We start from the raw sequence: 51,843 nt of genomic DNA, 5'->3' as shown, positions 1-51,843 counted from the left end.
CCTGCGCGCTCATTACAATGAGGCGGTTATGAAATGCTCTCTAGCAGACTATTGAAGTAACGGGGACTGGCTCCGACCAGATTGAAAAAACGCCATGACATCGTGAATTCCGAGGTGCCTGTCCCCCTTACTTCAACAGGCTGCTAGGCTCGAAGCGTTGCGGAAAGCTGGCTGGCACAAGCGGCGATGACCGCCTTTTGAGCTTCCTCGACTTCTTCACTCGTCAGCGTTCGATCCGCGCGGTAGGCCAATGTCAGCAAGTACGACTTCTTACCTTCCGGAATTTGTTTTCCGCGGTACTGTCCGCCGAATGACACAGACTCCAGCAGCGGTCCGCCAGCCTTTCGTACGATCTCTTCAATCGCAGCCCAGGTCACCTGCTCGTCCAGGACAAAATTTAAGTCCCGCGCGGACGCCTGCTGAGTTGGTAGTTCGCGGAATTTTGGAACGAGATCGGCATGTTGTTCCAGCACACGTAGATCCAGTTCCGCCACAGTCACCGCGTCGCGCAGATCCAGTTGTCCGGTGACGGCTCGATCCAATTCGCCGAGCCAACCCCATGGCTGATCGTTCAGAATCACTTCCGCGCCCCGACCCGCCACGAATTGAGGGCACTCGCTTGGCCGCACCTGGACCCGCGCATTTGGGTTCATGCGCAATGCAACCTGCTCCACAACGCCCTTCAATTCTTGAAACGACCGTCCGCTGACGAAACTGACCATTCGTGGTTCGGCCTGTGCTTCCGCGATCGATTTGTCGGCAGACACGTACACACGTGCCAGTTCGAACAATTGCGCGTCAAACTGTCCGTGACGTTCGTTCTCGCGTCGCGATACCAGCAAGCTTGGAATCAAACTTTGCCGCAGTCGGCTGAACTCTGGAAAATCGGAATGTTCGATCGTCAATGGCGGCAATGATCCGCGTGGAGTGAAGAGAGTCCGCTCGAACTCGCTGACCAGTGACACCGTCAACGCTTCAAAGAATCCCGCTGCGGTCAATGTTTCGCGCACTCGATCACCGACACGATCTTCAAGTCGCTTCATGCTCGCGCAAAGTGGGACATTGGCATCAGACGGAATCTTGTCATACCCATGAATTCGGATGACTTCCTCAATCAAATCCACTTCTCGGCTGAGATCACGTCGATTGGTGGGAGCTTCGAACGTCACGGATCTGTCACCGTCACGTTGCCGAACTTTCAGACCTAACGCTTCGAGAATGCGTACCGCATCCGCAGGCAGCACATCGATTCCGAGAATGCGCTTCAACTGCGGGAATCGCAGCGTCACGACTTCGCCGGTCGACGGGGCTTTGACGCCTGCGAACACCGGTTCGTCGAGCAATTCACCCCCAGCAATTTCTAGGATCAGTTCGCAGCATCGGCGGCTGGCCCAATCAGGTCCCTGTGGGTCGAGAGCACGCTCGAAGCGATACGAGGAATCGCTTCTCAACTTTAGCTTTCGCGACGCGTTGCGAATGGCAAGGGGCGAAAACAAAGCGGCTTCGATCAGCACAGCTTTCGTCGTGAACGTCAGCTCGGTCTCCGCGCCTCCCATCACGCCTGCGATCGCAACCGGACGATCGGCGTCGGCAATGATGCACATCTCAGGCGTCAACGCGTATTCTTTGTGATCAATGGCCTGCAATTTTTCGCCGGCGCGGGCGCGGCGTACCACGATCTTGTGTCCGTGCAATGTCTGCAAGTCGAACGCATGCAGAGGCTGCCCGCATTCCATCAGGACATAATTTGTAATGTCAACGATGTTGTTGATCGTTCCAATGCCCACGGTCTTCAGGCGGTCGACCAGCCAGGCGGGACTTGGTCCCACTTTGACGCCGCGAATGACTCGGGCGTAATACTGTGAGCAGAGATCGGGACACTCGATGGATACAGAGGTGACCGACGCCGTTTTCGTTGCCGCCCCTTTGGGAGACGCCGCTGGTACTTTCAATGGTTTCTGATACAGAACCGCCGCTTCACGTGCGATGCCCAGATGGCCCAGACAATCCGGACGATTGCTGGTCACTTCGAAATCGATGCATGTATCCGAACCGACCGCGTGAAACTCTTCCAGATTCAGCCCTGCCATGGTCAGTCGATCGGCGAACTCGGCGACCGGGACGTCGAGCGACACATATTCTTTCAACCAATTCCAACTGACGAGCATGTCGATCCACCACTTGCAAAGACTGACTTCAACTCAAAGGTGAGTTTTCCTTCGTCTCGCCAGTTTAGACGCCAATCGCTTGTCGCGAAAGGCGCGACACGGCAGAGTCTCGTCCGTCGGAAACCACCTGGATGCCTCAACTACTGTGGTGACACGAAGTCCGTGTCGTCATTTGAGGGATCTTCCTGGAACGGTACGGCCAATTTCATCGAAGCGCGTGAGGACGGAATTGCTGCGTCGTAGGAATCAAGTGACGCCGTTTCTTGCAGTAACGACAATCGCAGGTCGTTCTGCTCGAGAGAAATGACCCGATAAACGGGATGTCGTCGTCCCGCAAGTGTGATGTTTGAGACATCGAGCACTTTGTGATTTTCCGATTTGGACTTCAGAATCATGCGCAGCGGCGCTGCGTCTTGGTACTTGATCGACAACGAGATTTCGTTCGGATCGTGATTTGGTGACAACGGGTTTCCAAACTCAGCAATCCCGTCGAAACTGAGCAGGACCGTATCGCGTCCGCCCGTGACGCGCGGATTGGAGAACGTGCGATCGCCCCAGTTTAATGTCACCGCGGCATTCTGAATCTGCCATGTTGGGCCGACGGCCACGACGAAATCGTCACGTCCGACGTTCATTCTCGGCGTGGCCTGAAGTGAAGTCGACAATTGATCGATAACGGTTGGCGGTACAGCGCGCTGGCCAATCTTGGCTGCACAGAGAACAAGTTGCCGTGCTGGAATATCCTTGACCCAATCTGGGTCCTGCAATTGCGCGGCCAGCTTGTCTTTGTTGTCTGATGTGTAATAGAGTCCCAAAAGTGCAATTCGACTTTGCGTCTTTTCCAGATTCACGTCGAGATTGCGCAGAATCGCGTCTTCCGCATCGACATAACGACCATGCTTCTGCAGCACATTGGCGCAAATCAAATTCGCCTCCCAGGCCTCGGATGAATAGTCCATCGCTTTTCGAGCAATATCTGGGGCCGATGGCTGGCTCAGGAACGATTGAATGATCGCCCGATTCGCCAGTCCGGCTGCCAGCATTTCATCTTTCCGGAAGTGACCGTCTCCGAGTGATTCCAGCTTTTGATATGTGTCATTGGCGGCGATCAACTGTCCTACCGACTGCTGCGTTCGAGCCACGTAATACAAGTAGGGTGGATAGCATTCCATGAAGCCTTCCATCCGTTTCAAGACTCGCAGACGTACTCCGGGATCGGCCTCGTGTTGTGCTTGTTCGAGTTTATCGAGGTCGTCATTGCGGACGAGCCAACGATCAGGGATCTTCTTGGCGCGGGCCATCTTCCACGACACGTCCAGGAACTGGCTCGATTTCTCGACAACGCTGTTCATTCGCTTTTTGTCGACTTGCCAGATATCCAGTTCGTGACTGGCTGCTTGATTGCGATGATCCCACCAACTGTTCGCGCCGGTGCGCACCGCGGAGACGTAATTCGCCGTTGCCACCTGAGCGGCAATCTCGAACGCATTGATTCCCAGATCTCGCTGGAACGCCCGATTGTATCGTTCCCTCAGGACCACGCGTTCGCGGTCCGCAATCTGAACTTGAGAAATCTCGTCGAGCACGGACGAATACAGCTTCATCACTTCTTCATCGGCGATTCCGTTCAGGTCGAGATGGTTGAGGATCTTCTCTTGCTCCTCAAGCATCACCCGTACCGATGGATTGCGGCGAATTCGATGCAATGACGCACGGCTATAGTTCAGGGCGACCGCGGCCGAACGCCGTTCCTTCTCGGTCACCGGTTCATCATTGCAGAATACTGGGAGGCTTCCCCAAAGCGCGACGACGAAGACGACGGCTCGGCAGATGACGCCCCGCCGGTGTCGGCCACGAATCCGAGAAAAAAGCCGTGATGAATTGGGTGCGAACAAAGGCATTGGCTTTAGAAAAACGGGACTGCTGCGTAGGATCGGCATGGCCACCTCGTCTCCACGGGTCGGGTCACGAAACCGGTTGGCCGCGCCGTCGTGGCACGTTTTCTGAGAGACATCCTGTCCCCGTAGAAGCAACACGGCGCGCATTTCAAGTCGCAACTTGAGGTGATTGCCGTGTGTCCTTCGCTGCAATTCTACTGTGCGGTCAATCGTGCGGCATGAGCAGCAAGTCCTGCCGATCTGAACTCCACGAAGATACCAACCGCAAAATACATGATCGGCAGGTCGCGTAAACTTGGCGGTTCGTAACGACCGGTCAGATTACGTTAAGATGTCAGTCCGGGCGATTCACGGTCATACCGATTGGGAAGTTTGAGTAAGTTGCTCAAGCGGTCGTTGCCGTGAATCGAGTCACACAACAGAGATCTTGATACCAGGATTGGTCCGAACGAGAATCTGCGTCGAACAATCCAACTCAATTCCGGCAGAATCTGCCGGAACCTTCCATACGGCATTGATTTGCATTCATTCACGAGTCACTTGGTTGTCGAGCAAAATCTGTCAATCAGGTGCTCCGCCAGTCAATTTTTCGAATCCTGCTAAGTTGTTAGAAGGTCATGCCCAGCGACAAATCGCAATCGCCGATGACAGATCCCGCAGCGCTGTCAGATGCTCTGAAGGTGGAAGCTGGCCGCTTGGGGTTTGATTTGGTCGGAATGGCTCCTGCCGTATCGCCGCTCGGATTCGTCCACTTCTCTGATTGGATCGCGGAAGGATTTGCGGGTGAGATGCAGTATCTGCCTCGCCGCGCGGCAGCGTACGAACATCCCAGTCATGTCATGCCCAATGTGCGAAGCGTCGTGATGCTGGGGATGAACTACAACACGACGCCGCCTCGCTCGGTCCCCGAACGAAAATCCCTTTCGGAAAACCCGGCACAGGTTGCCCGCTATGCGCAAGGGTCCGTCGACTATCATGACCTGCTGCGGGGAAAGCTGAAGCAATTGGCCGACCTGCTGCACGAATTGAACCCCGGCTGTCGGACGCGCGGTGTTGTGGATACTGCGCCGTTGCTTGAACGAGATTTCGCGAGACTTGCGGGACTCGGCTGGTTTGGCAAGAACACAATGCTGATCAACAAGCGTGCGGGAAGCTGGTTCCTCTTGGCGGCGTTGTTGACAGATCTTGAGCTCGAACCGGATCGTCCCCACGAAACGTCCCATTGTGGAACGTGTACGCGATGTCTCGACGTCTGTCCCACGGACGCATTTCAGGCTCCGTACGTCCTCGATGCACGCCGCTGTATTTCCTATCTGACGATTGAACTGCGTAGTTCAATTCCGATCGAACTACGTGATGGAATTGGTGACTGGCTGTTTGGTTGTGATCTGTGCCAGGACGTCTGCCCGTGGAATCACCGGGCTCCAGTCTCGCCGGAACCAGGTTTTCAGCCACTGCCAGAACTGACGCCCGTGAACGCCGCTTCGTTGCTGGCGATCAGCGAAGTCGAATTCAAGCGTCGATTCAAAGCGTCACCTTTGGGACGCCCCGGCTGGGATGGACTCCGCCGGAATGCCGCGATTGTCTTAGGAAACTCAAGAGACCCGCGTGTATTGCCTGTACTTGTTGCACAGGCCGAAGACCCATCGCCCCTCGTCAGCGAAGCGGTACGTTGGGCGATCGATAAGCTGAAGCAGGTTGAGCAAATTTAGGCATGCTGGATCTTGGCCGTTCATTGGCATTGACGCTTCCTTCACATGAGTGCGCTGGAGGGGACAAGCGAGCACGGAAGACCCTTCATCATGTCATCGAGGACATGTTGAAGATCGGAAGCATCAGCGCCATCAGTAGGAACAGAATGACGCCCGCCATTGCGACAAGCATCAAGGGCTCGAGCAAGCGTACGACGAGATCCAATTGTCGATTGGTCTGCCGCTCCATCTTGTCCGCAACACCGACGAGAACCTGTTCGAGATTGTTGGCTTCTTCGCCGACCGCGATCATTTCCAGAACATCCACCGGAAACTGCCCGCACTCGGCCAAAGGCTCCGCAAGGGACCTGCCCGAGGACACGCGATCTGCCGCCTGTGCGATCGCTTCACTAATGACCCGATTGCCCGTCGCATCTTTTGCGATATTCAGCGCGCTCAGGATGGGAACGCCGTTGTGAAGCAACGTGCCGAGAACTCGGCAGAAACGGGCCACTGCCAAGCTGCGCACGACCGCGCCGATGCCAACAATCTTCAGCCGCAGTTCATCATAGCGCCGCCGCCCGGCTTCATTCGCAAAGTAAGATTTGCCGAAAAATATGGCGGCGATCAATCCCAACAGAAAGAGTAACCCGTATTTCTTTAGAAAGTCACTCGTCGTCAGCAAGATCACGGTTGCCGTAGGCAATGTTCCTTGTTTCCGCATGGTGTCGAAAATGGAATCAAACATCGGCACAAAGAAGACGAGCATCCCAATCACCACAATCGTCCCTGCGACGACCAGGAACGCGGGATAAATCATCGCACCGACGACACGGCCCTTAAGCTCCTCTTGATGCTCGGTAAACGTCGCAATCCGTTGAAGTGATTCCTCCAGGAAGCTGCCTTCCTCGCCCGCACGAACCATACTGATGGTCAGCTCGTTGAACACCGTGGGGTGCTGGCGCATCGCCTCGGCCAGACGTGTTCCGTCGGCGACTTGATCGCGGACTTCCTGAACAACAAGTTTTAGTGTGACGTGCCGAGTCTGCTTGACCAGCAAATCCAGCGACCTTAGCAAAGGCACGCCTGAACGCAGCAGGTCGGCAATTTGAGAGTAAAATACCGCCAAGATTCTGGCTGGTACTTGTCGTCGCTTGTTGGCCTGGTGCGCCTTCGCCGCGTCGGCCAGATTGATCGAGACGGGAAATAAGTTCTTCGCCGCCAGAGAACCGAGCGCTTCCCGTTCGGATGCCGCCGAAACCGTCCCCGCGACTTGTTGTCCGGAGAGTTCGCGTGCGATGTATCGATATTCGGCCATATCAGCGACCAAAGCGGATGAGGATTTGATGCCCCCCGCGACTCGAGATGAAGAATCGAATCAACCTGCGGCGTAGCACACACAAGTCTACCGCATCGACGTCGGCCGCGGCGAGTCTCATTGAAACACGCCGCCACGGCAATCCATGTGAGGTCAGCTCGATTTCAGGTGCCGCGCCCGCCGTGATGACCGATCGATCATTCGCGTCCAGATCAAACGAAATGAAACGACCCTACCACGAGCGTCTTGCTGGAATCGGGCTTTCGCACAACGAACGATCTCAGTCCGTTTTCGTCACGCGAGAGCCCGAACATCAAGACTTCCCCGGGTAGGGTCGTCGCTCACTCTTACTGAATTCTTGGTCAAAGTCTGCCAACGGGGTCCACCACCACGTCGTCGACTTCGTGTGGACAATTCGCCCGCGACCTGAATCAATCAGGTCGGAAACTGCCGTTTGATTCGAACGACGTTCGATTAATACAGCGGCAAGCTGGCGGCTGGGACGGTGGCCGTGTTCAAATAGATTGGTGGGCCTTGAATCGCACCGGGAATTGCGGATGCGGTTGTCGTCATGCCAGCTGACTGCATCGTAGGTACATACGCTGATTGCGTGAATGCACTGCTGGAGAAGGCCTGCTGCGAGATGTCCGCACCTTGATACATCGCGCCCTGTTGGTAGTAGCTACCACCTGCTGGAGGACAGCCATTGTTGCATGGCTGACAGCCTCGAGCGCCATAACCTGCACCGTAGCCGTAGCCGCCAAGGCAACAGCAACCAACCGACGAAACGGTCAGCATCAAGCCCGCAATGACCAATGCAATTCTGTTGAACATACAGTGTTCCTTTGAACCAATACCAGTAGACGTGATGGGGAGAGGGGAGATGTGACCGCTGGACTGGCAGACCCGGTGGGAGAACCGGTGTGGCCCGTAGGTGAAGTCCGTTGGCGCGGGCGGAGATATATGTGAAGACCTGATTTTTCGGAAAGGCCAATTTTCGAAAAAATGGCGTTTTTTTGAAAATCGACTCAAGATTCAAGCCGCGGCCTCAATGGAGGCGCGCGGCTCGAATCCATCTCACATCGTCTGAAGACACTGAATGGCCGTCAAAAGAAGGGAAAACGTCAGCTCAAATCGCGCGGCAGAATCTCCACCGGAAAGACCGGTCTGGTACGAAGTTGGTGACGCAGCAACGGAAACTCGTGTGTGTGAATCGCCTTGGCATCCACATTCAGAATGATGCCCGCGATCGGCTCGAAGCTCGCCCGAAAATGGGCTGATGACTTCACGGAAATATATTTCATGGAACGACAGTCGATCCCCAGTGTTTTCGCGAATGCCGGGCCAAGCGGCTGTTCGTTCGCGGTGACGACGACGACTGACACCCCGTCTTGCTTCAGCCACGCAGAACACCCCATGTTCCCCGTTAGACCTGCATACATCGGGCCATCGTAAGTAAAGTCACCATGAGACACGGCCATCACCGTCGCATGCATTTGGACAGGCGGGCCCTGAATGTCTGCCGACTTGCCTCCGACGAGAACGTCGATTTGCTTGCCAACTCCTGCCGCATGTGCTTGCTTCGCCACATCGGGATCGACGATGTACAGAATGAGTGCATCGGACAGGCCCATGTCGAGAAACGTTTCCAGGATCTCGGTTGAGTCGCCAGGTGAACCTCCACCGGTATTGTCGGCATGGTCGGCGAGAACGATGGGGTACCGTCCGTGAATCTCACCTTCTCGAATGGCATCTCGGACCGACTTGGGAGGGCAGTACCACCGTTCGCGTTGCTCCCAGATCCAATTCGAAAACTCGTCGGCAGCGTGACTCGCGAGCGTCGCATCACGGTCGGCCACGATGATGACACTCGCGCCCACGTCGGGGACATCGGCCCATGGAAATCCCGTGGCGATGGTCACGGCCAGGATTCCCTGGCGACGTTCCAATTCGTGAGCGAACTGAATCACCTCAACCATCGGAGGATTGGCGGTCACCTGAGTTGGTGTGTGCCAGAAGAGAGGAATTGAACGAAACGCCATCACGGGCTCAATCTCGTGGCGGATCGTCTTGACGATCAAGTCAGCGGCCTCGCGACCACGTTCCGCCATATCGATATGCGGGTACGTATCAAAACCAACGATCGCCGTTGCTGCATTGACGCGTCGCAGGGTGTGATTCCCATGAAGATCAAACGTTACGACAATGGGGCGATCGTCGCCAAGATAGTTTCTGATGGCTTCAATGAAATCGCCATCACCGTCAGGAATCTCCTCAATGACCATCGCACCATGGAGATCAAGCAGTACTCCGTCAATTCGTCCGTGTGTCGCTTCATCCTGACGTAACCGCTGAAGGAATTCTTCCTTCAGCAACTCGTAGTCCTTTCGGACGATAGTGCCACTCGGATAGGCAAATCCCCACAATAATGGAACCAGCTCAAATCCATGCGTCCGACTTCCCTCGATGAACCCCCCGGTGCAAATATTGGCTCCGCGAAATCGCTGAATCACCTCGTCGCCGCGAAACAGACCAAACCCGTTTGCGAAGTCGTCCAAAGTCGTTTTCTTCACGGCGAACGAACTGGTTTCATGTGAGATTCCTCCTGTGGCAATTCGCATTTCGACTCACAATTCCTGAACAAAGTGACTGACTGTTGACGCGGCACATGCCCTCGCGGCGGAAAGCATTGAATCATTGGAAAACGCAACTCATACTTTACCGATCAGACTTCACTACGGCGACGATGGTGAGCGCTTTGTGCCCATCGGGAACGCGATGGGCACCTTTGTGAATGTGGGGGCACTGCAACGCATCGAATCCTGCGCCTTGCGTTCCTTTCATCGATCTTGTTTTGCCTAAAAATGTCTTGAAATCGGTTTCATCGGCGATAACATCACGAACCTGCGCAATCGAGTGAACGATCGCGGCAGGCCTTTTACTTCGAGGAAACTCGCCAGATGGCGGTTCTGGCTGAGTGTGACATATGCGGGAACCAGCATCGTCTCAAAGAGGCGGCCGTTGGACGTTCGATTCGCTGTAAGGCGTGTGGCGTTCAAATCGACGTTTCGGCGGAAAACACAATTTCGCCTGCTTCATTCATCGAAGAGTCAGGTCGCCTGCGCCGTCTTCCGTCCGAACAGCCAATCTCTCCGTGGACGTGGTTTCTGATCGGATTGGTTACCATAACACTGGTCGGTTTGATGATTGGCGTAGTGGCCCTTTGCGCGGCATTCTTCCGATTCACACCCAAACAGATTGTTCGATCGAGTTTCAGTCGATGGACGACATCCGCCGTTGACGGTCAGGGAGCGATCAAGCCGTCATGAACGAGCCTGCGAGCCAGCAGCGTCAAATTCTGAACGCGATCTCCGGAGCAGTGCCGCTCCCGGCAGTGTCGTGGAAATACACGGTTGGTCTGCTATTCACGACGGCAGCGATTTTGCTCGTACCACTGTGCTATCTGCTCTCAGTGACTTTGGTTATCGGCTGCCTTGTCGCATTCTTCCTCCATCTGAAATGGTTCCTTGCGGGCTGGACGCTTGTCCCCCGCATTCTTGTTATTGGTTCTGTGATCACGGTAGGTGCGTCTTGCCTTTTAGGGCTGATCAAGCCGTTGTTTGCCCGAATGATCATTGTTCAACGACCGCGGACGCTCCGAAGAAATACCGAGCCCTTTTTGTACGAATACATCGATCAATTGTGTGATGCTGTGGGGACCAGTCGCCCCACTCACATTTACGTGACGTGCGACTTGAACGCCGCCGCCGAGTTTCGACGTGGTTGGATGGGCGTTTTTGGACGCCAGGATCTGTCACTCTACCTCGGCCTGCCGCTGGTTGCGGGGTTGACTTTGCGTCAGTTTACTGGCGTGCTGGCCCACGAGCTCGGGCATTTTACACAGCGAGCAGCCATGTCGCTCGAATACATTGTACGACGAACGAATCACTGGTTTGCTCATGCCGCGCATGAACGCGATGCCGTCGATGTCTGGCTCATGGTTCAATGTCAGAACCGTGGGATGCTCGCGCCGCCGTGCTGGTTCGCACGTGGCGTCGTTTGGATCACTCGTCGGGTCCTCTTATGTCTGTCTTACGCTGGAAATGTCATCGGCTGTCTGATGTCACGAGAAATGGAATTCAGCGCGGATCGCTGCGAGGTGCGCACAGTCGGTGCAACAACCCTTGCGTCGACGTTGCGACGCTTGCGCGAATTGAGGCTGGCTCATCAAACATCTCTTCGCGATATCGCCGCATTTCTGGAAGAAGGTCGGCTTCCCGATAATCTGATCGCACTGGTCATCGCCAACACGGCATTCGTCTCGCCCAAATTGAAAAAGAAGCTTCGCCGCTTAATGGATCAAGAGAAAACGGGCATCTTCGATACCCACCCGTCCGATATCGATCGGATTCAAGCTGGCGCCTGCGATGCCTCGCCGGGAATGTTTCAACCTGGAAAATTGCCGCCGAATCTACTCGCGACCGCACTGTTCAATCGCTTCGAGGAAATCTCGAAAACATTGACCATCGAATTCTATGAAGGGATCTTGAACCAACCGATCAAAGCGAGAGATTTGCACCCGGTCGAAAAGCTAATGGAACGGCAAAGCGAGCAGATTCGCGCCGCAAAAGCACTCCGTCGATACTTCCAAGCGGATATTCCGCGACTGCGACCACTTCCCCTCGCCTCGCAGGCTGCAGACAAGCCGGCGCATCCACGCGAAGTCGCGAACGAGCTGAAAGCAACTCGTGAACGAATGCTGTCCGAACTAACGGCGTACAAAGATGTGACTCCTCGTTACCAAATGGCCGAAGAGACCTATTTCGAAACGATCTCAGCTCAAACCCTGCTTCAGGCCGGGCTGCCATTGAATCCGCACGACTATCGCCTGGCCAAAGCGACGCTGGAATGCGCCGCAGCGAAGCAAACGCGATCACGCGAAGGCATTGCGAACCTTGCTGCGAAGCTTCTGCCATTCGAAACAGAGGCTGGCAATCGCCTGTCGTTCGCCCTCCAATTGCTGCATCTACCCAATGTTGCGCGAAATATCGATGACGGTGACGATTTGCAGTACGAGGTACAGACTTTGTTACCAGAAGCAGCTTTGATCAGTCATCTCATGGGTGAGCTCCCTTCGCTCAGAATCGTCTTCATGCGGCTTTCAACGCTCTGCGATGCGATGAAAAACGCTCCTGCAAACTCAGGCGTCAACGAGTCGATTGCGCAGCACGTTTCGACCCTGCGGTCTCGGCTCGTGTCAATTCGAAAAGAGATGGGCGGACATCTCTATCCCTTTGACCACGCTCAGGCAGAAACCACACTGCAAGAGTATGCCCTGCCACGGATACCTGCCGAGAATGAACTGACCGAGCTGATCTCGGTTGCCGACGCCTTGCAGTCCAGGCTTGTTACGATTCAGCTTCGACTGTTCGCCCGACTCGCCCAGGCTGCAGAAAAAGTCGAAGCCGTGCTCGGGATGCCACAGCTTCCTGAACCCGACGACGACGCAGCCGGAGAAGACTTCGCGTGAAGGCGTCTCTCTGCGGTTGCCGGCGCATCGGATCGAGTTACGGTTTCGAGTGATCGTTCGTCGCGCGTATGGCTTCATCGAGTCGTCGCCATTGGTTGCAGCGACTCGATGAAGGGCCTTCAAAGGCTTTCTGTGTTAACTGAGTCCGCTTAACAGCCAGTTTACGGCAGCAGCAGCTTCACCGGCGGGGGGACCGTCATACGAAACCACCGTCGGCGCATTTGCGACTTGATAGGTCGTGGCGACGACCGGTGGAACCTGGCTCCCTTCGCCCGATAGCCACATCGGATGCGGTGCCGCGAGCGAAAGCAGGCCAGGGACATCGCCGTACTTCACAGCACCTGGTAGCAACATGGGATCGTAGGCGTCTGTCAAAGTTGCGAAACGGAATCCCGCAGTCCCAATCGCAAGTCGATTCACCGCAGGACCCGCCTGGACGGCGGCGGCGGCGGCAATCGGACCTGCCGTTCGCCCCAATCCGATCAGGTGCACGCCCGAAGGTTCATACTTGCTGAACCGACAAAAGGCGATCATCGTCAAGACATCATGAACCCGTTGCGAGAACAATGGGTGGTTGTAACCCAGTGTGTATCCCACGAATTCTCGTGGGTTTTTGACTTTCCGAGCATGTGTTGGTTGTTGGCCATCGGCCAGGAATTCACCTTGATAGAACAGATCTGGAATCGCCACCGAAACACCCGAGTCAAGCAGTTTCTGGATCTCCGCCTTCGGTGACCCATCAGGCTTCAGTGCCGACGCTTTTCCTTCATCCGTCACCCAGACCGCGACGTGCTTGTTCCAGTTTCGAGGGAGGAAGAACAGTGTGGGAATTTCTTCACCGTACTTCTTCAACCGAACCAAGGTGTTGAACTTGAGCAGATCTTCGCCCTCGGATTTCGCTTTGTTGTCCTGCGAGAATTCCTCCTTCTCGGGCAGCTTGCGTCCAATGAGCACTTCCCATGCTCCACCGACCAAGTCGCGATAGGCTTTCAGCGAATCAAGGTCCTTTGGTGCTGCGGCTGCGAACTGACGAACTTGATCGCTGGCAAAGCCATTCACGAGCTTCAATTCGTTCTCGACCGAACGCTCGGGCATGGGATGTTCAGCGTTCCAGACTGTCGCTTCAACTTTCGTCAATGGAACGAAGTCACGCTCCACGATCGGTGTTGTTTGGCCGAGCTTCAAATGCTGATTGAAAAACTCGTACATCATCAATCGGCTGGGTTGATTGTAGTTATGCGGGAAGGAACGGTATTTCCCTTCCACGGCATCAGGCACGCCGAACATGGCGTAGTGCTGCTTGAGTTCCGGCAGGCCTTTCGTTTCCAGCTCACGAGTCCAGTCGTTTGCCGCCGTCATTCCGAGTGGCCGAGGCGCAAGCATCGCGGCGATTTCGATGTTCCCCGTATTCACACGTAGGTAGCTGGCGTTTTCGCACGTACAGCCCCCTTGCATCGCCGTCGAGACCATGACAGCAGGGAAGAACGCGGCCGGTCGCGGATCGATGGCCCCCAACAGGAATGTCTGCGTTCCGCCACCGCTGGCGCCCGTGACACCGATTCGATCCGAATCGACATCATCCATCGAGATGATCCAATCCAGAGCGCGAATCGAGTTCCAAGTTTGCAGCCCGACAATACTAAGGCAGCGAAGTTCCGACTGAGCGCTGAACAGTCCCCATTTTTCGGGACTGCTCAATTCTGGCCGTTGTTGCTTGAAGCCGTGCGCCAACTGGAATGGCAGAGGCGCGCTGTCGGCGTATCCCAGCATGTCGTAAATGAACACAAGACATCCCATCCGCGCGAGCTGCACGCATCGGGCTTGCAAGGGAAATCGGCCACTGGGCAGGGATTCTGCATGGCTGGCGAGTTCCGTTTCAAACAACTTGTCGGTGTGTTCATAAAATCGACCATTCTCCCAATGACCGTGTGGGCACAAAACGGCGGGATACTTGCCACGTGGCGGTGCTTTGGGCCGGTAAAAACTACCCGTGCAGTAAAGCCCGTGGCCGGTCTGTAGGATCACACGTTCAACGGTATAGTCGTCTCGTTCAACCTTTCCATGAACAATCGCCTGCAAAGGGTGCTTGGTCGGCATCGGCCACAGCCCGTTGGCGACCATCAGTTGCCGCTTGACCTGCTCGGCCCGTTTCTTCCACTCGACGATGCTGGGACTTGGGTGCCAGCTAAAATCCCCGTTCAGGTCTTTCAAGTCACCGAGCCGGGTGTCGGCCGGCAGTGAACCCGCAGGCAAGACGCGTGGAACTTCGGCCGTTGCTCGCTTTGGCGCCTGCACTACAGCCGCAGATGCTGCCGCCAGTGCAGCCAACTTCAGTGCGTCGCGGCGGTCCATCGAATGTCGTTCAGTCACAGCGCGTCTCCGTGCAAGATCTCGGATGCATGAAATGAAGATCCGCCATCATAGAAATCAACTGTTTCCGATGCGACTGAATCGCCTAAAGATTGCGAAGTCATGTCGTCTCGGGGCATGCAGCGGAGCAATCGGCTTGCGTATTCTCTGCACCACCGTGTCTCTGTGCCTCTCAATCGACCAATGTGGCCCCAATCTGCGCTCGATTGGATCCAGCGGAGGTCAAAGAGACGCAGAGGCACGGAGGGACAGAGAAATGCTTTTTGGAAGCCGCATAGTGGTGTCTGAGTGCGCGGCAGCCTACTTGGCTGTCAAGCTGTAGCACATCAGGGTGTTCTGTTCGCGAAGGTAAAGCTTCCCATTGCAGACCACAGGATGCGCCCACGACTCCCGAATCTGTACTTCAGGTTTGAAGCTGCCTTTGAGCTTGTATTTGTCGGGGCTGGCTTCGACGAGTGCCACTTCGCCGCTTTGATAGCGAAAAATCACGTGGCCATCGACGCCGGTGACGGCAGCAGACCCGTTGCCCGCGCCACGAATCTTACCGCCCCATTTCACGTTGCCCGAAAGGAGATCAACGCAGATGGGGAACCCGTTGTTATGGCCATGACCGAAGTACAGATGATCTCCAATCAGGATCATCCCACCATGGTGGTTCTGAAGCTCATTGGCCGCTCGATAGTACTTTTCGCGCGCCTCAAATTTGTCACCTTTTTTCACCAGTTGAATCAGTCCCGATCCACCATCGGCATAGCCGCTTGAGCCGAAGACATAGTCGCCATGCACGATCGGAGTCGGAATATCCGCGACGCCGTTCGCAATCTTGTTGTAGCTCCAGAGCAACTTCCCGTCGCTTGCGCGGACGCCGATCAAGCCGCGTCCGATCAATTGGACATACTGCTTGACACCACCAGCGTCGCTGATCGCCATCGAAGAGTATCCAGCACCCGATTTTCCTTTTTCACCCTGATCCGGCACTGCTGACCGCCAGATTTCTTTGCCCGTGGTCTTATCAAGTGCAACGATCATTGCATCAGGACTTCCGGGAGTGCAGAGCACGCGATCACCATCAATCGTTGGCGATTCCGAGAATCCCCAACCTGACATCATCACGCCATTCCATTCCTTCTTGAAATCCTTGGTCCAGACGATTACTCCGTTGTTGGCTTTCAAGCAGGACAACTGGCCGTTCGACGTCACGACATACAAGCGGTCGCCGTCGATGGTGGGCGTGCACCGGGCTCCCTCATAGTCGTGCTTGGGATTCGATTCCGTTAGTGGTGTCGACCAGACGACTTGATGGGTGGTCAGATCAACTGCGACGACCCGCTGTGCGTTTTCGATATTGCCAGTGGTGTAAAGTCGATCTCCGGCGATGGAAACGCTGGCGTAGCCGCTGCCCATTCCTTCCAGCTTCCAGGCCAAGGCCGGCGGATTTGCATCCCAATCGGTCGAGATTCCCGTGAAGTGACTGTAGTTATCGCGGTTGGGGCCGCGCCACTGCGGCCAGTCCTGCATTCTTTTTGGCTCAAGTCCCCACAGCATGGAGCCCAGCAGAGAGAGGGAAATAAGCGCAAGGATGCTTGGCACGATGGACGGCCGCGGCATGAGAAGACTCCTGAAAAGGACCGATTTCGAATTCCATCACTATCGGCGAAACCGCAGCTTTTCCCCTCGGTGCTGAGCCGCAACGGACCAGGGAAAAAACTGCGCCAACTTTCGAAGCGGCGGCGACTCAATCAGAGCCAAAGCGACGACCGCAACGCAGTGAGCCCGCTGGGACTCGAACCCAGGACCTACGGATTAAAAGTCCGTTGCTCTACCAACTGAGCTACGAGCTCAAGCTTCACTGCCAAACCAGTTGTATCGAGCAGGGACGACTCTTGCCTCCTCAACAGGACCAAAGTGCGGCCTGTTAAAAAAACTCGTCACGAAAAATGCCCTAAATACAAATCACGCCAGCGGACTAACAGATCCAGAAGAGTCACCGTTACCGTGGACTCACCTAACTTTCTGCGCTGTGCCGCATGAATCGGGGCGGATTCTCGCCTGTCAATGGCCGTCCGTCAAGTGACCAGCGCAACCTCAGTAGACCAGAACCGAGCGACCCACATTACGCAGTCAAACCATGTGGCAGACTGCCCTTCCGACCTCGCCGGTTTCTGCTTGCAACCCGAAGGGATTTGCTGGTGAGGAATGATCGCCTTTTGTGCAGATCAGGTCGAGCGATTTGCTTGAGGAGCAACGAATTTCAGGGCCATCGCGGACGTCGCACAATAAGGGATTCAATGAAGTAATGTTTTTTGCTGAAAAGACTTGCGTGACAAGTAATTCGTCGGTTGCCACACCATTCATGATTTGGCGCGGGTATCCGCTGCGTCTGGTCTGTGCTTGCGTCGCGACACGGCGCTGACCTCATCCACGGTCAGAAAACCCCAACGCAACGCTTCGTCCTGCAGGTATTGTTTGCCTAGTGTGAGTGCCGTGCGGGCCTTGTTCAGTTCCACACCCAGGTAAAAGGCGTGCTCAGCGGTGAGTGTCCCAACGTCTGCACGCATTTGGTCGAAGACTTCATACGGGTCGGGCCCATGCCAGTAGCCGTCGCGGTTCATGAGATGAATCTCACCGCGTTCAGCGAAGACTCGAAAATTGGGATCGGTCAATCGGCCCGCCAGTTGGCGCAAGCCCTCGTCCCCGATCGCGTGCAAACGCGGATCGCGCAATATGACGAGCTGGCCACCCAGGTGCTTGGGCAGTACGCGATTCTCGATGCTATGACGCACCAGCCGCCGCGCTAGATCAAATTCTCTGACCGCCGTACGTCCCCAGTTGATCACCTCAGTGGTCAGCACACTCCCAATTTGCAATTCTTCACAAAGGGCCGCGAGCAGAAAGTTGACGCCAGAACTATCGACCTCGGTCAGTTCCGTCAGATTGCCGATTCCCATCATCATCGGCGTATCGGGCTGCCGTCGTCGCACCTCGAAGTAACGCCATAGTGACGCCGCGAATCCAAATCCAATCGGTTCGAGAATTGGATCAACGCGGAATGGTCGACCGTTCGCCTGCAGCTGTTCGATCGTCGCGGTCCAGGAACCAACTTCACGGACATCATCCGGAATCACAACGAGTTCGGCTGGCAACTTGCAGGCCCAGTCGAGATTCGAATGATTGCAACTGAGCACCAGTTCGGCACCCGCTTCGACTGCCGATTCCACTTCGTGTCGCTCAAAACTATCGACGGAGACGCGAAAGCCTTCGGATCGCAACCGTTTGACCGAATTCGCGATCGTCGACCATGACTCGCCTGGAATACATCCCAGGTCGATGAGATCCGCTCCCGACTGGCGATACGAATCGGCCTGTCGAATCAGATCGTCTTCCAGCATTCGTGGTGCATGATTGATTTCGGCCAAGATCTGGATGTTGTGCGCTTCAAGTGCGGGCAACTCACGTCCTTTGCGACCGAAGTACTCAGGGAGATCGAACAGATCTTTTGGCCCCAGTTCAAACACCGTTTGAAACTGATGGACCAGCGTCGTCAGGTCTCCGCCACACCATCCTGGCAGAATGACCCGACTGATATTTTCTGGCACAGACAACTTTCGGCGCACCCAGTCGACATGCATCAGCGCCGCAACCGAGATCCCCAGCACGGCAATCTCATAGTCAAAGCCGACTCGTTCGGCGAGCGGTTGCAAAACAGCCTTGAGCGACGGTTCTGCCAATCGGCCCGTGACAAAGAGCAGACGTTCGCGCGACATACTGGCGTCGATTGATCCTGAATTCAGGAGGTTTCGGTTGAAGATTGCGACAATGCGACCTGTTCACGCACTGGCAAGCTGGATTGTGATCCCCATCAACTCAAAAGTCGACGGTCATCCCAAAATGCCATCAAATTCGCAAATGTTTGTCCCGAACCCGCTATCATGCAAATCGTGATTTGCGTCAGAATCTCTGGTCGCGATGAATTGCTCAGAGGCCCCCGGTATTTGTCAAATCGAGCCCGATTCCAAGGCGTGATCGGCCTGAGATCCCAAAATCAGCACCAATTTGTCCAGATGAGCGAACCGCGAATCGGTTGTATGGCCACGTGCAAACCGAGCGTAGATTTGCTGTACAATCACCGCCAGCTTGAACAGGCCAAAACACAGATAGAACAGGGCGTGATCCACCGATCGGCCCGTTTTCTCTTGATAGCGATCGACCAACTGTCGACGGGTGAGGCTGCCAGGCAAGGCCGTAGGGCCAAATGCGACGTGCTGTAGTGCAACCGGATCACCTGCTTCAACCCAGTACCCCAGTGAAGTTCCCAAATCCATCAGGGGATCGCCGATCGTGGCCATCTCCCAGTCGAGCACGGCCACAACCTTCGTCAAATCGGCCGCGTCGAGCATCACGTTATCATACTTGTAGTCGTTATGGATGACTGTCGCCCCCATTTCGGGAGGCAGGTTTTCGGCCAACCATCGCGCCAGCCGGTCCATCGCGGGAACTTCAGCCGTTTGTGCTTGACCGTATCGTTTGGTCCAACCAGCCACTTGTCGATGGACATACCCTTCGGGTTTGCCAAGTTCCCCAAGCCCCGCTTGCTGGTAGTCGATCGCATGAAGTGCCGCAAGATTGTCAATCAATGCACACGACATTCGATGTGCGAGTTCGGGATGGATTGTCAGATTCGGCGGCAACGTCTTGCGAAGAATCAATCCATGACGGCGTTCCATAATATAGAACGGACAACCCATGACGGTGGCATCGTCGCAGAAGAGCTCAGGTCGCGGAGCAGGCGCGTATACCGAATTCAATTTCGACAGAATGCGATACTCGCGCCCCATATCATGGGCCGTTGCAACCTGATTGCCAAAGGGAGGGCGACGCAGGACGAACTCTCGCGATCCCAGACGCAACAAGTAGGTGAGATTTGAATGTCCGTGTGGAAATTGCTCGACAATCAGTGGTCCCAGAGAATCAGGCCATTGACGACGCAGCATGCCCTCAAGCGATTCGAGCGGAAGTTCTTCTCCGGCCCGAGTTGGTGTCGGGTTGTTCAAGTCGGCAGTCATGAACGCTCTCCCTTCAGTGGGGACAAGTGGACGAAATCGACTATCGGTACGTCCACAAATCGGGATGTTCAAGGTGCGGAACAGAATTGAAACTGTCGAGAGACAAGCGATCTTGATTGAAAACGAACTCCGTGAACGACGCATTTCGAACGCGCCAGTTCAGCTCTAAGGCCGTTGCGTCTGGAGCAGCAAGCGCCAAGTGCGCCGCGCAACCGATGAAACCTCCCGATGTAAAGAAGACGACACGGCGACTTCGTGCCGTTTGAGTCTGAACCCGCCGAATCACACCGTTGACCCGTTGTCGAAACTTCGCCCAGGTTTCAACGTCTGTCCGTTCCGATTGATCGGCCTGCCAATGTCGCAAGAGCATCTCGAACATGCGCTGGAATGATCGTAGCTTGTCGAGTTCGCCCGCGCTTTGCAGGTAAGACATTGCCATTTGAGCAAATTCAGAATTCACGGCGGCCAGTTGAGGGGCCACATTCTTTGTGAGCCCGTCCAGGTCATATTCATCCAATTCGTCCAGCACAATCGGTTCTGGCCAGGTCAGTCCCGCCTTTTGATACTCCTCACCCGCGAGTCGTGCCGAGTCGCGTTGACGCATCCGCGGACCTGTGAAGACCTCATCGATCACAAGTCGCTGTGCGGCCCAGTGAGTTCCCACGTGTCGCAATTGCTGCTCGCCAATCGCCGAGAGTTTGTCATAGTCGCTCGCAAAGAACGATGCCTGGCCGTGTCTGACCAGAACCAGCGCACTCATGGATTGGCTCCGAATTTTGTCTGCAAGCGTCGCATGCCGCGCAGCCAACGCTCGTAGTCGTCAGCTTTGTGGCGAAAAAATTCCGCGACCTGCGGGTGAGGAAGAATCAGAAAAGTTTCGGATGCAAGTCCCGCAATCACGGCGTCCGCCACTTCCGCGGGATCAAGGGCCGTTTCCCGTAAATGATCCGCGATGCCGCCTTCTGCCAGATCCAGCATGTCGGTGCGAACCCCTTGCGGACAAACACAAGAGACTTTGATTCCCGCCGACGCGTACGTGATCGACAGCCATTCCGCGAAGCCCACTGCGGCATGTTTCGTAACCGAATAAGGGGCCGACCCGATTTGCGTGAGCAAGCCAGCAGCCGAGGCCGTTTGCAGTAGATATCCCTGCCCGCGCGCCTGCATCCCCGGTAAGACTGCACGCGCTGCATAGACGTGGGACATCACATTCACATTCCAAATGCGCTGCCAATCCGCATCCAGCGTTTCAGGTCCACCGTTCAGAATGATCCCTGCGTTCGAACAGAACAGATCAATCGGCCCCAACGACGATGTGACGTGTTCCACCAGTTGCTGCAGGTCCGCTTCTTGCCCGACGTCCGTTTTAATCGCGATGCCGTCAATTTCGGCGGCCACTTCACGGGCGAGCGATTCATTCAAGTCCGCGACGACGACTTTTCGTGCCCCTTCTCGCGTAAAACGTAGACAGAGGGCGCGGCCGATTCCGTTGGCTCCGCCGGTCACGACCACGATTTTTTCACGAACGTCCATGATGGGTCCTTATGCAGCCTGTGGAACGAGCTGTGCCTCGAGTGCTTTGTCATGACGAAAGATACGGGTCGGGTGTCCGGGGCTTGACGAACGAAGTAATGAAAGCCCCGGGGTTTCGGCGAAGCTCTCCAACCCCCCCCCCGTCAACTCGAAGATTGAGATCTCACAAAATACTAGTGTTTCACATGGCGACGGAGTTCCAATTTTGCAATGGTTTCGCGATGGACCTCATCCGGCCCGTCGGCCAGCCGCAAGGTTCGCGACGACGCCCACGCGTCGGCCAGAAAGAAGTCACCGCTCACCCCGGCTCCTCCGTGTGCCTGGATCGCCCGATCGATCACCTGCAGAGCGACATTTGGCGCGACAACTTTGATCATGGCGATTTCGGTGCGAGCCTCTTTGTTGCCGACGGTATCCATCAAGTGCGCCGCCTTCAGCGTCAGCAAGCGAGCCTGCTCGATCTCGATTCGCGAGTTGGCAATGTCGGCACGAACCGTTCCTTGCTCGGCCAACGACTTTCCAAATGCCACCCTGGACTGAACGCGTCGACACATCGCTTCAAGAGCACGTTCGGCAAGTCCAATCAACCGCATGCAATGGTGAATTCGCCCTGGCCCCAGTCGCCCCTGGGCGATTTCAAAGCCGCGACCTTCCCCCAGCAAAAGATTGGCAGCCGGAACACGCACATTCTCGAACGAGATTTCAGCGTGTCCGTGCGGGGCATCGTCATATCCGAACACCGTCAACATCCGCTCAATCTTGATTCCTGGCGTGTTCATCGGCACAAGAATCATCGACTGCCGCTGGTGGACCGGTGCTTCGGGATTCGTCAGCCCCATAAAGATCCCAACTCGACAACGCGGATCACCTGCGCCGGACGTCCACCACTTGCGACCGTTCAAGACATATTCGTCACCCTGCCGCTCGATTCGAGCCGTAATGTTTGTCGCGTCGGACGAAGCAACGTCTGGCTCCGTCATCGCGAAACAAGACCGGATCGTCCCCGCCAGCAAGGGCTTCAACCACTGTTCTTGTTGTGCGGCGGTTCCATATCGAACCAGAACTTCCATATTCCCGGTGTCGGGGGCAGAACAGTTAAAGACCTCGGGCGCCCATGGAACCCGCCCCATGATCTCGCACAGACCCGCATACTCAAGATTCGTAAGACCCGCACCCTGATCGCTGTCGGGGAGAAACAAATTCCACAATCCGGCTGCCCTGGCATTGATTTTCAGCTCTTCGATGATTGGCCGCGGCTGCCAGCGGTCGGCCACCTGTCCTTGCTGATGGTAGGTGCACTCGTGCGGGTAAATTTGCTCCTGCATAAACGCAGTCAATCGCGAGCGCGCGTCTTTGGCTCGAGGTGAATGACCGAAAATGTCCGATGGGGCGTTCATACATTATCTCCTGCCTCACTTCAGCGTCGACCGAGACTCGTTTCTTGCTGAATGAACTACCCACTCAGGGTTTGTTGCGTTTCGAACTTTCGGTGTCGCGAGAATTCGCGTCGAACAGTCTGTTTCCCAAGGTGCTCGCTAACGTCACCTCGCGTTGATCTGTGCGACGCGTGAATCAGGCAGTCATTCCACCATCAATGACTAAGACCTGGCCCGTCACGTACGACGATTCATCCGAAGCCAGGTACAGTGCGGCGAAACTGATTTCGTCCGGCTGGCCGATGCGTGGGATCGGTTGATTGGTTTCGAGTTCACTACGGTACTGCTCATTCTTCCAAAAGTGCGCACTGAAATCGGTTTGAATCAGCCCCGGGGCGATGGTGTTGCATCGCACCCCATGCGGGCTAAATTCACGAGCCCACCCGCGTGTCATCATGATCAAGCCCGCTTTGGTGAAGCTGTAAAGCAACCCCTGTGGTTGCGGCTCAATTCCGGCGACCGAACTAATATTGATGATCGAACCTTTGCCGCGTTCGATCATCTTCGGAACAGTCAGTCGCACCAGTCGAATCGCGGCCTTGATGTTGATCTCGACGATCTTGTCCAGCATCTCATCGGTCACAGCGAGCGAAGGGCCCTGTCCCAGGTTCGTCGCACTGTTATTGACCAGGATGTCCACCGGGCCAAAGTGTGACTCCGTCTCACGAACAAGATTCTCAATCTCTTCCAGCCGACCGACGTGGCACGCAATCGGAAGGACTTTTCCAGGCAGGCCCGCCAATTCCGTTGCAGTTGCCTCCAGGTTCTCCAGCTTGCGACTGGCAATCACCACGTTCGCCCCGGCTTCTGCCAGACGCTTGGCAATCGCCTTGCCAATTCCGCGACCACCACCGGTTACTAAAGCCGTTTTCCCCACCAAAGAAATGCTGGTCGTCATCGAAGTGTTCCGTGATCGGCGAGTGAAGTGTTGGAGACGGTCGACAGTCTACCGTTGGATTTCCTGATTGAGTAGCAACGCACTCGGTAACGATTGCGGCAACTGATTGATATACTTCGCCCGCACGTGAGCGCTGCGGGGTCTCTCTCCCGGTTCAATTGGCCGCAGCGCGAAGCGGTCCAGCATCCATGGAAATGACGAAGTCTGGTTCGACTGATCCTCGGAATTCGCCCACTTGAAAAAGGCGAATTGGGACCAGTTCTTTGCGTTTCTATGAATTACCAATGTCGTTGACTGACAATTTGACGCAGGAATCCCTCATGTCGCGCGACCATGATCAGGATGAGTTTCCGTCACCAGGCTATGCCTGGTACGTCGTAGGTGTGTTGACCGTTGCCTACATCATTTCGTTTATCGATCGCCAGATCATCAACTTGATGGTCGGCCCCATCAAACGCGATCTGGATATCAGCGACACTCAAATTAGTCTGCTACAGGGACTGACGTTCGCTGTTTTCTATACTCTGTTCGGTATTCCCCTCGGTCGACTGGCCGACACGCGCAGTCGCCGTGGCATTATCTTTTTCGGTATCGCCTTCTGGAGTCTGATGACGGCGGGATGCGGACTGACGAAGCGATTCTGGGACCTGGCCCTGATGCGAATGGGTGTCGGAATCGGCGAAGCAACTCTCTCGCCAGCGGCGTACTCATTGATCGCCGACTACTTTCCACCCCATCGCCGTGCGACCGCCATGAGCGTCTATTCCATGGGGATTTATCTTGGCTCTGGCGTCGCGTTCATCCTCGGCGGGCTGGTGGTGAAGTTCGCCTCGACCCAAGAGACCTTCGCTGTTCCTGTGATCGGCGTCGTGCGATCGTGGCAACTGGTCTTCTTCATTGTGGGTTTGCCCGGGTTGCTGGTCGCACTCCTGCTGCTCAGCGTGAAAGAACCGACACGCAAGGGGCTCGTCGGGAAACAGAAATCACACGGCGCGACAATCAGCCTGACAGAAACGTGGCAATACGTCCGTGCGAATATGGCGACGTTCGTTTGTTTGAATTTGGGAATCGCCATGGTGACGATGAATTCCTATGCCAGCATCTCATGGATTCCTTCCATGTTTCTGCGTCGATTTGGATGGAGCCAGGGTGGGGTTGGTCTGGTTTACGGCACAATCATTGCCACCAGTGGCACCCTGGGTGTCGTGGCGGGCGGCTGGCTGTCGGACTTGTGGACGCAACGGGGATGCGCCGATTCACCCCTGCGTGTGGCGTGGCTTAGCACGTTGTGCGGACTTCCGTTTGTCGTCCTCTATCCGCTGGCTCCAACAGGTAACTTGGTGGCCGCGTTGCTTGTCCCGATGGTCTTCTTCGGCAGCGTCCCCTTTGGTGTCGCACCTGCGGCGATTCAACGCATGATGCCCAATATGATGCGAGCACAGGGAACGTCGATCTACTTGTTCGTCATCAACCTCGTTGGAATGGGGTTGGGACCGACCTTTGCTGCCCTGCTGACGGACAATGTCTTTGAAGATCCGAACCAGGTGCACAAGTCCTTGCTGATTGTCGGAACGGCTTCGTACGTCTTGGCCTGTATCCTGCTCGGTATCAGCTTGAGCAACTATCGCCGTAGCCTGGACTACTTGCAGCAATGGACCCACGACAAAGCACAGACGGCAGAGGTCGCGGCGACATAGCGGAGACGACGAACGCGTGCGATTGCTCCAACAAGGGCGCTGATCGGCTCGGTTCACCAGGCGCATTTCGCGATCGAACGTGTGCAAGTCACCAACTCGTCACGAGAGAATTCCGTGCACGATTTCTCCGTGAACGTCCGTCAGACGGAAGTCCCGCCCCGCGTACTTGTACGTCAGATTGAGATGGTTCAGGCCCAGCAGATGCAGCATCGTCGCATGCAGGTCATGCAGGTGGACCTTGTCCTCCACTGCGTAGTATCCGTACTCGTCCGTCTTGCCGTAGCGAATCCCAGGTTTCACTCCCGCACCGGCCATCCACATGGTGTAGCCCTGAGGGTTGTGATCGCGGCCATCTCCACCTTGGGCGACGGGCGTGCGGCCAAACTCACCGCCCCACAGAATCAATGTGTCCTGTAACAACCCGCGCGCCTTGAGGTCGGTCAGCAGTGCGGCAATCGGCTGATCGACTTCGAGTGCGTTCTTGGTGTGGTCCGCTTTCAGATTTCCATGTTGGTCCCATTTGTAGCTGTGAGTGCACTGCACGAACCGAACACCTCGCTCGATAAATCGGCGCGCCATCAAGCATTGCCTGCCGAAATTTCGTGTCTCGGCATTGTCTAATCCGTACATTTTCTGCGTCGCTTCAGACTCGTCGTGAATCTCCTGAAGCTCGGGCGCGGCGGTTTGCATGCGATACGCCAGTTCGAACGACTCGATCCGGCTCTCGAGGGTGTTATCCGGACCGGTCAGTCCAAGTTGATCGACGTTCATCTCGCGGACCAGATCCAGTTCCATTCGCTGCAGACGCGATGGTTGCTTTTCCGCGTTTTCGATGAAGGGAATCTTTGCTTGATCCGATGGAATGCTGGCATTGCCGAGAGGTGTTCCCGAATAGACGGCGGGCAAAAACGCCGAGCTGTAAGCATTCACCCCGCCATGAGTCAGCGTGGGGCACATTGTGATGAAGCCCGGCAAATCCTGATTCTCGGTACCCAGTCCGTAAGTGATCCAAGACCCCATGCTGGGACGGACGAAGGTGTCGCTTCCTGTGTGCAATTCGAGAAGTGCACCACCATGGCGTGAGTTTGACCCATGCATCCCGTTGATGATGCACAAGTCATCAACTTTCTGCGCCACATGTGGGAACAGATCACTGACCCACGCTCCGCTTTCACCGTACTGTTTGAAGTTGAATGGAGATTTCAGCAAATTCCCCGTCGGTGCTGAAAACACGCGAGGTTTGGCAAACGGCAGCGGTTTGCCGTTGTCGCGTTCCAACAACGGCTTATAGTCGAAGGTGTCGACCTGTGACGGTCCGCCATGCATGAACAGAAAAATGACCCGCTTCGCCTTCGGCTCAAAATGCGGCCGTTTCAATGCGAGCGGGTTGGCGCGTGCCGCGTCGGCACGGACTTCTTCACCTGCCAGACCGGCTAGTGCCAAACTTCCAAACCCGGCGGCACTCACCTTCAGCATGTCTCGACGATTGTAGACGGTGGTGAAGCGGTGACATGACTGACGTGACATGGACGGTGTCCTTTTTCCACAAAGCGTGAATCACATCGACAGAACGCTGATCAATTCAGACGATCGCATCGGCTAGTCAACATAGACAAATTCATTGGCGGAAAGCACCGCTCGGCAAAGGCTTGTCCAGACCCGAGATTCGATCTCGGCGGAATCAATCCCAGATTCGGTCATCGCCGCCCGCAAGCGATCAACATACCCAAGCCCTCGAGTGACTTCGGCATCCGTTGCGCGACGACTGAATACCAATTCGTAGAGTTGCTGAATGCGCCCCGTCTTGTCGAGATCGCTGCGTGCCAACAACGTTTGTGCGAGAGTCTGCGATTGCTCAAGCACGAACGCACTATTCATCATGAACAAGGCTTGTGGTGCCACCGTTGTTTGGTCACGCTGGCCCGCCAAAGTGCTTGGATCGGCGAAGTCGAACGCGGTGAAGACCTGAAACAACGCCGATCGAACGACGGGTAGATAAATGGATCGGCGCGGGCTGCCGTAAATGGCGGGGTTCACATTCGCCGTGCTGGTGACGTACTCGCGATTTCGTGTCGGCAGCAGAGTTCCACCCGGAGTCTCGTCAAGTCGGCCACTCAGTGCCAGCAGCGAATCTCGTAAGACCTCGACATCCATCCGCTGGCGATGGAATCGCCATAGCAGCCGATTTTCAGGATCGACGAGTGCCGCATGATCATTGAATTCCGTACTCTGCCTGTAGGCCGAAGATCCGATGAGCATTCGATGAGTCGACTTCAGGCTCCAGGCATTCGGGTTCGCATCGAGCTCATCGTCCTGCCGCGAGAATCGCGATGCTAGCCAATCCAGCAGCTCCGGATGAGACGGACGCTCACCTAAACGACCAAAGTTGTCGGGTGTTCGCACGAGCCCAAATCCAAAATGCCATTGCCACAAGCGATTCACCATGACGCGCGCCGTTAGCGGATGCTCAGGACTTGCGAGCCAACGTGCCAGTTGCAGCCGCCCGCTGCCTTCCGTGAACTCACGCGGCCCCGACCCAGCCAGGATCTTGGGGATCTGTCGCGACACTTCGCGACCAAGCGTCAAGTGGCTGCCGCGCAGATGAATCTTCAGCTTCTCAGGAGCGGTCTCTGCAACGGCCATCACTTCCGTGAATTTCGGGACCGCTGCTTCGTGACGAGCAAGCTCTTCGCGTCGCAATCGCAATTGCTCGGCCGCGACCGGTGAAAACGCCACTTCGATGTCGGCTGGAACCGCGAATGGTCCCTTCGGGTCGATCAGCAGTTGGCGTGCGGATTCGAGTACCGGGTCGGGCAACGCCGCGACATCCTTTCCGGCATCCGTTGCTTTCAAAGCCGTCCATGCCTGCGTTGATTCGGCGAACAGTCGCTGATACCGCGACTTGAGTTCGATCAGCGATGTCGGTTGCGAGTCGCCGAGCAATCGAGCAACGCCATTTTCGGGCAGGGACGCATCAACCGTCAGGGACTTTTGTTTGAGATACTGCTGCCATGCAGTCAGAATCGATTTGGGATCGGATTTGGCCGCGTCGACGGCCTTGCGCCACTGCAATGTCAATGACGACATCAAGGGTGAGCCATTGGAGCTCTCTGCCGAGGCGGCTATTTCGCTGAGTTCACTTGAGAGTGATGCCGCCCCTTCAAACGGCGTCATCAAGATTTTGTCAATATGTGGAAACATCCTTGGATGCTCCAGACGAATCACGTTCTGCCCTGCATTGAGCGTGACGAAGGCCTCGACGAACCAGGCCTGTCCATCGGGTGTCCACGAACCAGTCGCCTGGCTTGCTGCGTCTGTTTTCACGAGATTTCGATTGACGAACAGCTTGGTCGGTCGAGCCGTCACTGCGGCGTATCGCAATTCCAATTGATACATCCCGGCGCGAGCCACTTCGATGTCGTATTCGACGAAATTGGGGGCGTCGCCGCGATTGACGATCACTCCGATCTCTTTGCCGTAATTGTCGCGGTCCCTTAAGACGTTTCCACGCACGAATTCTTCCGCTTCAATCAGAATCGCACCCGGAATTTCTCGTGCCGCGGGGCTGGGGCCGCGCGGCTTGCTGACGCTTAGCACGCGAGCGAGTTCGACTTCGCGCGTGGCCGCAATGATGTACGCGCCCACGTTACTGCGAGCATCCGCCAGGATCGCTTCGGTCTGTTCGGTTCTGAGCTTCTCGACCGATTGTTTCGCAGCGCTGGCAATCTGTTGAAGTTCGTCCCGTGCCTTGATCTGTTCCGCCGATGCCAGTGGCCGTTCGTGCCAGCGGGCCACGACAGTGAACGTGTCCATCGTCTGGGTGCTCTTGAAAACCCCTGCCAGACCGTAGTAGTCCTCGGCGGTCAATGGATCAAACTTGTGGTCGTGACAGCGAGCACAGCCCATCGTCAGCCCCATGACAGCCCGCGCGATTGTGTCGACCTGTTCGTCGATGATGTCCATTTGCATCTTGACCGGATCGTCCTCGGCGAGCATTTTCGCTCCGAGGCTCAAGAATCCCGTCGCAATTAGCGGATCAAATGCTCCAGGTGCCGATGACGCTGCCAGACTCGAGCCGTGACCTGCAGGGGGAAGCAGATCCCCCGCAATCTGCTCGACCAGAAATCGGTGATAGGGTTTGTCGTCACGCATCGCGCGAACGACATAGTCGCGATATTGGAATGCGTTGGCATACGCCAGATTTTCGTCCAGGCCGTTGGAATCGGCGTACCGCGCAATGTCCAGCCAGTGACGCGCCCAGCGTTCACCATAGTGGGGCGACGCCAGTAGCCGGTCGACCACCCGTTCGAGTGCGTCGGGCGATTGATCGGCCACAAAGTCGGCGACCTCGTCCGGTGTGGGTGGCAGGCCGATCAGGTCCAATGTCACTCGCCGTAAAAGCGTCCGGCGATCGGTTTCGCGTGCGGGCGACAAACCCTTAGCACTCAGCTCCGCCAACACAAATCGATCGATGGGGGAACGAATCCAAGATTCATTTTGGACGACGGGTGGGGCAACGCGCTTTACCGGCTGAAACGCCCAGAATGCTTTTTGTTCGTCCGTAAATTCCGTCGGCGTGGAACTGGGGGCGGCCGAAGGTGTCGAAGGCTTTGAATTTGGCCAGGGCAATCCGCGGCGAACCCATTCCGTGAGAACCGCGATTTCTGCGTCCGGTAACTTGGACTTCGGTGGCATTTGAATCGAGTTGCGATAGCCAATCACATCCATCAAGAGCGATTCGTCGGGCTTGCCGCTGATGGCGGCAGGCCCGCTCTCGCCCCCAGCGAGAATCGCCTCGCGCGAGTCGAGCTGTAACCCGGCTTTCGGTTTGTCGCTTCCGTGGCACTCTTGACACTTCGCCACCAATAGCGGACGGATCTTCGATTCGAAGAACGCGTCGTCGCCCCCTTCGTCCCCGTAAGACACATTCGCCAAAGCGATCCAGCCGACTGCCAGCAGGCCACATACCCTAACTCGCATAGTGAATCTCGTCACAGGTTTCGTTCGCATCGAAAATCGCTGATATTGTAGACAGCAACCCTCACCTATCGGAAGTTTGATCCGCCCTTTCATGACGTCTCTACGGGAAGTCGCCTCGGAACGGAGGAAACCATCTGTCGCATCGTCATGACAGTTCTGCGGTGAAAATCCTTGAGAATCGTTTACCAATGCATAACCCGTTTTGAATTTCTTGCCAGGTTGAGCATGATGATCGCTCGTGTCGTCGCCGGCGTTGAATCGCATCGCTGAACGACTCTCGTTACGGAATTCCGCAGTCAGGAGAACCGATTTTGCAATCCAGCACGCATCCATGGCAGTTTGTGTTCCTGGCGTTACTTCTGGCGACAGTCAGAACGCTTGCGGCAGAACCGGAACAGGAATCAAAATCCGTCGCCACGAATGCATTGTCGACATCTCGACTGATCCTTCCCGAAACCATTCCGGCCGTCGTGGGGATCGAATGCAATCTCTATTTTGACAATGTGGTCCTGACAGCTCTACCGGGACGCCTTCTCTTTGATGTCGTCTGTGCCAAAGGGCGTCAACAATCAGAACGTTGGACATGGGTGCCCACTGAGGCTGATGTCGGGGCGCATCCGCTGGAGCTGATCGTTCGAGACGAAGCCAATCGCAAACTCATTTCTGCCCGCTGCATCGTTCAAGTTGCTGCGGCCAATCGCGGTACTGGAAAAAGTTTAACCGTCTTAATGATTGGTGATAGTCTGACACATGCGTCAACGTACCCGCAACGCGTCGTCGAACGCAGCGAGTCGTCTGCGGGGCCCAAAGTCGTCCTCGTGGGATCGCATACGCCGAAGCCCGAAAACCCGATGCTTCGCCATGAAGGTTACGGTGGTTGGACTGCGAAGCGATTTGTGACTCATTACACCGAAACCGCGAGGACGGGCGAGTACGCCAAACGGGGAAGCCCGTTTCTGTACAAACCTGAGAACGAGGCGCCGCGGCTCGATTTCACGGCGTACTGCCGTGATGTCAACGAGGGGCGTTTTCCTGACGTGGCCACGATCTTTCTGGGGCCGAATGACACATTTTCATTTGATGACGACACGATCGAGGCCGGCGTCGACGAGATGTTGAAGTACCTCGATCAGCTCGTCGAAATGCTGCAGACGGCGAGCCCCTCGACGAAGATCAGTCTGATGCTACCGGTGCCACCTGCCGCCAGCCAGGATGCCTTCGGCTCGAACTACGGCAGCGGTCAAACGCGATGGCAGTATCGCCGCAACCAGCATCGTGTCGTGGAACGTATGTTCGAGCGATATGGTCGCGCGCAACCGGGTACTGCCAAAGTGAATCCATTGCGCCTCATCCCGACGTATCTCGGACTCGACTGCGTCAATAACTATCCGACAGAGCAAGTGGCTGCGAATGGAACGACCGATATCAAGATCACGCGTCAGTCGAATGGCGTGCATCCCGCGGGGGCGGGCTACCAGCAAATTGGCGATATCGTGTTCGCCTGGCTGAAAAACGAAATGCCAGACTGAAATCCGGGTTCGTATCGACCGCAGACCGTATCGACCAGCGCCGAATACACGGGCGTCTATCCGACGTTTTTAGGTGCCGATTCGGATTTATTGGGGAGGCGTCCGTTTCACAGGATGCCATCGCCCCAATCATCCTCGGTCGTAACGTCCCGTTTGGGTTCAATTGTCACTTCTGAAATCGACTCCACGATCGTTGTCTGTGTTTTCGATTCGATGACGGTGACTTCCAATGCCTGGATCGTTTCTCGATCGACAGCCGACTTGATGATGGTGGCTTCGGGCTTAACCGGTGCTGGTGGCGGCGCCTCGATCCCGAAATCGATAGGACGTCGTTCGACATCGCTGGGACGCTGCAACGGCCGCGGAGCCATCACACGCTCGGCGACAATCTGCATCCAACTCTCCTCCTGACAACCGCAGTACAGCGTCGTGACATCTCCGGATAACTTGCGTTCCCGGCCACACTTCGCACAGCGCCAGGTCCGACGTACGTCGCCAGTCACTTTATAGCCAGGGCCCTTCATCGGACTGCCTTTACAGGAATGGATTTCAATTCGCGTGTTTCAATTGAGTACAAAGGCGTCATTCAAACCATGCCGCCGCTAAGTACCTACTTCGCCTTCGTCTCATCAATCCAGCGTTTCAGTTCGGCCAGCATCGTCTTCATTCGTTCTGGCTCGGTCATACTCAGATTGTTGGATTCTTCAGGGTCGTTCACAAGATTGTAGAGTTCCGAAGTCTGACTCTCTAGGTAGTGAATCAACTTCCAGGATTCGCGTTGGATTGCCGCAGACGCTTTGTGGCCCGAACCGTGGTCGTGAGGATAGTACCAACCGATCGAACGCTTTTTCAGATTTTCATCCGCTTGTCCGCGGAAGGCACCGGTCAGTGACCGTCCATCCAAATGCTGTGTCGGCTGCAATGGAAGCCCACAAAGCTCAAGCAAGGTGGGGTAGAGGTCTGCAGAGTAACTCGGTACATCGCAGGTCGAAGGCTTAAGACCGCTCGGCCACGAAATGTATGTCGGAATGCGAATTCCTCCTTCGTACGTCCATCCCTTTCCTGCGCGCCACGGCAAATTGCAGGTGGGGCCCACCTTCCGATTCGTCCCCATTGTACACAATCCACCATTGTCGGACGTGAACACGACGATCGTATTCTGCCGCTGACCCAGCTCTTCGAGCGTCGTCAGGATACGACCGATATTCTGATCCAAGTTCTCAATCATGGCCGCATAGTTGGGGTCATCCTGCCGACCGCGCGACGTCGAGCCAAATGGCGCGGGCCGTGTCGGTGTGTCCGAAACAGAAAAGAAGTCCTCTGCCTTGTCTCGATACTTTTGCGGCAGATCTTTTGGCGGTTGAATCGGGGTGTGAATTGAATAATGCCCCAGGCACGCGAAGAAGGGCCGCCGTGTGTCGCGCTGGTGCAGAAACTCGATGGCGGCCGTCGTCAACACGTCGGTCAAATACGACGACTCATCGACCGAGCCGAAATCTGGAACATCCAGAATCGAAGGCTTGTTGACGTGTTGATGAAACGGAAAATAGTACGAACCAGGTGATCCCCCTCGGTTCACGCCCTTGATCCACTCAAAGCCATGCTTGGTCGGCAGGCTGGCGTCATCCTCGCCCAGATGCCATTTACCCAGATACGCCGTCTGATAGCCCTGTTGCTGAAAGGCCTCTCCCAAGGTCGTTTCACTTGGAGGAAGCACAATTCCCGAGCCAGGATGAATCCAGTCCGTGATTCCCAGACGCTGTGGCACTTTTCCGGTCATGAGCGCAGCCCGCGTCGGCGAGCAGACGGGGTGAGCAGAGTAGAAGTTCGTCATCCGTACTCCGGATTTTGCTAATCCATCCAGATGAGGTGTTTCATAGAACGTCGAGCCATCGACGACGATGTCCGTTTTCCCCAAATCATCAACAATCATGAGCAATACGTTCGGGCGATCGGACTTCGCATTCTCTGCCGCCTGCAGCAAGTCTGACGAGAACAATCCACTGGCGACAAATAGCGCACAGATGCAAACGGAATTGAGACGCATGCATTCACTTTCCGCAAACGCGACAAACCACAGTGAATTGCCAGTAGCAACGGACGGCCAATGGCAATCGAAACGGTTGGAGCCAACAGTCGACTGGACCGGGCCAAATCGTAGCGTACCAGCATAAGGTTGGGAAAACATAACGGGTCTCGTTGGCGGTTTCTGAACGAGAACGGGAGATCGCAAAATCCTTGACCCGCCCAATTGAAACGCAGCGCAATCCGCCTGGCGTTCGACAAAGGGCTGACTCCGCCGGTAGATTGATGGGATGTCAGTTGATTGATTCCGGCACCTTGCGCCGAACTCTGTCTGGCCAGTGAAACGATACGTGGGGACGATGTATGACGCGGATTGGTCACATACGACAGGGGCTGCTCGTCCTGAGCTGCCTCAGCATGCTTATTTCGTGCAATGGGTTCGCCGCAGCAGCAGATGGATTGGTCTCATTCAACCGTGACGTCCGTCCCATACTGGCGGACAAATGCATTCATTGTCACGGACCCGATGCCACGACCCGCAAGGCCGAACTCCGTCTGGACACCGCCGAAGGTGTTTTGCACGGCAAGGCTCCCGCTGTGATCCCTGGAAAACCAGGCGACAGCCCACTGGTTCAGCGTATCACCTCGACCGATGAATCAGAAATCATGCCCCCGCCAGAATCGAAGAAGACGCTCACCGACACCCAAAAAGAGATTCTGAAGCGGTGGGTGGAACAAGGGGGCAACTACCAGAAGCACTGGGCTTTCGAGACGATCCGCCAGCCGCAACCGCCGGAACATCCGAACGCAACCAATACCATTGATCGATTTTTGAACCGCCAATTGCAGGCGGCCGGACTGTTGACACAGCCAGACGCCGCTCGCGAGACGCTCATTCGACGAGTGTCCTTCACACTGACCGGATTGCCGCCCACCCTCAATGAACAGGAAGAATTTCGCGCCGATGCCGCACCAGGTGCCTATGAACGAATGATCGACCGCTACCTGGCGTCGCCACGCTACGGTGAAGAGATGGCCAAACATTGGCTCGACGTCGCGCGCTACGCCGATACGCATGGCCTGCATCTCGACAACGAGCGGCAAATGTGGGCCTATCGTGATTGGGTGATCAAAGCATTCAACGACAACCTGCCATTCGATCAGTTCACGATCTGGCAAGTTGCCGGTGATCTGCTCCCCAATCCTACGACCGAACAACTGGTGGCGACGGGGTTCAATCGCTGCAATGTCACATCCAGCGAAGGTGGTTCGATTAACGACGAACTTCTCTATCGCTATGCCGTGGAACGGACGACCGCGGTCGCGCAAGTTTGGCTCGGCCTGACCGCCGGATGCGCCGTCTGTCACGATCACAAATACGATCCGATCACGACGAAAGAGTTTTACTCGCTGTACGCGTTCTTCAACAGCGCTGCTGACCCGGCAATGGATGGCAACACCAACGTCACCGCCCCCTTCATGAAACTGCCCCAGCAGAAGCAAATGGCCACGGCGACGCATGCGGCGAAAGTGGAACAGGATTCTCGCGAATGGATCGAGACCATTGTGGCCGACACCGCCTATGTTGATCCCGCCGAGTCCACATCCCCTGTGGCTCGGAAACCGGTTCGAGACGTCTTGTTCGACGACATCTTTCCCCTCGGGGCAGCAATTCGAAGTTCGTCGCGAAACCCAATCGACTGGATCACCGATCCCAAATTCCATGCGGCGTCGGGACGGCGTGTCATTCGGCAAGCATTCGGTGCCGCCTACAACGACCAGGTGGAGTTCAAACTTGCTCCGCTCGTCATCCCCGAAGAGGCCGCGTTCGAATTCTCGATTCGTGTCGAAGCGGCCGATCCTCCCACGTCGATCAGTTTCGGTGATACCGGCGGAAAGAGTGTGACTTGGACGAAGGCCGACAACAGCCTTGCCCGCGCGGGCGAGACGCCGTCAAAAATTGAACATGGAGTTTGGAATAAGATCACGATCCTCGCCTCGGACTTGGGCTTGAAGGCCGGAGATCGACTGAACGGAATCAAATTTACGCAAACCGGTGGCATCGCGTATTGGGACGCGGTCGTACTGACGGGGCAGTCGGTTCCCGCCAATGATCCGCTGGAATCCGTTTCCGTCTGGCGAAAAAGTTTGGGAAATAAGGCCCCTCCCGACTTGCCCGGCGAACTCAACCCCATCATCCAGGCCGGCCCCGAGAAGGTATTGTCGCCGGACGAGCTGGCAAAGCTGCGTCGATATTACCTGGGATTCGTCGCTCGTCCCCAGAACGACGAAATCGCGTCCGCTCGCAGCGCCTGGGAAACCGCTCGGACCGCCAAGGTCGTCGCTGAAGATTCAGCACCAGGAACGTTTATCTACAAAGACATCGACAAACCTCGCGAGTCATTCGTGATGGTTCGCGGCCAATATGACAAAAAGGGAGACCCCGTCGAACCTGCCGTGCCCGTCGTTCTGCCTGCGATTGCCAAGCCAGCGCCAGACGCACGCCTGAATCGTCTGGATCTCGCCAAGTGGCTTGTCGCCCCTGAAAATCCACTCACCGCGCGCGTTACGGTCAATCGACTTTGGCAGCAGGTGTTTGGAACGGGTCTGGTCAAAACCAGTTTTGACTTCGGGACGCAAGGGGCCGTTCCCAGTCATCCAGAACTGCTCGACTGGCTGGCCTCCGAATACCGTGCTTCGGGCTGGAACACGAAGAACCTTGTCAAACTACTGCTTGTCTCGGATGCGTTTCGGCGGCAAACACGACTGACTCCTGACGTCAAGGCGGCTGATATCGAAAACCGCCTGTATGCGCGGGGGCCCCGCTTGCGGCTTGACGCCGAACAGGTCCGAGACAACGTCTTGTTCGTGAGCGGGTTGATCGACCTGACGATGGGGGGCCGCGGTGTCCGGCCCTACCAACCGGCAAATATCTGGGAGCCTGTCGGCTATTCGGATAGCAATACCCGCTATTACCTGCAAGACCATGGTGAGTCGCTTTATCGTCGTAGCATTTACGTCTTCTTGAAACGGACGGCACCCCCGCCGTTCATGTCGAACTTTGACGCCCCCAACCGCGAACAGGTTTGCACCGTCCGCGAACGCAGCAACACACCGCTGCAGGCACTGCAACTGATGAATGACATCCAGCACTTCGAGGCCGCACGAGCTTTGGCTGAACGGGCACTCTCTGAAGGGGGCAAGACAACCGCCGAACGACTCACGTTTCTGTATCAGATCGTGTTGTCGCGCCTTCCTTCGTCCGACGAAATCCAACTGTTGACGGGGGCGTTCGACAAGCAGCTCGCCTTGTTCTCCAATGATCCCCAAGCCGCTCATCTGGCCATTCATGTTGGTGAATCGAAGCCCAAGGGCATTGCGTCCGAAGCCGAGACTGCCGCATGGACGATGATCTCAAATCTGATTCTGAATACCGACGAAGCGTTGAATCGGAATTGAACCCCGAACGTCAGGGGCCATTTGATCAATCGCGATCAAGGCACCGAACAAAGTTGAAGCCCGGGAAGTCTCTCCGTGTGATCGACACGGGCCGCACACGATTGAAACGATCGCTGCACAGACGCAGGCTGCTGAACGAGGAACAGACAACATGAATCCAATCAATGATCATCTGTGGGCACTCAATCGCCGTCAATTTCTGGGAAATACCGGAATTCGCCTGGGTGGGCTCGGCTTAGGGCTCTGTGCCGCGTCGTCCCTGAATGCCGGAGACTCGGTGAATTCGAACCGAATGCATGCCGCATTGCCGGGGCTTCCCCATTTTGCCCCCAAGGCCGACAGTATTATTTATCTGCATATGAACGGCGGGCCTGCACAGCTCGACATGTGGGACTACAAACCGAAACTGGCCGAATTTTACGATCAGGATCTGCCAGAAACGATTCGCAAAGGCCAACGCATCACGACCATGACCAGTGGGCAGACACGGCTTCCGGTCGCGCCGTCCATGTTCAAGTTCAGTCAGCACGGTCAGTGTGGTACGTGGGTTAGCGAATTGCTGCCGCATACCGCCAAATGCGTTGACGACATCGCGTTGGTCAAGTCCGTTCACACCAACGCAATCAACCACGATCCGGCCTGTACCTTCGTCATGACAGGCAGTGAAGTCCCGGGCAAGCCGAGCTTGGGGTCTTGGCTGTCGTACGGTTTGGGCAGCGAAAGCAACGACCTGCCGAGTTTCGTTGTGCTCACCCCGACCTGGAAATCGGGGGCCGCAGCTCAGGCCCTGTTCACGCGCATGTGGTCCAGCGGGTTTCTTTCGAGCAAATACACGGGCGTCGCCTTGCGCCATATCGGCGATCCGGTGCTCTATGTCCAGAACCCGCCCGGCGTCAGTGCCCAAAACCGACGTGCCATGTTAGACACGCTGGGGGCTCTCAATCAGCGGACACTCGACCAACTAGGCGATCCTGAAACGCTGACGCGTATGGCGCAGTACGAAATGGCGTACCGCATGCAGACCAGCGTGCCGGAATTGACGGACTTGAGCCATGAATCCGCCGCGACACTCGAACTCTACGGGCCAGACGTGACGAAACCGGGAACGTTCGCCGCCAGCACCCTGCTCGCCCGACGATTGGTCGAACGCGGCGTCCGCGCGGTGCAACTGCTTCATCGAGGTTGGGACCAGCACGGCAACCTTCCGCGCGACCTCAGATCGCAGTGTGAAGACACTGACCAGGCGATCGGCGCCTTGTTGACCGATCTCAAGCAGCGGGGAATGCTCGATCGAACATTGGTCGTTTGGGGAGGCGAATTCGGTCGGACTGTGTACTCACAGGGAACGCTCACCAAGGACAATTATGGCCGAGATCATCATCCCCGAAACTTCTGCATGTGGATGGCTGGTGGCGGCATCAAAGGCGGGCAAGTTTACGGTGAGACTGATGACTTCAGCTACAACGTGGTCGACAAACCGGTCCATATCAATGATCTCAATGCGACCATTTTGCACTGCCTGGGCATCGATCATGAACGTTTTACGGTCAAGTTCCAGGGCCTCGACCAGCGCCTGACCGGCGTTGAAAGTCCCGTCGTCGTGAAAGAACTTTTAGCTTAGCGGATGTCGCATGGCTCCGGTCGAAATTTTTGAAATACTTGATTTCCGAACTGCTCGAGACCAACTTCAATGTGTTTCTAATCTCACCTGAGGCTCGCCGCAATGACTGAAATGTCGTACGCCGAAAAACACGTTCACATCACGCAGTCAGGAACCCCATGAATCATCCGGCGCACGAACATTCGAATTCGGACCACGCTCATGATCGGCATGATCCCAAGCATCCTTATTGGAAGCGAGCACATCATGACTGGAAGTTCAGGATCGCGGTGTGCCTGATGCTCATTGGAATGGTGGTCTATGTTTTGACGCTGGATCTGTCGATCCAACCCGCTCAACCTCAATCGCCGGAATCGAAGCAGGCCGCGCCTTCGTGACGGGCGCGCAGCCAGTTGACAGAACGGGGACTGGCTCCATGCAGATCAGAAACACCACGATGTCCCGACGACCAAGGTGCCTCTCCCACTTACTTCAACGGGCTGCTCGATCAGGCTTATGTCACGCACCGACGGGTGGGATCGAGATTTCCACCTGAAAATCCGGGTCGCCGCTGCGCGCGTCGGGTGGGTAACACACGAAAAGGAATGGCCTTGATCGCGACGAATGGATTGGCGGTCGTCTACGACAACGCCCAAGGCGCGCGACTGGGACGCTCCAGCATCGACAGCGCCTCTGGATCACCCAAGATCTTCTCCGAGGCAGCGTCCCAGTGGATCTTTCTGCCGAGACGAACGGCGATGTTTCCGAGGTGACAAAGCGTCGCACTACGATGCCCAATTTCGACATCACTAATCGGAGCCTTCCGCGATTTGATGCAGTCCAGAAAATTCTGTGTGTGGTCGTTACTCACTTCCAGATGAACGGCGTCGGCTGCCAGCGGCTCTTTCATCAACTCTGCAGGGGTGCTTTCTATCTTTCCCCGATCGACGTACAACCGCCCAGCCGTGCCAATGAACGTTGCCCCCAGCGGGATGTCGTTCTGCAGTTGACCTACGGTCAACTGGACTCCATTTGCGAAGGTATGAGTCGCCCTGCAAGTCGACGTCACATCGTAAAGCCCCTTCCCATCGAACGTCGCTGTCCCTTCAATCTCGATGGGTCCACTATGATCCGCATCAAGTGCCCACTGCGCGATGTCGATATGATGCGCTCCCCAGTTGGTCATCTGACCGCCGGAATAATCCCAGAAATACCGAAAGTTGTAGTGAACCTGATTGGCGTTGTAGGGACGCAGCGGTGCGGGCCCCAGCCAGAAATTGAAGTCTAGCTCTGGTGGGGGGGCGGAGTCGGCGATCTTGGTCCCGCGGAACCTGACCTGCGGAATACCCACAAGGATCTGCTTCAACCGACCAAGCCTGCCGGAGCGAATCAATTCGACGGCTCGGCGGAACAAGGGATCTGACCGCTGTTGAGAGCCCGTCTGGACGACTCGCTCGTACCGACGGGCCGCCTCGACCATTTTCCGGCCTTCAGCCACAGTGAGTGACAGTGGCTTTTCCACAAACACATCTTTTCCGGCGCTGCAGGCATCAATCGTCGGCAGGGCATGCCAGTGGTCTGGCGTGGCAATGACAACCGCGTCAAGGTCTTTGCGTTCGAGCAATCGACGATAGTCACTATAGGCGTCGACCTGGCGTCCTTTGCTCTTCAAATGCTTGACGGCTTCAGCAAGATGTGACTTGTCAACATCGCAAACAGCAACCACTTGCTCAATGAATCCATCGAGATGTCCCATTCCCCGTCCGCCGACACCGATGTGTCCGGTGCGAATCCGATCATTGGCACCAAAGGCCCTGGCCGGCACGAAATACGGCAGCGCCATCGTTGCGGCAGACGAGGCCGCCAGAAACTGGCGGCGGTTGACTCGCGGACTTGGGCTCTTGGTCATGATCGCACCAACTCCTCTGAACGGCGGACAATTGGAATCTGCGTACTACTGAGCCGCAATGGTTTCGCTTCGTCAAGACGGCCGCCAGTCTTTGAACTTTTTCTCTGTGTCTCCGTGGCTCTGTGTCTCCCGCACCACCCGAAAGCGCCCAGAGAACACATGGCGCCCAACTGGGGCCAGAGCGACGTGAAGGATGTCGAGACTCTGCAGCCACGGATGTTGTCGTCACACCGGGGGCAGAGTCTTCATCGACTTAGGCGAGCAGACGCAATCAATCATCAAGCTCAAACGTTTCCTGATTCTTTCCGCCGGATTTGATCTCGGCGGTCAAGCCCGATGAATCCGCTTTCGCGTACTTGGCTGGTAACATCTCTTTGGGAAACTTTGCCACCGATCTCTCTTCAGGAGAATCGTACTTGGTCGGCTTTTTCTCGTAGACCGTCTTGCGAATCGAGACCTTATGCGTCCCGGCGATGGCCCCATCCCCCTCATCAAAGGTTGTGAGCACGAATCTCCCAGCCGCGTCTGTCAGGCCACGCGCGGTCTGCTCTCCGCTTTGATACAAGACAATGGCACCTTCGACCGGTTCACTTTTGTATTTTACGACACCCGAGCTTTTGAAAAGCTTGGGGCGATCCTTGGTCCATTTGTCACCGTTGCTCGAGCATCCCATGAAGACGACCGAGCCCAACATCATCAAGCCGCACCACCAAACATGACGAGTATTTTGCATCGGAAATGCCCTTCAAGAGTCGTCCTGAAAAACGGAGGAGCGCAATTCCGTATGGAGTGCGCTCCCTCCAAAACCGTCTGCCGACATCGCCATCCTGACGTGTCGCTCGGGCGGCACGTCAAGATGGCGTATGGTCGAAGAATGGCAAAACTGCCTTAGAATTCTCCAACGACTTCCCCGCCCGATTTCGTTCCCAGTGCGCCCCAGACGCCATAGGGGCTGACACCCGAAGTGACTTCCACTGCTCCGGAATTTCCGGCGTGAATGTTCTCGCTGACAAATCGAACGGCACCATCCGCCATCAGGACTTGAACTCCGCCTGCGTGGCGGCTCGATGCGCTCAACACACCGCCCGTCCATTCGTTGTCGGCCTCAATACACGACGCGCTATTCGGAGGAAGCATCGTATTGAATCGCGTGAATAATGCTCCGCCGTCAGGCCATCGCGATCCTTGGAATCCGTCGTCACCCTCAATGTCTCCTTGGACATAAGTTCTCGTCGTCCGATTGTACTGTGACGCGCACACTGACGGCGGGTTGGTGGATTCGCCGTAAGTTTTCAATACCCATCCCAGCGTATTCGATCCCGATGGTGTCACATGTTCCGACATCGCGATCGTGTTGCTTGTACCGTCAGTGATATCGCCGATCCGCGTACGCGACTGCTGGCCGAACATCCCTCGTGTATTTGTACAATCACGACCATCGACGAGTTCGTCAAACGAGCACATGAGCCGCGAGCCATCCCCGTTGCAGAACAAGTAATTCGTGCTTGGCATCCCGACAAGGGAGGAAGACGAGTCCAGCACTCGATTGATGTCCGATGGGCACATCAGCATCGCAATCTTGGTGTTCCAATAAGGATGCGGCTTCAAGGTCGCAATCTGTTGACTCCAAGGTGCTGTGGGTTGTGCAGAGTACTGGTTATACAGATTCACTTGGTCGTAGTAAGGCAGCAGTGGCACAAAGGCGCTGATGCGGCTGCGCCCCGTTTGGGCCGTCGGACAGGTGCTTGACGAGCGGCAACCCGATCCATTCGTCCCACCAGGAAATGTCAGGGCCACGTCGTGATAGTTATGAAGGGCCAGCCCGAACTGTTTCAAATTGTTCTTGCACTGCGTTCGACGGGCGGCCTCTCGCGCCTGCTGTACAGCGGGTAAGAGCAAGGCAATTAATACCGCGATGATGGCAATGACAACTAACAATTCAATCAACGTAAAGCCAAGCCTGCGTTTCGTCTGTGACACAGTAAACTCCTCACAAAAAGTTCGGAAAAAGGCACTGGAACCAGAACGTAGGAAGCCAGATAACTCGTAACGTGCTCGAGCGAGTGAATGGAAAGACATCATCGTGACGTTGGAAGCAACGACCGATGGACTCATTACGTGAGAAATGCGTTACCGAGAGCCTTTAGGAATGTTGCGTAGCAACTCCTACAGACTTGGAAACCACGAATGATTGAACTGCGAATCTGGGAAATGAGACGACGACATCGAGTCTTCACTGACGTTTTGATAACGGCGATGAAGTCAGGTCATCAAGAACGAAGGAACTCCGCTGCACGACGCGAATCTGTCGACAAAATTGCCTTTGCGAATTCACCCTTCGATGAACAGCCACAAACAACACCCCGTCATCAAATCAAGTGTACAGGACTCTTCCTGACGATATCGACGGAAAACCGAATAGTCAACATATTCTGACATTTCTGTCTGTGCCGTGATAGACCATCGCCGCGCCGGTCTTGCTAATCGTGATACAGTTTTGACGTCGGACAGCCGCCACGAAGTCTCGATACGCCCCTAATTGATCTGCCGCGATTGATGTGGGTGATCAGTATTGAGACAAGGCATAGAGTCAGCGAGCGATCGTACCCAGTTCCCAAGACAGCCAGCGACGATAAGCGATTCCGATCATTGCCAGCGCAAGAATCCAGAGCGGCCCCCACCAAACGGGTGGGCAGTTGAGCCAAGCCTCGAATGCTGGTTCACCGTGCACGGAGACGAAGATATAGGCCCCCGTACAAATCATTGCAACGAAAGCGATGAATGCCAGGATCACGCCGAAAAAAACTGGACCGGAGAGTATCGTATCGAGACTGGCGATAAGGACTAGCAGGACTGCATAGACGAGTCCAATCATCGGGAGTCCGAGCATCGCTACGTGCCAAGCCGACCACCAATGTGACGGAGCTTGAGACGCATAAGCGATGAGGCTGATTCCGCCCAGAAAGACGACCGGAAGAAAATCATGCGCGGTTTCGAGAAACACCAACTGAACCCACTCTCGTCGACCAAGCGACATCAGCAGATGGCGTGACAAGTACGGCCGCCACTGCATCAGAGCCATCCAAGGTCCCATGACCAACATGAACAGGGCCTGTTGGAAAGTCATGTACCCCACCGATCCGTGCAAAAGCTCATGCAGGAAAAGATTCATGACGTAGCCGACCAGCAACATGACCAACGTTGCGATGCAAGCAAATCCGAACACTGATATTGGCGTTCCCGCCCGCCAGAGGCGGGAGGCGTATTTCGACGATTCTCGCGGACACCGCAGAGCCGCCCGAAGTCGCGATTCCGGGCCGAGTGAGGACAGCCTTACGAACCACGAATCGGGGCGGCTCAATTGGCCTTGTGCCACCCAGCGTTGCCAGGCGGCAACGTTCCATATTTCATAGGGAACGGACCCCGCCGCCATTTCAGTCAAATTTCGCGAGAGCCGCGCAAAGAATCGATAGAACCCCACGACGGATATGACTTCCAGTGCGACGAGCACAACGATTAGATCCGGCCGCTGGCCTTGAAACATCCAATCTGCTTCGGCTCGGTCAGACAGGACAGTCAGCATGACGAGCATCATCGAAAAGACGATGGCCACTCCCATGGACGGGGCATTGATGAATCCCGCAAAACGAATTGTCCGGGCACTCGCCATCGTAATTGCATATGCGGGAATCAGCACCGCGCCCGCCATCGCGATGGCTGCCCAGATGTGAAAGCCACTGCCCCAAAATGCCAGGAACTGGGTCACCACGAGCAGGGCGAAGATCGAAAACGCGACGCCGAAATGATCGAGGTGAAATCGAGGGATGAGTACCGAGGATGTCGCGGCGAACTGGAGCGAAAGGAAATGCAAAATCAAAAACAGCGCGATCATTCCGACCAAAACCAAACCGGTTGCATTTGTAACACGATTCGATTGATAGCGGGTGGGACGGACGGCGACTCGAGGCAGTTCGCGCTGAATCTGTTCTGCATATTGCGGGTCAACATAGACGCGTCTTAACGTCGGGATGCTTTGCAAAACGTCTCGATCGATGTTTCGGAGTCCAGACGTGGGGCTTGTGAAGAGCTGCAGAGTCGTCGTCGTCAGGTTCGGCAATCCGCGCAGGATCTCTAGGTGCGAACGAGTGGAGTCGCGATCCATCACAATCGAGGAAAACGAAATATCCAGGCTCTCGATCGTTTTCGGCAGGCGGACGACGTTCCAATCTGGTAAATCCAGCGAATGAATCTGCAGGCGTTTCAGTGGTTGATGCTCGAGCGCGGCCCAGCCCCCTTTCTGCATCGCCCCCAGATGGCGAATCGACAGCGACTCTAGACGCAGGTGTCCTAGCGCATCAATGAGCTGCGGTTCCGTCAATGTCAGCGATCCGTCGATGACGAGATGCTTCAGGTTGGGAAGGCTTCCGAGATCGCCGAGTCGAGAGGGGGCTCCATTGGTCGCCTGATGGAACTCGCCAACGTTCAGCGTCAGGCGATCCACCTGTCCGCGCTCATGCGGCAGGTTGTTCAGCCTCCAGCGACCGCCCGTGATCTCGAATGGGGCGACCGCGTTCCAGTGGATCGTTTGACCATGAACAAGCACCAGGTCCACAGTGAGCACCAGCGTGACGACAGCCCAGGTCATCCATGACGTCGCGTAACCTCGCAATATGACGTAAATCGCTTGCCTGTGTGGTGTCATCGCAACCCCCCAACGTGTTCCGATGGCCGTTGATGAAGTTCCACGAAGATATCTTCCAGATTGAGATCTTCGACCGAGATCGTCGCGTTAAACTTTTGACGTAGCTCGGCCAGCAGGTCATCGCTCAGGTCGGTCACAGTCGCCAGCGCATGACAGCCGTCAACCTGCGTCCGAATCGCAGCACGAATCATCAATCGTTCGGGAAATGGAGAGCTTGCCGTAAGTCTGAGGCGTTTCACGCGGTCTTTGACGGAGTCCAGTTCATCGAAGAGAACGATTTTTCCTTCGCGTAGGACCGCCACATGCGTCGCGATCCGTTCGAGGTCGGACGTGATGTGTGTGGAAAACAGCACGGTATGTCGATTGTCGAGCGCCAGCTCCATCAGCGTCGCCAACAATTCCCTGCGGGCGATGGGATCAAGGCTCGCGACCGGTTCGTCGAGAATCAGTAGCGAGGGGCGATGTCCCAACGCCAGTGCCAGAGCCAGTTTCTGCTGCTGACCGACCGAAAGCGGACCAACTCGCTGTTCGCGGGGTAGATCCAATCGCGTGAGCAACGTCTCCGTCCAACGATGATCCCAATGCTCATAGAAGGCCGCAGTGAAGTCGAGAAGTTGCTCGACCCGCATCCAGGGTTGAAGCTGCACCGTCTGTGGCACATAGCCGAGATTTGACTTCGCCCGTGCACTTAGGAACCATGGGTCTTCGCCCCAGATTCTCGCGTTTCCTCCGGTAGGTTTGAGTAGTCCCAACAGGCAATTGATGAGCGTCGATTTGCCGGCACCGTTCGTGCCGACCAATCCCACGACGGCACCGGCAGGGATCGTGAGATCGACGCCGGACAGGACTTCATGGTGCCCAAAACGCTTGCGAAGCCCCTCGCAAACGATGGGCGGCAGTCCGGAGAATTCGGCCTCAGAACCAACAAGCGGTGAGGCCGGCAATGGGCGCGACAATGCGTTCATGTGGGGCGATCCTTGAGTTCTTGTTTGACGAGTTGCAACACCTGTTCGTCGGTCAGCTTCAATTGCCAGGCCAGGATCGACAGTTGCTCTGCCAGCGGACGAAGTTGCTCCAATCGTTCGGCCTTCGTCCCACCGGACTGCGGTGGTTTCACTCGCATTCCAATCCCGCGGTCGCGCTCGAGCACTCCGTCAGCCTCAAGTCGGGCGTAGGCCTTGGAGACGGTCATCAAGTTGACTTGAAGCTCTTCCGCCATCTGCCGAACGCTGGGAATCAGCTCTCCCGGCGCGAGTCGGCCGCTGGCAATCAGCGTGCGCAGCTGGTCCATCAACTGCCGATAGATCGGCACACCCGATGACGGGTGAATCTCAAACTGCAATGAAAACCGGGAGCTCATGAGCATCCCTTCGTGAAATCAAATCAAATGACTCGCATAGTGTATTGCGACTGTAATACACTATGCAGGGCGATGTCAAGTGGGCGCTGACGTTTCACTGGAATCGCGCGCTGATCTCGGTTGCGGAATGCCTCCGAATCCCGGCTGGGGGCTTTCGCGGTCGAATATTCATCGGAAACGGGATAGGATCAACTACGTTTCCATTCTGGTGACGAGGTCCGTCGCCGCCCCTTTCGCAGGGATCAAGCCATGGCTCGCGTTTCCCTTGTCGCGCTGTTTCTGCTCGGGTTTTCGTCCAAAGTGTTCGTCTTTGCTGACGAACCGACTGGTGTTCCTTCTGCAATTCCATCGGCTGCGGTGGAGCAGGTTCATCAGACGATTGATCGCGCGATCGGGTACTTGCAGGCGGAAAGCGCGGCCTGGCTAAAGACGCGGAAGTGCGCGGCCTGCCATCATCTCCCCATGCCACTCTGGGCGTTGAGTGAGGCGGCACAGCAGGGGTACGCGATCGATCAAAAATACCTGAAGGAGACGACCGAGTCGCTGCTGGGGAGCCGGGAGAAACTGATGTCGTCGAGGATCTTTCCGAATCCCGCAGACACCCCTGATCCACGTCCTCAGGGGCGGGGTCTCAATATGGGGCTTCCATTTCTGGCAGTGGCTTCGCAGGCGATGCCTGAATTGGATGAGGGGCAGAAACAGAGTCTGAAGTTGATCGCAGACGAGATTGTTAGCAAGCAGCAACCCGATGGCTCGTGGGAATTCTTCGCGACACTTAGGCGGCCGCCGATCAATGAGTCTCAAACGACCGATGCCGCCTGGATCATCATGGCGCTCACGGCGGAGGCGGGGACCGACGCACCCGAATCACGCCGTGTCGCCCTGGCAAAAGCAGCCACCTGGTTCGACGCCGCACTCCCTTCAGCAAACCTCCATCAAGACCGTGCCCTGAGGCTGCTATTGGGCGTACGGGCTGGAAAGTCGCGCGAATCACTGCAGGTCACGATCAACGAGCTACTCGCCTTGCAACGTCCCGACGGCGGATGGAGCCAAACGGTGCCTGAGCCGAAAAGCGACGCGTTCGCCACGGGTCAGACGCTGTATGTGTTGTCTCTCGCGGGACGCGCGGCGAACGAGCCAGAAATCAAACGAGGGATTGATTTCCTGGTCGCCACGCAAACGCCCGATGGCAGTTGGCCGATGATCTCTCGCTCGACCCCCGATGGGTCTCCCGGCAGTTCCAAACTGATGTCGCCAATCAACTGTGCGGCAGCCTCCTGGGCCACACTCGGTCTGGCAAAGCTGTCGCCGAAGTCGCGGAATTGACGACTGCATTCAGCGACTCGGGGCAACTATTGCGGTGCGCCCGCACCGCCGGTCTTCAGCTTCTTCTTCGAATCCAATTCGAAGTTTAGCGTCGAAGTGTCCGCTTTGACGATCGCCCCTTCCACGACTCGTGTGGCATCGAATTTGGTGTAAATCTTCGGCATTTTTTCGACGGTCGCCACGCCCGCTCGCGTTTTATCCGGAGGGATTGGCGATCCATCGCGTTGAGTCACCTTGGAAAACGTGACCCCATAGTTCCCTTCTTCAACCCCCGGCTTCTGAGACGCAGAGGCGTGAGTCAGTTGGTACGATCCATCGTCACGAGTGATTGCGTAAGCACCCGTCCCACGCGTATTGGGCAAGGGGTTGAAAAAGATGGATACCCCTCCCACCGGCTTACCATCGAGTTTCACAGTCCCTTGGACCGGGACGAGTTTGACGGATCGGCCATCACTTTTTCCGCAACCAACAAATGTCGAACTAATCATCATCGATGTCAGGACAAATATCTTGCAAACGTTTCTCATCATATTTCACCTTGGCTGCTCCATTGGCGCCACTTGACGGGCCATTCGGAGTTGGTTTCTTCGATTTTCACGCATCGAGTGTTTGCAGGCGCCGCAGGAAAATGCGGCCTGGCGACTCTTGCACGCGATTCTGAGTCCGGGCGCGCGACGAACTCCTTGTCGCATCGAAACAATGAGACCGCGTGCTTCGCGCATGCGTTGACATTCGCGAAGCCAGTGTGGCGGTCTCCTTTTGGTGCAACCGTTCATAATCCGAAGCGGGGGACAGGCACAATTCCCCACCGTCATTGGAATCCACTGTGCATCGACCAGAGCCGTTCTTCCCTTTGCCGCGGGAAAAATGAGCGACTCGCCAGACTGTGAACGGTGCCCCCTTGATCGTTACAGGCTGTTAAAACTCTCCCAGTACGTTTCCGTCCGAGATGTAGCTGAGGTTGCGTCGCGTCACCGAGTCCATGGTCTGGTTCAAGAAGCGAACAGAGCCGTCCACCAGAAGGCAAAAGCAACCACCCGCATGGGAACTTCCCGGCAGGTTGAAGTCGCCATTCTTGCCCAAAATGCGTGGCCGCGAGTTGGGGACTGGGTTGTCCCACCCACAGCAGACCAGCATGTTGATCCCACGTGCGTCTCCAAGGAATACACCGTTTCCGGCATACTGGCTACAGGCCCAGACGTTTCCGTTGCCGTCCCACACTTCGCGTGTGGTCTCGACGATCGCGGCGGTGTTACTCGTCCCGTCCGCGACGTCGCGAATCTTGGAGTGTGAGTTTTGTCCGAACAGGCCACGCGTCGTTCGACCTTCGTTATCCCACAATCCCCAGGGACCGCCATCGGTGTCGCTGAAGCCATAATTGATCAACTGACTATCGGCCACTCCGCAACCGTAGTACGAGGTCGCGGACGTATACAGCTCGGCGCCGGCATCGCTCGGGCAACTCAAGACCGACAGGCGGACAGTGGACAAGGCCATGTTGGCATTCTGTGCAGTCGTCGTTCCAGCCAAGGTTCCTTGACTGCTACTGTCCCAGCCACTGAAAAGGCTATTACGCGTCGCCGCAGTAAAGTCAAACTTATTGTACAGCGGAGTCTGGTCCAAATACGGCAAGAGCAATGGCCAGCCGGAGTGGTTGTTGACCGTCTGTCCGGCTTGCGTGAATGCCATGGCATTGTGGGCCGAACCGTAGGGGAAGATCGACATAGCATCATGGTAGTTGTGCAGTGCCAGGCCAATTTGTTTGAGGTTGTTCGCGCACTGCGAACGACGCGCCGCTTCGCGCGCCTGCTGTACTGCCGGAAGCAGCAACGCGATGAGAACAGCAATGATGGCAATCACCACGAGAAGCTCGATCAAAGTGAAGCCGCGATGAATTGATTTTGACATGGTAGGACTCATGAAAACGTTCTCTCTAAAATAGGAAAAGTGATCAAACGGTCAAAAATTGACAAATGAACAAGATTGGTCTGAAGAGTGTGAAACGAATCTCGCGAAAGTAAGGCTCAATTGCTCCTTTCTTTTTGCTTTCTATTGTGCTCGTTATATTTGTGTATATTGCGTGTTTCAATGTGCGCGTGATGTAATAGGTAGTAGTGTCATGCAGGTTGCTGATTGCATAAAATAAACGTCGTGGTGTCGATGCATGCCCACGCAGAATCGAAGGTCTGATCGCGCAGCGAAGTCACCAGGACAGATCTCTGTCGCTAATGACAGCAGCAGGCTGTTCACGTTTCGAAGCGATGCGGGATGTCCCACACGTCCGTTGAGCGGCCGAACGCTCCGCTGTGGCGGTCCGTGATGAATAACTCAATTTGATGTGCTTTTGCCGACGGCACATCAATTCAAAACCGAAATGTGATCTCAGTCTGAAGAGATTTCACCTACGATCACAGATGTATTAGGTTGAACAGTATGCCGAAGTTCGGATGGTGTTTCGCTCGGGCGAAAATCCCGTCCACCTCTTGTTCGCCGTCTATTTCTTCTCCGTCTGCTGAAACGAAGGGACACAACCGTTCACAGGTCGGCGACTGGCTCATGTTCCCGCAGTAAAGGGATGGATTTCCCTGGTCGATGCACCGCGGAATCCAATGAGCCGGAAAGTTGCGCCTGTCCCCCTCTCTTCGGGCAGCGAACGGTTGCCGACGGGACTGACGCCGTACCGTTTCAATAGTCGCCATCGCATCGGGACCGTTAAGGTGCCTATTCCCCTGAATTCAGCAGACGGATCGATGTTGTCTTCGTGATTGTGCCGCTATTGCTCTGTCTAAGTGTTGGGCCGTGTGTCGTGGTTGGGGCATCGCAGATATTGATGTCTTGTTGGCATTCGAAATGAGCTCAACGTGTGGTGACTTCCGCTGAGTCATTTAGAAGTTATACAGGTATAAAAAAGTTCGCAATATTTATTTTATACGATATGAAAAAAATCTGCCTCCTCACCAGAATCTGTGGGTGAATTCTGGTTCTGGCAGCTTTCCAAGTTGATGGTACAAAGCGATTTCGATCGCTTCATAGGTGCGAAAACCATAAGCTTTTTTGGTAGTCAGTTTCGCCTTATTGTTGAATCCCTCGACGACACCTGCGGAAATCGCTCCCCGCGCTCGGAACCAGTTGAGAATTAGGTTGCGATGGTTTCGCAGCATGCGAGCGACCCGCTTCATCGGTTCCAGGCGAGACCGCATCGTTCGAGCGCACCATTCGTCGAGAAACTTCCCAGCCCAACCTGCCGAAGCGTATTCCCAGAACCGCTGAAACTCTTCTCTCAACAAGTGCGATCTCACCGAACGCAAATTGTATTTCATCAGTTCCGCCAGCTTCACGACTTGCTTTGGA

Annotated in this window: 34 protein-coding genes and 1 tRNA gene; 8 read left to right on the top strand and 27 right to left on the bottom strand. The window is 55.9% G+C overall.

The genetic code is table 11. The features are described 5' to 3' along the window. Positions 1 to 143: 143 nt before the first annotated feature. Positions 144 to 2,168 (bottom strand): phenylalanine--tRNA ligase subunit beta, encoded by a 2,025-nt coding sequence (pheT, locus tag OSO_RS0111620; RefSeq protein WP_010583506.1) that lies wholly within the window; start codon positions 2,166 to 2,168, stop codon positions 144 to 146. 140 nt (positions 2,169 to 2,308) lie between these two features. Then, positions 2,309 to 4,108 (bottom strand): tetratricopeptide repeat protein, encoded by a 1,800-nt coding sequence (locus tag OSO_RS0111615; protein ID WP_157605150.1) that lies wholly within the window; start codon positions 4,106 to 4,108, stop codon positions 2,309 to 2,311. Between the two features lie 602 nt (positions 4,109 to 4,710). Here OSO_RS0111615 and queG point away from each other — a divergent pair. After that, entirely contained in the window at positions 4,711 to 5,778 is a 1,068-nt protein-coding gene (gene queG / locus OSO_RS0111605; RefSeq protein ID WP_040592235.1) for a tRNA epoxyqueuosine(34) reductase QueG, read from the top strand. An 88-nt stretch (positions 5,779 to 5,866) separates the two neighbouring features. On the opposite strand, the gene OSO_RS0111600 is transcribed toward queG, so the two are convergent. The 3 genes from OSO_RS0111600 to OSO_RS0111585 all read right to left on the bottom strand — a co-directional run bounded on the left by OSO_RS0111600 (position 5,867) and on the right by OSO_RS0111585 (position 9,696). Next, on the bottom strand, positions 5,867 to 7,075 hold the full coding sequence (locus OSO_RS0111600; RefSeq protein ID WP_010583503.1) for a type II secretion system F family protein: 1,209 nt from the start codon (positions 7,073 to 7,075) through the stop codon (positions 5,867 to 5,869). Positions 7,076 to 7,549: 474 nt separating this feature from the next. Beyond that, the gene (locus OSO_RS0111590; RefSeq protein ID WP_010583501.1) at positions 7,550 to 7,909 is read right to left on the bottom strand and encodes a hypothetical protein; all 360 of its coding nucleotides are present in this window, start codon (positions 7,907 to 7,909) and stop codon (positions 7,550 to 7,552) included. A 290-nt stretch (positions 7,910 to 8,199) separates the two neighbouring features. Beyond that, positions 8,200 to 9,696, bottom strand: coding sequence for a M81 family metallopeptidase (locus OSO_RS0111585; protein ID WP_010583500.1), 1,497 nt, complete (start codon positions 9,694 to 9,696; stop codon positions 8,200 to 8,202). A 704-nt stretch (positions 9,697 to 10,400) separates the two neighbouring features. Between OSO_RS0111585 and OSO_RS0111570 the strand changes: the two genes are divergently transcribed. Continuing rightward, complete coding sequence (locus OSO_RS0111570; RefSeq protein WP_010583498.1) at positions 10,401 to 12,605, top strand: M48 family metallopeptidase; 2,205 nt, start codon at positions 10,401 to 10,403, stop codon at positions 12,603 to 12,605. A 135-nt stretch (positions 12,606 to 12,740) separates the two neighbouring features. Here OSO_RS0111570 and OSO_RS43120 read toward each other — a convergent pair whose 3' ends face one another. The 9 genes from OSO_RS43120 to OSO_RS0111515 all read right to left on the bottom strand — a co-directional run bounded on the left by OSO_RS43120 (position 12,741) and on the right by OSO_RS0111515 (position 23,905). Beyond that, positions 12,741 to 14,975 (bottom strand): alpha/beta hydrolase family protein, encoded by a 2,235-nt coding sequence (locus tag OSO_RS43120; protein ID WP_010583497.1) that lies wholly within the window; start codon positions 14,973 to 14,975, stop codon positions 12,741 to 12,743. A gap of 300 nt (positions 14,976 to 15,275) precedes the next feature. Beyond that, the gene (locus OSO_RS0111555; RefSeq protein WP_029246911.1) at positions 15,276 to 16,583 is read right to left on the bottom strand and encodes a PQQ-binding-like beta-propeller repeat protein; all 1,308 of its coding nucleotides are present in this window, start codon (positions 16,581 to 16,583) and stop codon (positions 15,276 to 15,278) included. 160 nt (positions 16,584 to 16,743) lie between these two features. After that, positions 16,744 to 16,816, bottom strand: a tRNA-Lys gene (locus tag OSO_RS0111550). A gap of 510 nt (positions 16,817 to 17,326) precedes the next feature. Then, positions 17,327 to 18,739 carry a DUF6513 domain-containing protein gene (locus tag OSO_RS0111545; protein ID WP_010583494.1) on the bottom strand — a complete coding sequence of 471 codons (1,413 nt, stop codon included), beginning with the start codon at positions 18,737 to 18,739 and terminating at the stop codon, positions 17,327 to 17,329. 231 nt (positions 18,740 to 18,970) lie between these two features. Beyond that, positions 18,971 to 20,038 carry a phosphotransferase family protein gene (locus OSO_RS0111535; protein WP_010583493.1) on the bottom strand — a complete coding sequence of 356 codons (1,068 nt, stop codon included), beginning with the start codon at positions 20,036 to 20,038 and terminating at the stop codon, positions 18,971 to 18,973. 40 nt (positions 20,039 to 20,078) lie between these two features. After that, entirely contained in the window at positions 20,079 to 20,798 is a 720-nt protein-coding gene (locus OSO_RS0111530; protein ID WP_010583492.1) for a histidine phosphatase family protein, read from the bottom strand. Beyond that, positions 20,795 to 21,571 (bottom strand): SDR family oxidoreductase, encoded by a 777-nt coding sequence (locus tag OSO_RS0111525; RefSeq protein ID WP_010583491.1) that lies wholly within the window; start codon positions 21,569 to 21,571, stop codon positions 20,795 to 20,797. Before OSO_RS0111525 ends, OSO_RS0111530 begins: the two co-directional genes overlap by 4 nt. A 173-nt stretch (positions 21,572 to 21,744) precedes the next feature. Next, positions 21,745 to 22,968: an acyl-CoA dehydrogenase family protein gene (locus OSO_RS0111520; RefSeq protein WP_010583490.1), complete on the bottom strand. Its 1,224-nt coding sequence runs from the start codon at positions 22,966 to 22,968 to the stop codon at positions 21,745 to 21,747. A 175-nt stretch (positions 22,969 to 23,143) separates the two neighbouring features. After that, positions 23,144 to 23,905 carry an SDR family NAD(P)-dependent oxidoreductase gene (locus OSO_RS0111515; protein ID WP_010583489.1) on the bottom strand — a complete coding sequence of 254 codons (762 nt, stop codon included), beginning with the start codon at positions 23,903 to 23,905 and terminating at the stop codon, positions 23,144 to 23,146. Between the two features lie 320 nt (positions 23,906 to 24,225). On the opposite strand from OSO_RS0111515, the gene OSO_RS0111505 reads away from it, so the two are divergent. Then, a complete protein-coding gene (locus tag OSO_RS0111505; protein WP_040592232.1) occupies positions 24,226 to 25,602 on the top strand; it encodes a spinster family MFS transporter in 1,377 nt (458 codons plus the stop codon). Between the two features lie 99 nt (positions 25,603 to 25,701). Here OSO_RS0111505 and OSO_RS0111500 read toward each other — a convergent pair whose 3' ends face one another. Both OSO_RS0111500 and OSO_RS47820 read right to left on the bottom strand, forming a co-directional pair. Further along, positions 25,702 to 27,129: a DUF1501 domain-containing protein gene (locus OSO_RS0111500; protein WP_010583487.1), complete on the bottom strand. Its 1,428-nt coding sequence runs from the start codon at positions 27,127 to 27,129 to the stop codon at positions 25,702 to 25,704. A 72-nt stretch (positions 27,130 to 27,201) separates the two neighbouring features. Continuing rightward, a complete protein-coding gene (locus OSO_RS47820; protein ID WP_162130534.1) occupies positions 27,202 to 30,582 on the bottom strand; it encodes a DUF1553 domain-containing protein in 3,381 nt (1,126 codons plus the stop codon). A gap of 311 nt (positions 30,583 to 30,893) precedes the next feature. Between OSO_RS47820 and OSO_RS0111490 the strand changes: the two genes are divergently transcribed. Then, positions 30,894 to 32,111, top strand: coding sequence for an SGNH/GDSL hydrolase family protein (locus tag OSO_RS0111490; protein WP_010583485.1), 1,218 nt, complete (start codon positions 30,894 to 30,896; stop codon positions 32,109 to 32,111). 107 nt (positions 32,112 to 32,218) lie between these two features. Here OSO_RS0111490 and OSO_RS0111485 read toward each other — a convergent pair whose 3' ends face one another. After that, complete coding sequence (locus OSO_RS0111485; protein ID WP_010583484.1) at positions 32,219 to 32,506, bottom strand: hypothetical protein; 288 nt, start codon at positions 32,504 to 32,506, stop codon at positions 32,219 to 32,221. 215 nt (positions 32,507 to 32,721) lie between these two features. Continuing rightward, on the bottom strand, positions 32,722 to 34,158 hold the full coding sequence (locus OSO_RS0111480; RefSeq protein ID WP_029246905.1) for a sulfatase: 1,437 nt from the start codon (positions 34,156 to 34,158) through the stop codon (positions 32,722 to 32,724). Positions 34,159 to 34,499: 341 nt separating this feature from the next. Between OSO_RS0111480 and OSO_RS0111475 the strand changes: the two genes are divergently transcribed. The 3 genes from OSO_RS0111475 (at position 34,500) to OSO_RS0111460 (ending at position 39,593) form a co-directional block, all read left to right on the top strand. After that, positions 34,500 to 37,595, top strand: a complete 3,096-nt coding sequence (locus tag OSO_RS0111475; RefSeq protein WP_010583482.1) for a PSD1 and planctomycete cytochrome C domain-containing protein — start codon at positions 34,500 to 34,502, stop codon at positions 37,593 to 37,595. A gap of 151 nt (positions 37,596 to 37,746) precedes the next feature. Beyond that, positions 37,747 to 39,216, top strand: coding sequence for a DUF1501 domain-containing protein (locus tag OSO_RS0111465; RefSeq protein WP_010583481.1), 1,470 nt, complete (start codon positions 37,747 to 37,749; stop codon positions 39,214 to 39,216). A gap of 158 nt (positions 39,217 to 39,374) precedes the next feature. Next, entirely contained in the window at positions 39,375 to 39,593 is a 219-nt protein-coding gene (locus OSO_RS0111460) for a hypothetical protein (protein ID WP_010583480.1), read from the top strand. Between the two features lie 242 nt (positions 39,594 to 39,835). Here OSO_RS0111460 and OSO_RS0111455 read toward each other — a convergent pair whose 3' ends face one another. The 6 genes from OSO_RS0111455 to OSO_RS0111425 form a co-directional block, all read right to left on the bottom strand. Continuing rightward, the gene (locus OSO_RS0111455) at positions 39,836 to 41,104 is read right to left on the bottom strand and encodes a Gfo/Idh/MocA family protein (protein WP_010583479.1); all 1,269 of its coding nucleotides are present in this window, start codon (positions 41,102 to 41,104) and stop codon (positions 39,836 to 39,838) included. 271 nt (positions 41,105 to 41,375) lie between these two features. Continuing rightward, on the bottom strand, positions 41,376 to 41,837 hold the full coding sequence (locus OSO_RS43105; protein WP_010583478.1) for a carboxypeptidase-like regulatory domain-containing protein: 462 nt from the start codon (positions 41,835 to 41,837) through the stop codon (positions 41,376 to 41,378). Positions 41,838 to 41,992: 155 nt separating this feature from the next. Further along, positions 41,993 to 43,084: a DUF1559 domain-containing protein gene (locus OSO_RS0111445; RefSeq protein WP_010583477.1), complete on the bottom strand. Its 1,092-nt coding sequence runs from the start codon at positions 43,082 to 43,084 to the stop codon at positions 41,993 to 41,995. Between the two features lie 610 nt (positions 43,085 to 43,694). Further along, positions 43,695 to 45,806: a hypothetical protein gene (locus OSO_RS0111435; protein ID WP_010583475.1), complete on the bottom strand. Its 2,112-nt coding sequence runs from the start codon at positions 45,804 to 45,806 to the stop codon at positions 43,695 to 43,697. After that, entirely contained in the window at positions 45,803 to 46,771 is a 969-nt protein-coding gene (locus tag OSO_RS0111430; protein WP_010583474.1) for an ABC transporter ATP-binding protein, read from the bottom strand. Before OSO_RS0111430 ends, OSO_RS0111435 begins: the two co-directional genes overlap by 4 nt. Continuing rightward, positions 46,768 to 47,166 carry a GntR family transcriptional regulator gene (locus OSO_RS0111425; RefSeq protein WP_010583473.1) on the bottom strand — a complete coding sequence of 133 codons (399 nt, stop codon included), beginning with the start codon at positions 47,164 to 47,166 and terminating at the stop codon, positions 46,768 to 46,770. Before OSO_RS0111425 ends, OSO_RS0111430 begins: the two co-directional genes overlap by 4 nt. Positions 47,167 to 47,415: 249 nt before the next feature. Here OSO_RS0111425 and OSO_RS0111415 point away from each other — a divergent pair, with 249 nt between their 5' ends. Next, complete coding sequence (locus tag OSO_RS0111415; RefSeq protein WP_010583472.1) at positions 47,416 to 48,492, top strand: prenyltransferase/squalene oxidase repeat-containing protein; 1,077 nt, start codon at positions 47,416 to 47,418, stop codon at positions 48,490 to 48,492. Positions 48,493 to 48,518: 26 nt separating this feature from the next. Here the strand turns inward: OSO_RS0111415 and OSO_RS0111410 are convergent, their stop codons facing one another. From OSO_RS0111410 to OSO_RS43100, 3 genes are all read right to left on the bottom strand, one after another. Next, positions 48,519 to 49,022: a hypothetical protein gene (locus OSO_RS0111410; RefSeq protein WP_010583471.1), complete on the bottom strand. Its 504-nt coding sequence runs from the start codon at positions 49,020 to 49,022 to the stop codon at positions 48,519 to 48,521. 388 nt (positions 49,023 to 49,410) lie between these two features. After that, positions 49,411 to 50,400: a DUF1559 domain-containing protein gene (locus tag OSO_RS0111400; protein ID WP_010583470.1), complete on the bottom strand. Its 990-nt coding sequence runs from the start codon at positions 50,398 to 50,400 to the stop codon at positions 49,411 to 49,413. A 1,046-nt stretch (positions 50,401 to 51,446) separates the two neighbouring features. Beyond that, on the bottom strand, positions 51,447 to 51,843 hold a 397-nt coding region (locus tag OSO_RS43100; RefSeq protein WP_010583469.1), incomplete at its 5' end, for a transposase.

Source organism: Schlesneria paludicola DSM 18645, from assembly GCF_000255655.1.
In the GTDB taxonomy this organism is placed as follows: Bacteria; Planctomycetota; Planctomycetia; order Planctomycetales; family Planctomycetaceae; genus Schlesneria; species Schlesneria paludicola.
Note: the sequence above shows the minus strand (reverse complement) of the source record. Positions and strands in the feature narration are given on the sequence as shown.

Coding starts and splice junctions, on each gene's coding strand:
- OSO_RS0111590 (WP_010583501.1), bottom strand. CDS start 7,909: ATGTTCAACAGAATTGCATTGGTCATTGCGGGCTTGATGCTGACCGTT.
- queG (WP_040592235.1), top strand. CDS start 4,711: ATGACAGATCCCGCAGCGCTGTCAGATGCTCTGAAGGTGGAAGCTGGC.
- OSO_RS0111415 (WP_010583472.1), top strand. CDS start 47,416: ATGGCTCGCGTTTCCCTTGTCGCGCTGTTTCTGCTCGGGTTTTCGTCC.
- OSO_RS0111425 (WP_010583473.1), bottom strand. CDS start 47,166: ATGAGCTCCCGGTTTTCATTGCAGTTTGAGATTCACCCGTCATCGGGT.
- OSO_RS0111480 (WP_029246905.1), bottom strand. CDS start 34,158: ATGCGTCTCAATTCCGTTTGCATCTGTGCGCTATTTGTCGCCAGTGGA.
- OSO_RS0111545 (WP_010583494.1), bottom strand. CDS start 18,739: ATGTCGCGCGAACGTCTGCTCTTTGTCACGGGCCGATTGGCAGAACCG.
- OSO_RS0111500 (WP_010583487.1), bottom strand. CDS start 27,129: ATGTCACGTCAGTCATGTCACCGCTTCACCACCGTCTACAATCGTCGA.
- OSO_RS0111570 (WP_010583498.1), top strand. CDS start 10,401: ATGAACGAGCCTGCGAGCCAGCAGCGTCAAATTCTGAACGCGATCTCC.
- OSO_RS0111615 (WP_157605150.1), bottom strand. CDS start 4,108: ATGCCGATCCTACGCAGCAGTCCCGTTTTTCTAAAGCCAATGCCTTTG.
- OSO_RS0111520 (WP_010583490.1), bottom strand. CDS start 22,968: ATGAACGCCCCATCGGACATTTTCGGTCATTCACCTCGAGCCAAAGAC.
- OSO_RS0111530 (WP_010583492.1), bottom strand. CDS start 20,798: ATGAGTGCGCTGGTTCTGGTCAGACACGGCCAGGCATCGTTCTTTGCG.
- OSO_RS0111475 (WP_010583482.1), top strand. CDS start 34,500: ATGACGCGGATTGGTCACATACGACAGGGGCTGCTCGTCCTGAGCTGC.
- OSO_RS43105 (WP_010583478.1), bottom strand. CDS start 41,837: ATGCAAAATACTCGTCATGTTTGGTGGTGCGGCTTGATGATGTTGGGC.
- pheT (WP_010583506.1), bottom strand. CDS start 2,168: ATGCTCGTCAGTTGGAATTGGTTGAAAGAATATGTGTCGCTCGACGTC.
- OSO_RS0111400 (WP_010583470.1), bottom strand. CDS start 50,400: ATGTCAAAATCAATTCATCGCGGCTTCACTTTGATCGAGCTTCTCGTG.
- OSO_RS0111485 (WP_010583484.1), bottom strand. CDS start 32,506: ATGCAGATTGTCGCCGAGCGTGTGATGGCTCCGCGGCCGTTGCAGCGT.
- OSO_RS0111455 (WP_010583479.1), bottom strand. CDS start 41,104: ATGACCAAGAGCCCAAGTCCGCGAGTCAACCGCCGCCAGTTTCTGGCG.
- OSO_RS0111505 (WP_040592232.1), top strand. CDS start 24,226: ATGTCGCGCGACCATGATCAGGATGAGTTTCCGTCACCAGGCTATGCC.
- OSO_RS0111555 (WP_029246911.1), bottom strand. CDS start 16,583: ATGCCGCGGCCGTCCATCGTGCCAAGCATCCTTGCGCTTATTTCCCTC.
- OSO_RS0111600 (WP_010583503.1), bottom strand. CDS start 7,075: ATGGCCGAATATCGATACATCGCACGCGAACTCTCCGGACAACAAGTC.
- OSO_RS47820 (WP_162130534.1), bottom strand. CDS start 30,582: ATGCGAGTTAGGGTATGTGGCCTGCTGGCAGTCGGCTGGATCGCTTTG.
- OSO_RS0111460 (WP_010583480.1), top strand. CDS start 39,375: ATGAATCATCCGGCGCACGAACATTCGAATTCGGACCACGCTCATGAT.
- OSO_RS0111535 (WP_010583493.1), bottom strand. CDS start 20,038: ATGACTGCCGACTTGAACAACCCGACACCAACTCGGGCCGGAGAAGAA.
- OSO_RS0111410 (WP_010583471.1), bottom strand. CDS start 49,022: ATGATGAGAAACGTTTGCAAGATATTTGTCCTGACATCGATGATGATT.
- OSO_RS0111515 (WP_010583489.1), bottom strand. CDS start 23,905: ATGACGACCAGCATTTCTTTGGTGGGGAAAACGGCTTTAGTAACCGGT.
- OSO_RS0111525 (WP_010583491.1), bottom strand. CDS start 21,571: ATGGACGTTCGTGAAAAAATCGTGGTCGTGACCGGCGGAGCCAACGGA.
- OSO_RS0111435 (WP_010583475.1), bottom strand. CDS start 45,806: ATGACACCACACAGGCAAGCGATTTACGTCATATTGCGAGGTTACGCG.
- OSO_RS0111465 (WP_010583481.1), top strand. CDS start 37,747: ATGAATCCAATCAATGATCATCTGTGGGCACTCAATCGCCGTCAATTT.
- OSO_RS0111430 (WP_010583474.1), bottom strand. CDS start 46,771: ATGAACGCATTGTCGCGCCCATTGCCGGCCTCACCGCTTGTTGGTTCT.
- OSO_RS0111585 (WP_010583500.1), bottom strand. CDS start 9,696: ATGCGAATTGCCACAGGAGGAATCTCACATGAAACCAGTTCGTTCGCC.